Consider the following 57671-nt stretch of genomic DNA (forward strand, 5'->3'; position numbering starts at 1 on the left):
AGTGATGATGGTGTTGTTACTCTTAAAAAAGCTATTCATAAATTTGATCACGGTCCAATAGATGAAAATTGTACATGTTCAGCTTGTACAAAGTATTCTAGAGCATATATGCATCATATGGTTAAAACAAATGAAATGTTAGGCGGTATGCTTGCTACAGAGCATAATTTAACATATTTATATAATTTATTAGCTAGAGCAAGAGAAGCTATTAGAGAAGATAGATTTAAACAATTTAAAAAGGATTACCTTGAACGATTCTACTCATCAAAATAAAGAAAATTCAAAAAACTCTACAATCTTGATGGTTCTAACTTTAGTATCAAGATTGTTAGGTATAGTTAGAGCACGTGTTATTACAACAGCTTTTGGAGCAACTTCAACAGCTGATGTAATTAATGTTGCCTATTACTTACCAAATAATTTAAGGAAAATTTTTGCTGAAGGTGCAATAACCTCTGCATTTATTCCTAGTTTTGCTAAAGATGATAGTAAAACATATAGAAATAAATTACTTAGTTTAATGCTCAGTGCACAATTAATTTTATTTTCTATAATAATTCTTATATTTGTTTTTTTCGGAAGACAGATTTTTTCATTTATTAGTGATTTTGAAGGTAGTGAGTTAGTATTAGGTGGTAAATTGCTACCGTATTTTATTGGATTTCTGGCTTTTATTTCTATAGCTAATGTTTTTGCTGCTGCATTACAAACAGATAAACATTTTATAGCCTATGGTATTGCTCCATTATTTTTCTCTATTACTGTTATTATTTTTGTTTCTATTTTTCATAAAAAACTTGATGCAATGTCTATGGCTTATGGTGTTTTACTTGGTAGTATTATTCAATTTATATTTACTTTTATTTGTGTGTATAAAAGAGGGTATAGAGTTAAAGCAAGTTTACAATTTAATGATAATGAATTTAAGAAAGTATTAAAGACCTGGTTAATTGTTGTCGGCTCTGCCATTGCAACAATATTATCACAACAATATTCTACATATCTAGCTTCTACTTTAGCTACTGGGAATGCGACTGCTTTTTCAAATTCAATGATTTTCTTTTCAACTCCATATGGAATTGTGAATGCTGGTTTTGTAACTGTAATCTATCCTTTATTATCTAAAAGTTATATTCAAAAGGATGTAAAGCAATTTCACTCAGATTTAGAGTATGGGATTGAAGGCATGATTAATTTATTCATTCCTGCCACAATATTATTAATGTTTTTGAATAAAGAATTTGTTGCTGTTCTATTGCAAAATGGTAAATTTACATTTGAAGATACACAGTTAACAGCTTCTGTTATATTTTACTTAGTTTCAGGATTAACAATAATAGGATTGAATTCTTTATTAAATAGAACATTAATAGCAAAAGACAAAGCTAAATTATCTTTTATATTAATTGTAATGCAAGCGATTATAGATGTAATTCTTTCTTATACTTTAATACATAAACTTGGAATAATTGCATTGCCAATAGCTAATACAATTTCATTTTTGATTACATTGATAATTCATTTTTATGTTTTAAAAAGTGATATAAACTTTAATCATTTATTTACTACCTTATTTAAGACCTTTATAGCAAATTTGCCTTTAATCGTTGTTTTAATTGGGTACAAAAGAATTTTTACATCTTGGTATATATCTGGATCAACATTCATAAATTTAATCTATTTAATAGTTTTGTGTTTATTTTTAGGTATATTAACTATTATATCTTATTCAGTATTTAAGATCCCTTTTATTCAATATTTTAAGAGGAAAAAATAGATTTAGGTTTTATAAATTTGAATAAAAAAATACCCCAAAGGTTTTTCCTTTGGGGTTAATTATTGTCTAATAATTAAATTGCTACTTCAATCTTTAATACTTTGAAATCGAATGGAGTACCATTAACTGTGAATTTAATGTGATCGCCAACTTTACGATTTAATAAATTAGATCCTAAAGGTGCTAATCTATTAATAACATTGTTTGAAGGATCAGCTTCCCAAGAACCCATAATAGTATATGTAACTTCTTCGTTAGTATTGTTATCAAATAGAGTTACTCTAGTACCAAAGGCAACTTTTTCATCAGTAACAGTTGCTGGATCGATAACTGTAGCTCTTTCAATTTCTTCATTTAAAGTAATTAACTGTGAATTTAACATACGTTGTTTTTCTTTTGCATATTTATATTCACTGTTTTCTTTTAAGTCACCAAGTTCTCTAGCTTCACCAATTTCTTTTGCAATTTCTGGTAAAAGAACATGTTGAAGGTTATATAAATCAGCTTTTTTAGTTTCCATGGTTTCTTTCAAGCAGAAAAGGCCTGTAGGAATCATATCTTCTTCAACAGAAATACTTGCTTTGTTGAAATCAAAATTAGGATATTTTGTAGTTAATTGGTGTTTAACTTCAATTTTTTTACCTAAATCAGATTTTCCTAATGGTAATCTATCAACTAAAGCATAAGCTTTTTTAGCTTTGATTTCATCGCCTTCTTCAATGTAATTATAGATTGCATTTTCATCAAATAATTTAGTCATAAGAACTTTTACATTTTTTCTATTTTCAGTAACGTTCTTTTTGTTTTCAATTAATTTTAATAAATAATCTAATAATGATAAGGCAGTGAACAATAATTGTTCAGATGAAATACCATTCTTTTCCCAAGCTTTTAGAGTATAGTTCTTATATAAATACAAGAATACTTGTGATTGGTCTTTGTAATTGCCCACACATTGTTTAAATACTCTACCAAAACTATCAGCCTTTTTATTGCTTCTAAATGTATCAGGGATATAGGAAGTTAAATAATGAGGGAATAAATCCATTAATCTCTTTTCCCAGAATGGATCAACTTTTACTACATGACCAATAAATAATTTTTTAAGTTCAGGGTCATCAATATTTGTAAAACATTCAACTACATCTTCAATATGATCATATAATGAAGAGAAAGGAAGACCTTCAGGAAGTTTTACAAAGTTCATGCTATAGTTTACATATAAATCTTGTAATAATAAGTAGCTGCTGACAATTGTGTCACTTACATTAGATAATGCAATGCTTGTTCCATCACTGTTTGTAATATTACTTGAGAAATAAGCAACCATTTCTAAGAAAGAATCACTTTCAACATCGCCTTTGTTCAAAATAAAGTCTCTTAATACTTTTACTTTACTGTAGAACTGTTTTTTGCTCTTAAAGATATTTAATTGTTTTTCTTCAAATGTAATAGGTGTTTTTCTTAAAGTAAAGGTATCTTTTTCTTGAGTGCTAACACCAAATAATGGATTACTCATTAATTCTTTCTTAGCTGAATTAACCCATACATTTACTTCTCTAGTTGTTAATAAAGAAGGTGATAATTCATTCTTCATTTCTTTTAGAGATGCTTTGTCATTATTACTAGACATTAAAATTCTTAATGCCCAAGGGATATCAGATTTAATCTTTTCTGCAAGTTTTTCATGTGGTACAACACTTTTTAAAACCCAAATGTGTGATTTAGGTAATGCTACTAAACTCTTAAATGCCATATCAGTAGACATATTTGTAGATTTATCAGGGAAATCAATAATTACATCTTTTTCATTGATGTTCTTAATTCTACCAATTTTGTTTGTTGATTTTTGGAATACGAAAGTACCCTTATCAAAAGCGATATTGGTTTCAAAATCTTCAATTGCTCTAATTACATCTTTGAAGTATTTGTCATTTAATTTACTATGATGTAAACAAGTATTTAATCTACCGTGGTTTTTGTATTTTGTTTTGTAGCTTTTTACAAGGTTGTTTCTTGCATTTAAATTATCATTTGCATATTCTAAAATCTTTTTATAAATAACAATTTTATAATCAAGATTATCAGCATATTCATTATTTAATAAGTTTAATAAAGCAACTGCATAAGACTTTCCAACATGAATAGACACACGTTCACAAATTCCAATTAAATAACCAAATTCATCTGGAATTAGAGAAATAAGGGTAGGGAAACTTTCTTTAATATTCATAGGATCGTTTTTAGCAATTAAACGATTGATTAATTTTTTGTAATAAAGTATTCCACTTTCTTTATCAGCAACTTTAGTGCTTTTTAATTTATAATCTGCTAAAGCTTTTAATAAAGTAGTTTCAGAATAATCAACTTTGATTAATCTTTCCCAAATGTCATACATTTGTACTTCTTTATCTTGTTTTTGGTAGCATTCACCTAATAAACGTAATGCAGGTTTACTTTCGTTAACTTTTAAAACTAATGAGCATAGATATTCAACTAAATCATTTCTATCTACTTGTGCAAAGGAAGAAATTAAATCAAGGAAAGCAATACTATCTTCTTGAGGGCGTGTTTTTAAAGTAACTCTTCCAGAAACATATCGAGCAATTACGCTGTTTTTTTCCTTTTCTTCAAAGTATTCATCACAAATTTGTTTAATTTCAATAATTTCATCTTCAGCAATTTTGTTAATGTCTTTATCTAAATGTTGAAAGTATTGAATATCGCAAGTTTGCATGAAAGAAATACTCCATTTTTCCTCTTCTAGCATGGTTTGTAATTTCTTCAAATTCATATAATTATTCCTCCGCAAAAAATTGACTCATTTTTTTCTTCTGAGCCTAAATAAACATATATATTGGGAAATATGCCATTTTATTTTAAGTAAACAAAACCCGAGCAACTGCAATGGCGATGCTCGGGGGCATTTTTTTCTCACACTATACAATCATTATATTATAAAAAAAATAAATTAGCAATAGAGAAACTAAGTTATAATTATTTCAGAGATCTCTCTATTTAGTTTATCTTAAATTATTAAAAATAAGTTTATTGGGCCTCTATTGGTCCAATATCGACAATACTATTTACTATTCTAGGATTGTTATTTAAATCATTTGTTGCTTCCATTGTATTACCATCATGATCAATATCATAATCGTCTAATTGAACAATATTATTTGTTCCTGCATTGATATTATTCTCATTTTCAGTACAACAGCTATGACTAATGGTATGTTGTTCTAAATTGTCATAATTTTCATGATATAAAATATTGTTAAAGTTTATTATTGTATTGTCAAATAAATTTGGATAAGTTCCAACATTATAAACGAAGATTATTTTATCACTGTCATTGTTTGAAGTATTATTATCTAAAAATGATGTATTAGAAGCGGTTATTGCTGAAACTCCATCTAAACATATAGCTGCACCAAAAGACTTTGAAGTATTATTATCAAATAGACAATTTACTAATTGAATATTGCTATGTATAGCGTAAATTGCACCTCCACCATAAATATAATAAGGATTTAATGCTGGATCAGAATTGTAATATGGATATGATGAACTATGAGTAGTAGTATTCGAGTTAAAAATACAATTTATAAATATTGAAGAAGATTTAGAAAGGTAAACAGCTCCTCCTGATTTAGAGGCATTATTATTAATAAATTTACAATTAATGAAAGTTGGAGAACTAAAATCACCACAGAATATAGCTCCTCCTGAAGCTGTTTGCACTGGATTTCTATCATCAATTGAATAAAATCCATTAGCATTACCATCCTTTAATACAACTCGTTCTAAAATTGCTGTTGAGTTTACTTCAAATTCATTTGGATTATAGAATATATGATAACTATTAGAACTAATATTTGTTTGACTTACTGCATTAAAAGAGAAAGCAGTTGGAACACTAGTTTCATTACCATTAAAGCCACCAATTATTCTTACATTATTTTTTAAGACAAAATAATCTTTTCCTGAAGAAGGTAAATAATTCCCAACCATTACCCAAACTTCTTCAATACCATTTTGATATGCAAAATCAATTCCATTTTGTAATTCTGTAGCAGTTTCCCAGGTACCTCCATAATTATTCGAATCTCCGTTTGGACTAACACAGATATGTGTCAATTCTTTATTTATTTCAAGATTTTTTGTTTCATGAATATTAAAATTACCAATTTTATCTGTATAAATAATTTTTATATTTACATAAGCTGCATTAATTGAAATATATTCTGTGTTGCTATCGGGGATAGAAGTTGTAGCTGTATAAGTTTTATAAGTTTTATAAGTATCTCCATAATCAGTTGAATAAAGTATTTCGATTTCTTCTATATCTTCATCAGATGGTTTTTCCCAATCTATTTTTATAGTATATGGTTCTATATCTATTGTAGGGGGTTCAAAGGTAGGGGGTTTTTTATCAATTTTAAAAGTAATTGGTAAGCTGCTATTATATTCAAAGGTATGAGCTGCAGATTCATAAATATTCTCAGTTATAACATATTTAATTTCTAGTTTAGTAATCTCTAAAGATTCTCCAGTATTAACAGAGAGAGTATGTTTTTTATTAGCATTGTCACTAAATGTTTGCCAATTGTTATCATCATTAATACAAACTTTAAAAGTTCCATTTGTTGGATATCCAATTGGATAATCTGAAGTTATAATAATATCTTCATTATATATAGATCCATCAATTATTTGATTGTCACTTGAATCTTTTAAAGTAGAATTTTCAGAAATAGTTTCTTGCTTATTTAGAGTAATTGTAATAATTTCTCCAGGATCTTCACCTAAGTAAAAGGCTTTAACTTGAATTTCTCCATATTGAGTTTCAGGGAAATAATATGAAATTGAAATAGAGTTATAATCTTCATTGTTATATATTCTTATATTATCAGACCATTGTGAGTCATTAATTTTGAAACTGTAAAAAGCCTGTTTATCTTCACTTAATTTATTTCCACGAATTATTAATTTATTTGAAGCAATTTTATCTTTATCTGATAATTCTATATATGGTGTTTCAGTATCTTCAGTTTCATAATATAATTTGAATTCTGGATATTCTTCATTAACTAAAGTTTCTTTAATATAATGAACTAATACAGCATCATTTAGCATGCTATCATCAATTTTATTTGGCTGACTATCATCTATGTTAGTTGGGATAATCCAGAAATAATAATCTACATCAGTAGATATTGATGTTGAATAAGAATTTGTATCAACAAAGAAAGGATTCATCATTGTATTTTCAGTAGGTCTTATATTGTCTGTGCTTTCACATATTGCATAAGAGCCTTCATTGGTATTTCCATCCCATGTAATAGTGATTGATGAATCAGTGTTTTCTACTGCATTAGCATTTGTTGGAATATCTGCTCTTATTCTATCTTGAGGGAATATTTCTCCAGGATTTGGACAACTTATAACAAAAATAGAAAAAAATATAATAATAATAAAATAACGAATTTGTAACTTCTTCATAATTTATTATTGAATAATGGATATATGTTTGTCAATGAAAAGTTATTTTAAAACAAAAATATATCCATCTAAATATTATTATAAGTTATATGAAGAAATCATAATTTAAATAAGCTGTTTATACGCATTATCTAAGTTATTTGTCCAAATAACATTCTTTGTTTTATTACATTCATAGATAAAATCATTTAATGATTTACTATTAATTGAACTAAAATCTCCAATAATTGCTAGTCTAACATTATAATTTGAGAATTTTTGTAGTACCTCACCAGCAAATTTTGTACTTAAATTATAAAAATCATCATTTAAACTATGTTTATGAATGATTACTAAATTTGTTTTTCCTAAATATTGTGCATTAGCCATTATGTCTAATGCATCCTGAACATCGTTTATTTTTATATTTTGATCAACTATAGCAAAATTATTGCCATATTTCTCTACTATTTTTATCATAATAATTTCCTATTTTTTTATATTGAGTTATTAAAGTTTTTAATAAGGGATATAATTGATGAGATGAAATCCAAATTACCCCATATAGATAATCTTACAAGGTTTTCAGATTCTATATATTGGCTATGTAAACTGGAAAAATTATATTCCAAAGGTTTAGAAATCATAGCAGCATTTAAGGCTGTTATTATTCTATTAGCCCTCTCTTTATCTGAGATTGGAATATCAATTACTGTAGAAGCTTTAATTTGTTTTGGTTCTTGATTTGTTAATTGTGTTATTCCAAGATTTTTTGCAAAAGTTTCTAACTCTTTTTCTTCAATTCTCCATGCTTTACCAATTTTGTTGGCCTTAAGCTTTTTTTCTCTTATATATCTTTGAATTGTTTTTTGATGCAAGCTTAGTATATTTGCTATTTCATTTACAGTATAATATTTTTTATCCATAATTATTATTCCTTATTATAACTAATTATTAAGTATAATAGGTAATAATTAGGAATATTGCAAGAGTTTGAACAACCAAAGCATTTAATAAATTTTATTTTTGCTCTTATATCTTAAAAGATTAAAAATATTTTTTGAAAAAAAGTTTTAGGATGTTATACTAACTCTTTAATATTTAAATAAAACAATTGCATTATATTTCATGTTTATGATATTCTTACCTCATGAATGATTTAATAGTTTCTCCAAGTATTCTATCTGCTGATTTTTCTAATATTGTAGCAGAAGTTGATTCAATAAAAAAAGCAAATGCTAAGTGGGTTCACTTAGATGTTATGGATGGCGTATTTGTTCCAAATATCACATTTGGTCCAAAGTTTATAAAAGATTTAAGAAAGCATAGTGATTTATATTTTGATGCTCATTTAATGATAGAAAATCCAGAAAATTATATTAATGAATTTGCTCAAGCAGGTTGTGATGGTATTTGTATTCATTATGAAGCTACAAAACATGTACACAGAGCTCTACAAATGATTAAAGCAAATAAAAAAGATGTTGGAATTTCAATTAACCCTGCAACAAGTGTAGATTTATTGTTACCAGTTTTATCTGATGTAGATCAAGTTTTAGTAATGAGTGTTAATCCAGGCTTTGGTGGTCAATCTTTTATTGATTATAGTTTAGAAAAAATAAACCAATTAGCTAAATTAAAAGAAAAGTTTGGTTATACTTATAAAATTAATTGTGATGGTGGAATTAGCACTCATAATATAAGATTATTAAGAGAAAAGGGTATTGATGTTGTTGTTACAGGCTCAGCCTTTTTTGGTGCTAAGGACAGAAATAAGTTTATAGAAGAAATGTATAGAAATGGAAATTTTTAATTAATGCATTTATCAAAAAAAAGTAATTATATTAAATATTAATATCTAAAGGAGACAAAATAAATGGCAAAAAAAAGTGCTGAAACTACTATAGGTAATCCTACTGATGAAAAGCAAAAAAGAGATGCTCTAGAAGCTACTCGGGCATCCATTGATAAACAATTCGGTAAAGGCTCGTTGATGAAACTAGGTGATAAAGGTGCTTCTTTAGATATAGCAAGTTTTTCAAGTGGCTCTTTGTTATTAGATGAAGCTCTTGGTATAGGTGGATATCCAAAGGGAAGAATAATTGAAATTTATGGCCCTGAATCAAGTGGTAAAACAACCTTAGCTTTACATGCTGTTGCAGAAGCTCAAAAAAAGGGTGGAATAGCAGCTTTTGTAGATGCTGAACATGCTTTAGACCCTTCCTATGCAAGTGCTTTAGGTGTACAAATAAATGATCTTTGGATTTCTCAACCAGATAATGGTGAACAAGCTTTAGAAATTTGTGAAAAACTGGTTAGATCTGGTGCTGTTGATGTTGTTGTTGTTGACTCTGTTGCAGCCTTAACTCCTCAAGCAGAAATTGATGGAGATATGGGGGACTCTCATATGGGTCTTCAAGCAAGATTAATGAGCCAAGCATTGAGAAAATTAACTGGTATTTTATCAAAAAGTAATACTACAATTATTTTTATTAACCAAATAAGAATGAAAATTGGTGTAATGTTTGGAAATCCTGAAACTACAACAGGTGGTAATGCCCTTAAGTTCTATTCTTCCGTTAGATTAGAGGTTAGAAAAATTGAAACTTTAAGTAAAGGTGCTGATAATGTCTATGGAAATAGAATTAGAGTAAAAATTGTAAAAAATAAAGTTGCTCCACCATTTAAGAAAGTTGAATTAGATCTTATGTTTGGTAAGGGTTTAAGCTATGTAGGAAGTGTATTAGATGCTGCAATTAAGTATGATTTAATTGAAAAGAGTGGTTCTTGGTATTCTTACAAAGATGAAAAGATTGGCCAAGGTAAAGATAATGCAATGTCATTCTTAGATGATAACCCTGATATTGTTGAAACATTAGATGCTCAATTAAGAAAACTTATGTTTCCAAATTTGATTAAAGAAGATAAAGAAGTATCTACCAAATAAATAAAAAATATTAAAAAGAATTAAGTTCAGTTAGATTAAATTTCTAGCTGAACTTTTTTGTTTGTTAAATAATTGTTAAAATTGAATTTGAACTAAATTCCAAGACTTAGCTTTTAAATTAATTTTTATAGAATTATCACTAATTGAATAATCAAAGACTTCTTCTGGTTTTATTATTTGATTGTTTTCAGTATTAATATCTGATAAATTTCCGCATAAAAGAGTTTGGTTAATATTCTTTATACTTTTTAAGCCTTTAATGTTTAAAGAACACTCAATATCCTCATTTAAATTCTTATTTATAATAATAATATTTAATTTATCTTTGTCTTTTGTTACTGCACAATCAATAAAAGAAACATCTTTTAAAGTTTTAGTATTGTATTTAGGTGCTTCAATATTTGATTTAAGTCCAATACCTCTAGCATTTGTTGATGTAAGATAAAAAGGGTAGTAGATTGTTTGAATCCAAGAATTACCCATAGGATTTGTCATAATTGGGGCAATGACGTTTACCAATTGAGCTAGACAAGCAATTTTTACAGTATCACAATTATTAATTAAAGTAGTAAGCATTGAGCCAACTAATAGAGCGTCTGCAAAGTCATAAATTTCTTCTTCAATTCTTCTACCTATTTCCCATTTTGGAGGATCTGGATTATCTTTTTTAAAATGATACCAAACATTCCATTCGTCAAAAGATAATTTTACATCATGATTTGAATTTCTTTTCTTTTTTTCTGCTTCACAAAATGATGCTACTTCTTTAATAAAAGAATCCATATTATTATTTTGAGAAAGAAAATTAGGAATATCATTATCTAAATTTTGATAATATTGGTGTAGTGATAAGTAGTCAATGTATTCATAGCAATGAGAAAGTACTGTTTTTTCCCATATCCCAAAAGTTGGCATTTCTTTAAAAGAACTACCACAAGCAACTAATTCTATCGAATCATCCATCCATTTCATCATTTTTGCAGTTTCACAAGCAACTCTAGCATATTCTTCTGCTGTTTTTGCACATATTTGCCATGGTCCATCCATTTCATTACCAAGACACCATAGCTTAATATTATAAGGAGCTTCATAACCATGAGAACGCCTTAAATCACTATAATAGGTTCCTTTTTCTACATTGCAATATTCTAATAGATTAACAGCATCTTGAGGTCCTCTAGTCCCTAAATTAACGCCAATCATTGGTTCAATATTGTTTTGTTTGCAAAATATAATAAATTCATTAATACCAACCCAGTTTGGCTCAAGAGCAAACCATGCTAATTCTCTTCTAATGGGCCTATTATCACCAATTCCATCTTCCCATCTATATCCTGATAAAAAATTACCACCAGGATATCTAATATGTGATAGATTTAGAGGTTTTATTAATTTCTGAACATCAGATCTAAATCCAAACTCATCAGAAGTTGGGTGATCTTTTTCATATATACCAGTGTATATAGCTCTTCCCATATGCTCTAAAAATGATGAATAAATTCTATCATCAATTTTACTGATAGTATCGTTTAAATCAATATTTATATTAGCTTTCATTGTTTAACCTTTTCGAACAGAGTCTCTTTCGATTACTTCACAATTTAATAAAATCTTATTAGGAATCGCATTTTTTTCATCTTTTATCATATCTAGAATTACTGAAGCAGCTGTATGGCCAATCTCAAATAAAGGTAATGAAACACTAGATAATTTAGGTCTACAAATTTCAGTAATATCTCTATCATCAAAACCAATTAAATCAATATCTTTACCAATTATTATATTATTTTGAGAACAATAATCCATAACACCAATAGCAATTAAGTCATTATGAGCAAAAATTGCTGTAACATTATCATTTAACAATTTTTTAGCAACTTCAAAACCATGTTCTCTATCCCATTCTCCATAATAGGTTAAATTAGGATTGTATGGGATATTACTTTCAAAAAGTGCTTCTTGGAAGCCTAAAACACGATTATATGTATTAAAGGATTCTTTAATACCAGCAATAACCCCAATATTTTTATGACCTCTAGAGATTAATAATTTTCCAACATCATAGCCTGCTTTTCTATCATCATAAATAATACTTGGGATATTAATATTATCACTATAACAATAAGCACAAACAAATTTTGTATCACTTCTTTTATCTAAAATATCAATAGGGTGTGTATGACAACCAACATAGATAATACCATCAACTTGTTTTGATAACATTTGATTAACCATCTCATCAATTAGTTGTTCTTTTTGTTCATTGTAATAAGGGCTATGTCCAAATCTTTTATTGAACCGTAAATTTCCTAATATGTAGTGATAATTTTTATCATCACAACAAACACCAATTCCATCTATAATATTTGGAGTTACAAAAACAGTTAAATCTTCAGCTATAATTCCTAAAGTATTGCTGCTACCCATTTTTAATTGTCTAGCATATAGGTTAGGTCTATAGTCTAGTTTATTCGCAACATCAAGAATTTCTTTTTGTGTTTTCTTACTTACACCTTTTTGATGATTTAATACTTTTGATACTGTAGCTATTGAAAAGCCTGATATTTCAGAAATTTCTTTGATTGTTGTCATATTAATTCTCCAATTATTAAAGAGTATACCATATAAACGTTTAATATCAAGCAAAAAAAATTATTGAAAATAGAGTAAAAAACGCAAAATTATAGTGAAAATAAGCTTTAAAATAGCTAAATTTACCTAATTAGTTTTTGTTCAGAATAAATTATAAAAAATATTCCTTTACAAATCAAAATAAGCAGAGTATCGTTTATATATAAACATTAAACGTTTAACATTTTACAAATAAAATATTGAATTTTAGCGTTTATTTAAAGAAAAATAATAAAAATATTAAACGTTTTATAAAAATGGAGAAGTTTATGCAGCAATTTGAAAATAAAATAGAATGTTCCAATATAGAGATTACAGATTCACTATTTCGTTACTATGTGAATTTGATACCTGAGGTAGTAATCCCATATCAATGGAATATTCTTAATGATCAGTTAAAGGATGCTAAAGTTTCAAAATGCTTAAATAACTTTAAAATAGCAGCAAAAGAAACTGAAGGGGAGTTCTTTGGTACAGTATTCATTGATACCGATGTCTATAAATGGATAGAAGCTGCCTCATACTGTATTGAATCAAAGAAAAGTTTAGAGTACGAAAAAATTATTGATGATGTTATTCAATTAATAGCTAAAGCTCAACAAGATGATGGATATATAGTAACTTATTATATCATTAATAAAAATGAAAAAAGATGGTCTAATTTGATTGAAGGGCATGAATTATATTGTGCTGGACATTTAATAGAAGCTGCTGTTGCATATTATTATGCTACAAATAAAAAAGATTTATTAAATATTGCAATGAGATTTTCTGATCTTATTATTAAGAAATTTGGAACTGGTGAAAATCAAATACCAGGTTATCCAGGACATCAAGAAATTGAATTAGCATTAGTAAAATTATATAGAGCAACAAAAAATGAAAAATATTTAAAACAAGCTTTATATTTTATTACTCAAAGAGGTGCAAAACCAAATTATTTCACTAATGAAATTAAAAAACGTAACAATGCTAATCTCTTTGCTGAGTTTCATGACTATAGTCTAAAATATTCTCAATGTGATAAAAGCGTTTATGAACAAGACAATATTGAAGGGCATGCAGTTAGAGCTATGTATATGTGCTCAGCAATGGCTGATTTAGCTCTTGAGTATAAAGATCAAAAACTTTTAGATGTTTGTAAAAACTTATGGGATAGTACCACTAATAAAAAAATGTATATAACCGGAGGAATAGGTTCCTCAGGATATTTGGAAAGATTTACTGTAGATTATGATTTACCAAATGATGATATGTATTGTGAAACTTGTGCTTCTGTGGGTCTTATGATGTTTGGACAGAGAATGAATAAGGTAACAAAAAATGCTAAATATTATGATCAAGTAGAAGCTGCTTTATATAATACTGTGTTAGGAGGAATAAATGCTGATGGGATTAAATATTTCTATGTTAATCCTTTAGAAGTCCTTCCAAAAAATTGTATTAATTACTCATCAATGCAACATGTAAAACCTGTTAGACAAAAATGGTTTGATGTAGCTTGTTGTCCTACTAATATTGCTAGAACTTTAGCTTCAATAAACCAATATATCTATCAAATAGAAGGGGATACTTTATATATAAATCAATTTATATCATCAAAATATTCCAATCTTTTTAATAATGAACAAGTTAATCTTGTTATGGAAAATAATTATGAGAACTTTGGGAAAATAACAATCAAAGTTGATAATGAAGTAAAAATTAAAGTTCGAATTCCAAACTATGCTAATAATCCAATCTTTATTTTGAATTCTAAAAATATATCTGTTGATATAGAAAATAATTATGCGAATTTATTATTAGAAAAATCTGATGAATTATTTATAGATTTTAATATTGTTCCACGTTTTGTAGCCGCAAATGACTTAGTAAAAAGTGATACTCTAAAAGTTGCCTTAAAGTTTGGCCCATTTGTTTATTGTTTAGAGGAAGTAGATAATTCAAGCAATTTATTTTCTATAGCTGTTAAGAGTGATACTCAAATAAAAAATGCTGGTAAATTAGATAGCCTTCCTGGAGGGTTGCCAAAATTTGAGTATGAAGGATACAGAATAAAATCTAATGTTAAAAACTTATATGGAGTTCCTGAATTTACAAAAGAGAAAATTAATTTAACTGCAATACCTTATTGTTTATGGTGTAATAGAGAATTTGGTGAAATGTTGGTATGGCAGAAATTGATATTATAGAAAACAACATATAGAATGTTGAAAAAGGAGAAATTTATGAAAATAAGGCGTTTATTTGTTATATTGCTATGTTGTTTATTTGTAACAAGCAATATTTATGCAAATGGTACAAACGAAGCCGCTACTGATTTGAGTGGAAAAGTAAAAGTTGATTATTCATTTTGGGGTACTCCAGATGAAGCAAAGACTGTTCAAGCTGTTGCTGATAAATTCAATGATTCACAAGATAGAATTCAAGTTGAAGTAATGCCTATCCCTCATGATACATATGTTACAAAATTAAATACTATGGCTACAGCTGGTGAATTACCTGATTGTGGTATTATGAATGAAGCAGGTGTACTACAATTTGCTGAAAGTGGTTTATTATCTGATATTTCTAATATGTATGGTGCAAATGATTCAAAACCTTTAGATAGTATTACATTTAAATATCAAAATACTCCTGTAGCATATTCATCAGCTAACGAAATTTTAGTTTTATATTATAACAAAGCTATGTTTGATAAAGCAAATGTTCCTTATCCACCAGCAGATGCTAAAAATGCTTGGACATGGGATGAATTTGTTGATACTGCAAAATTATTAACTTTAGATTCAAATGGTAATAATGCAAAATCTCCTAACTTTAATCCAAATAGCATTGTACAATATGGTTGTATGGTAGAAAATTTAACTTGGCAATTAGAAGTTTGGTGCTTAAGTAATGGTAGTGGTTTCTATAATAGTGATGGTTCTAAAGTAATTATTAATGATCCAGATGCTATTGAAGCTATCCAAAAAGTTGCTGATCTATATTTAGTTGATCATGTTGCTCCTTTATCATCTGGTATGACTGATGATGGCGTTCAAAGATCTTTAATTGCTGGAACTTGTGCTATGACTACAAACGGTGCTTGGAATGTAGGTACTTGTTTAGCATCAGCTAGAGATGAAGGTTTAGATTATGGTGTTGGCGTTCTTCCTTACATGCAAGACAAAGTTACAATTTGTACAGGTGGACCAAATGTTGTATTTAGTCAAAGTAAACACCCTAAAGAAGCAATGGAATGGATTAAATGGTATGCTCAAGAAGAAAACAGTTGGGGCTTAATTGAATCAGGTATTTGGATGCCAACATTAGAAAAATGGTATACAGATGAAGCTTTAATTAGCAAATGGATTGATAATCCTAATTTCCCAGATCATGATGAATATAAATCAGCTGTTGTTGATTATGCATTAAATAATTCTCATTCTGCTTCATGGTATTATGTAAATAATACAAATGACTTTAATACATTATTAGGTTCTATTCTTGGAGAAGTTTGGACTGGTAATAAAACTGCAAAACAAGCAATTAATGATGGCTATAAATCTTTAGTTGCTGCATATAATGGTGACATTTAATAAGGGTTGAAGCTTATTAAAGATTGTTTATGGGATAATTGAAATATGTTATCCCATAAACTTTAAATTTGGAGGTGTTTTTTTATGGTTAAAGCCCCTGATAAAAAAGGAAAAACAAGTTTAAAAGCAAGAAAAGAACTTAAAGCTGCTTATATTTGTATTTTCCCTTCAATTATTGGCTTGATTTTTATTACCTATATTCCCTTAATTAGTGTTTTTGTTTTAGGATTTTTTAAGTGGGGGAAAGGTGCTATCAATCCTGTATTTGTTGGAATGTCAAATTATATTAAGCTATTTACAACAGACCCATATTTTTATGATTCTATTAGAGTTACAGTTGTTTTTGCTCTGTTATCAGTTATTGGTTCAATGATTTATTCATTGTTTATAGCAATGTTATTGAATAGAAAGGTCCCTGCTAGAGGTTTTTTTAGAGCAGTTTTTTATTTACCATATGTTTTACCAGCAATGGCAGTTTATATAGGTTGGTCTTGGTTGTATGAGGCTAATTTTGGTTTATTTAACTATATTTTATCTGTATTTGGGATAGAGAAAATGTTATTTATTGCAGATTCAAAATTAGTAGTTCCCTCCCTTGCCTTAATTGCTGTTTGGTTATCTGGGAATTTAATAGTAATATTCTTAGCTGGATTACAAAATGTACCTAGAGTATATCACGAGGCAGCAGAAATTGACGGTGCTAATTCTTGGCAACGTTTTTGGAATGTCACAATTCCTTCAATGACTCCAATTATTTTCTATAATTTATTGATGTCATTAATTACTAATATGCAAGTAGTAACACCAGCATTAGCTCTTACAAATGGGGGTCCTGAGAATTCTTCCTCATTCTTAACATATTTACTTTATAGATATGCTTTTATAAGTAATCGTTTAGGATATGCTTGTTCAATCTCTGCAATATTTTTTATAATAATAGCAATTTTGACAATTATCTTATTTAAAACAAGTAAATCTTGGATTTTCTATGAAGGAGATAATTAATGCAAAATACAAATAATTCAAAAGCTTTATCAAGTATTAGAAAACAGACTTTAGTAGCAAATATTATTTCTTTTATAGTTTTAGTATTTTTTGCAGCTTTAGTACTATTACCAATTTGGTGGATGTTCAGATCAAGTTTAATGACTAATTCAGAGTTGTATGCTTATCCTCCAAGCTTTATGCCTTCAAAATGGTTGTTTAGCAATTATTCAAAGACAATGGAATATTTCCCATTTTGGAAATATTTAAAAAATACTATGCTTATAATTGTCCCATCTGTAGTTGGAGGAACTTTTACTGCAACATTATCAGGTTATGCTTTTGCTAGATTAGAATTTAAAGGAAAGAAGTTTTTATTTACTTTATGTGTTGGTTCTATGCTTTTGCCAACTATGGTTACTTTAGTTCCTTTATATGTTATGTGGACTAGATTATTTCATTTAAGTGATAGTTATATTCCATTAGTATTACCTTATTTTTGTGGTGGTGGAGCGTTTAATATTTTCTTAATAAGACAATTTGTTAAAACAATACCTAGAGAATTAGACGAAGCTGCAACTATTGATGGTGCTAGTACTTGGAGAATTATTTTTAATATAATAATTCCTGCAATTAAATCTGCTATGATTGTAGTTGCTTTATTGCTATTTATAATAATTTGGAATGACTTATTACAACAGATTATTTATATCAATTCTTTAGATAAGTTTACAATTGCTTTAGGGTTAACTCAATTTAAAGGTTCTTTAGGTACTGATTGGGTTAAAATTATGTGTGCTACTTGTATGTCATTTGTACCTGGTGTTGTATTCTATTTAATTGGACAGAAATATTTTGTAGAAGGAATAGTAATGACAGGTATGAAGAATTAATTTTCTTTTAGTATTTAAAAGTTCACCTTCAAAGTTTTTACTTTGAAGGTGTTTTCTATTTAAAAGCCCCAAGGTGAATAATAATATCTTAATGAGGCTGAAACTTCATTCTCTAAAATATCATACTTGGCCCCAAAAACAAATCTATCATTTATTCTATACATTGAAATTAAATCAAAGCGGTTAGATTTGATGCTACTTGGATTATATGGCAAATTAGCAATAGAATAATAAGCATCAAGATTTATCATGAATTTTGTGTTTTTATATAAGAGTCCAGCATTTAAACCTAAATTTCCACTTAAATAGTCAAATATAATATCTACATCACCCATAAAATAAATTAATAGTGGATCATAAGGAATATCAATTAAAGAGGAAAGGCCAAAACTGATTCCTTTTTGAATGGAAACATAAGGTTTTAGTTTTTTATCATTAAAATCATTATCTAATGCAATTTTAAAGTCACTAGAAATTTTATGATTATAGAATTTATATTTATTGTATGTACTTTGTTGCCATAATATAAACTCATTAAGTCCAAAATCATTTATTGAATTATAATATAAATCAATTTTGCCAACTATCATTTTTACATTTCTTGGAGAGCTAAATACTCTTTCCCAAGTGTCAGCATTTAATAATCTATATTCAAGATTGTAGGAAAGTGGAGATGGGGAGTTAGGTTTATAGTTTGTTTGTACTCCAATGTATGAAAGATTATTATTTATATAATATGGTCTATATGATTCATCAGGATGAGGATAATAAGGTGCTACAGTTCTAACCATTCCTTTTATTTCCCAAGCATCTTTTGACCAATACGTTTTTCTAATATCAAAATCATCAACAACAGATTTATCAAGTTCTAGTCCTATTTGATTATCTGCGGCACTGTATGTTGTGATATCGTTAATTAAATTATTTAACTTTAGTACTTTTACTAAAGAATATGGAAGTAAAATTGTATTAGCTTGATCTCTTAGAGCTAAATTTCCAACAGCATAGTCTAATATAGAGACAGCTCCATTGACACAATTTCTTTTAATAAATTGATAATCAAGTGGTGCATGTTGTAATTCCCAAACCATAAGTAAAATTCTCTTAATTTGTACCTTAGTTAAAGTTGTATCAAAAACAACTAATTCTCTTTGCATTTTTACAGCATAGTTTTCAAAAATTTTCCAAGCTACATCAAAATCAAAATATCCAATAAGATCTCCAGTTAAACCTCGTTTTATTAAATCAAGACTTCCAATATTATCAGTATGTGCAAATAAATTAATACTTACTCCATCTCCTATATTCTCATTTTTATTATTTAATATAACAATTGCATGTCCAAAGGTACTCATCAATTGGTCATTAATTGGTTCAGAAAGTGCAATGGATAGAGTATCATAATCATGAGAATCTAAATATTGTTGTAATTCTGTATTATTTTCTAGATATGGAATATCCATCCCTAAATTTCTGTTGATACATTCATATCTTGCAGGATATAAATTATATAATTCTGGATTCTGATTATTTATCAAATAATTTATTTCTTTTTTATAATCTCTTTCTCCACAAGCAAACATTTTGCTATCATCTGTTACAAAACCTTTACCATACGCATCATCTAATAATAAATTATGCCATTCATCACTATTGGCTAAATCGTCAATATTTGAAGCATATAAATTATTCACAAGTGTTAAAAATAATAGTAAAATAATAATTTTCTTCATAAAACTTCCTTAAGCAATTAGGCTAAAGTATAATGTAATATTTAATTGTTGAAAATATTTTTTTTTGCAAAATTAAAGTAAAATTTATAAATTTACATTATTTGAAGATATATGTATAATATAAAAAAAATAAAGCGAGATTGAGATTAATAGATGGTAGATTCTAATTTAGAGCTAAATAAAAAAGATAATTCACATTCTTTTAAAACACCTTCATTCGAAGGACCCTTAGAATTATTATTATTTTTAATTCAAAAATCTCAAATAAATATTTATGATATACCTATAGCTTTAATAACTGAACAGTTTTTAGAATATATTAATAATGATGATACTATAGAATTAGATCAATTATCTGATTTTTATAAAATGGCAGCAGATTTATTATATATAAAGAGTAGAATGCTTTTACCTGTAGATATTGATTATGATGAGGATTATGAAGATCCTCGCCAAGATCTTGTTCAACAACTATTAGAATATCAAAAATACAGGAAATATACTGAACTATTAACAAATACTGCAAATTCTGATGATTTATATATTGAAAGAAAAAAATCAACTTTTATGATACCTTTTGATGATCAACAGCTTTTTGAAAATATAACTTTAAATAAATTATTAAAAACTTTTACTTCAATTATTGAAAAAATATCTCCAGCAAAAGTCTTTAATGTTTATGAAGAAGTTAGTGTAAATGAAAAATTGGCATTAATGAATGAAATTTTTGAAAATAAAGATGAGTTGACTATTGAAGAATTAATAGTTCATTTAGATAAGCCTTTACATATTATTTGTGCTTTTATGGCTATATTGGAAGCTTGTAAATTTAAAATGATTTATATTGCACAAAAAATACCTTATGAAACCATTATAATTAAAAAAAGATCAGAAGTTACAATTAAAGATGATGAAGCAGATTTAATTGATGAAATGTATGAAAAAGCTATAGATCAAGGCTTATATAGTGAAAGTGAACTTAATGATGAACTTGATAAAGATGATTATTCAATTAATGATGAATCTTTGAGTGAAGAAGAAAATGATTTAATGGAATTTGGAGAATTTGAAGAAATCGATTTAGATTAAGATTAATATAGAGGTTTTATGAGCGATAAGAAAAAAGTAAATTCAATTTTAACGCCTAATGCACGTTTAGTAGAAACAATTCTTTTTTTAGAAAATGATAGTGTCAGTAAAGATAAATTATTACGCATGACAAATTTAAAAGAAGAAGATCTTTTTGTAGCTTTAGATGAATTAGAACAACATTTTGAAACCTTTATGCATGGAATTGTTTTAAGTGCAAAACATGATAGATTTCAATTTTTACCATCAAAAGATTTACATAATGAGTTAAAAAAGTGTTATGGTAAAAAAGTTGATAAAAGATTAAGCAAGGCAGCACTTGAAACACTTTCAATTGTTGCTTATAGTCAACCTGTTACAAAAAGGGAAATAGATAATATTAGAGGAGTTTCTAGTGATTCTATTGTTCGTTTGTTGAGAGACAGGGAATATATAAAAGTAATTGGTAGAAAAGATGTTCCAGGACACCCTTGTTTGTATGGAACTTCTAGAAAATTCTTGTTAGAATTTAATTTAAGAAGTATAAGTGAACTACCTAAGTTATCAGATATTGATAAACAAAGATTTATTGAAGATGACGAAGTAGAGGAGTAGATTTTGAAAATAGAATATCCAATAAGACTACAAGCGTATTTAGCTAAAAGTGGTTGCGGAAGTAGAAGATTTTGTGAGACTTTGATTACAGCAGGCCGTGTAAAAATTAATACAAAAAGAGTCACCGAATTAGGAACTAAGGTTAATAGAGAAGATGTAGTACAACTCGATGATGAAACAATAGAACCTGTAGAAAAATCATATTATTTTGCCTTACATAAACCTAAAGGATATGTATGTACAAATTTTGACCCCAATGAAAAATTATATGCAAGAGAATTGATTAATATAAACGATTGGCATTTACTATTCCATATCGGTAGATTAGACAAAGAATCTACAGGTTTAATTCTTTATACAAATGATGGGGACGTTGCAAATAAAATTATGCATCCTTCAAATGAAATTGAAAAAGAATATTTAGTTCAAGCAGATAAAGAAGTTTTAAAAACTGATTTATTAAAGGCTATAGATGGTATTTATATAGACCAAAAGAGACCTTATAAAATTAAAAGTTTCCAATTGTTAACTAGAGGTTGGGTTAGAGTAGTCTTAACTGAAGGTAAAAATAGAGAAATTAGAAAAATTTTTAGTGCATTAGGTTATGATGTAAAGAAATTGTGTAGGATTAGAATTGGTAATATTGAATTAGGTGATTTAGAACCAGGACAATATAAGAAATTAACATATAATCAGATTCAAGATCTTTTAAATGGCGTAAATGCAAAAAGTTCAAAAAGTATAAAATTTGGTAAAGGAAAATAGGTTATGGTAATTGCAATAGATGGACCTGCTGGTGTAGGTAAAAGTACAATAGCTGCTTTATTAGCAAAAAAGTTAAATTTATATTATTTAAATTCAGGTTCATTTTATAGAGCCATTACATATGCTCATTTATTAAATCATGATGATATATTAGATAAAGATGCTGTTCTTGAAACAGCAAAAAGTATTACACTTAGTGTAAAAAACTCAAAAGTTTGTATAGATGGTGAAGATGTCGAAGACAAGTTACATACCCCGAAAGTAGATAAGTTTGTTTCTCCAGTTAGTGTTGACCCAAGAATAAGAGAAATTGTGAATTATACTATCAGAGAAATTGCTAAAGGCTTAGATATTATTGCAGAAGGAAGAGATATAACAACAGTTGTTTTTCCTAATGCAGAATTTAAATTTTACTTTGACACTAATGCTGAAATAAGAGCTAAAAGAAGGTTTGAACAACAGACTGAAGCAGAGGATTTTGAAACAATTTTGTCTGAAATAAAAAAGAGGGACAAAAATGACAAAGAAAAACCTGTTGGAAGCCTAAAGATTGCAAATGATGCAATAATAATTGACACTTCGTACTTGACCATTATGCAAGTTTGTGAGAAAGTGATAAAAGCTATAAATACGCAAGATTTTGCGAGAAATATAGGAATTTAGTAGGATCAGGAGAAAGCAAGTGGCTAACGAGAGTGAAATTGAAGAAAAGAAAACCAGTATGCAGTTAATGCAGGAGGAATATCTTAAATCTCTTGATGGCATCGAAGACGGTCAGCTCGTGACCGGAACTGTGGTTCAGGTAAATAACGAGTATGTTTTTGTTGACGTCGGTTACAAGAGCGAGGGTAAGATTCCTCGTAGTGAGTTCAAAGAAATACCAGAAGTTGGTGACACAGTAAAAGTTGTTATTGTTTCAAAAGAAGGTAAGCACGGTCAAATTATCGTTTCAAAAAGACGTGCAGATGCTAAAGAACGCACTGAAGAATTAAAGCAAGCAGCTGAAGGTAGAACACCTGTTGAAGGAACTTTTATTAAAGTTATCAAAGGTGGATTTGAAGTAGATCTAGGTGGTGATTATAAAGGATTCTGTCCATTATCAAAAGCGGACATCGTTCGTGTTGAAGAACCAGAATCATTAATCGGCATTACAGATTATTTTGTAATTGATAAATTTCATGCTGGTACAAAACTAAAAAGTGTTGTATCTCGTAGAGAATATTTAGAAAACAAAATTAAAGAAAATAAAGAAAAATTCTTCTCAGCAGTTAAAATTGGTGATGTAGTAGAAGGCGTTGTAAAATCATTTACTTCATTCGGTGCATTTATTGATTTAGGTGGATTCGATGGTTTATTACATATCAATGATATGAGCTGGGGCCATGTAACAAGACCAAAAGACTTTGTAAAAAAAGGTCAAGTTGTTCAATTAAGATTAATTAATATTGATCCAGAAACTCAAAAGATAAACTTAAGTTTAAAACATATGAGCGAAGATCCATGGGCAACTTTTGAACAAAGATATCATGTTGACGATGTTATCACAGCACCAGTAACTAAACTTACAAGTTTTGGTGTATTTATTGAAATTGAACCAGGCGTTGAAGGCTTAGCTCATATTTCAGAATTAACATGGACTAAGAGAGTTAACAATCCAAAAGAAATTCTAAAGATTGGTGATGTAGTTAATGCTAAGATTCTTGGATATGATTTAGACAAGAAGAGAGTATCATTAGGATTAAAACAATTAATGGAAAATCCTTGGGATACAATTGCTGAAAGATACCCAATTGGCATGACATTAAATAAGCCTGTTGTAAAAATTACAAATAGTGGTGCATTTATTAATCTTGAAGAAGGTATTGATGGTTTCTTACATGTTGATGATATTTCATGGACAAAGAGAATTAAAAACATGTCTTCATTCTGTAAAGAAGGTGATTCAATCGATGTTGTTGTAACAAGAGTTGAACCAGATAACAGAAGAATTCGTTTAAGTGTTAAGAAATTAGAAGAAAACCCTTGGCAAGTATTAAGAAAAGACTATCCAAAATATAGCAAGATTTCTGGAACAGTTTCAAATGTTACTGATTTTGGTGTATTTGTTAAGGTTGTTGGTGAAATCGAAGGTTTAATTAGTAAATATAACTTAGTTGGACCAGATGAAGAATTTACTGATGATGTATTAAAGAAATATAATGTTGGTGATAGTATTACAGCAATGGTTATTGAATGTAACCCAAGTACTCAAAAACTTTCACTTTCAATTAAAGAAATGATTAAGCGTTCACAACAATCAGAAATTGCTAAGTACATTCAAAGCGATAATGATGAAGAGGATACTTTTACATTTGCAGATTTAATGGCTTCTAAAGACGATAACTAAAATTTGTAAATAATTCAAAACAGGCGGGAAGTTTTGCCGCCTGTTTACATTTCTTAAAAAGGGAGTTTTTTGATGAGTAAAAAAGATAATTTCAATACAGAAGATAAACAACTTGAAAGTCATTTATCAGATTTCTTAAGTAATAATCAAAAATTACTTGGTATTATTGCTATTGTATTAGTTATTGCTGTTATAGTTATTGGTATTGTAAATGCAGTAATGAATAACAAAGCTCTTAAAAACTTTGATGCTTTAGATAAAGCTCAAACTGAACTTTCAACTGCTACTGCAAATCCAGATTCTGAAACTTATGCAGATGATTTAGCTCAAGCTATTACAGATTTACAAGCTCTTGAAGATGTAAAAGGTTATGTAGGTTTAAAATCTTCATATCTATTAGCTTTACAATCATATAATGATAAAGATTATCAAGCTGCATTAGATAGTTTCTTAGTAATTAAAGATGATGCTAAAAATACATATCTTGGTTCATTAGCATTAAGTAATGCTGCAGTTTGTGCTGAGCAATTAGGTGATGATGCAAAAGCAATTGAATATTGCCAAGAACTTATTGATGTTTATGGTAATGATGCTGCTGAAACACCAAAAGCTATGTTTACTTTAGCTCGTATTTATGAAAAGCAAGGTAATTCAGATTTAGCTCAAGGTCAATTCCAACAATTGGCTGACCAGTTCTCAAGTTCTGAATATGGAAAACTTGCAAAAAATAGTTTACTAAACTATTAAATGAAAAAATACAATTTTTTAAAAAGACACATTAAATTAAGTAGAGCGATTACTTGTTTTGTGTCTTTATTTTTTTTAATTTCTTGTGGAATACCTACATTATTATATTTACATGATGGGAAAATAACTGATGGATCCTATTATGATTTTTCATCAGAACCAAATGCTAATAAAATAGAATTTGATACAACCTTAAGTTTTAATATATATAATAGTGAAACAGTTAACTATTCGTACGATTTTGAAGATTCGCCATCATTGTGTTATTTTTATGCTGTGTGTCCAACAGATGCTGATCCTGGATTTATTAGTGCCTTTAACGCTAAATATGTTACAACACCATATTCAAAGAGATTAGATACTAATCAAGAAGATGGTAATCCTTACGTATTAAGTGTAAAAAGTGGTGAATATAATGTTAAATTATACAAATTTAAATTTAATAAAAAGTTAGATCAATTACCACAAAATTATTTATTAAAAACTAATTTATATGATGATTCAAATCAATTTGGTGTAGATCAGAGTGCATTATTCAATTTATCATTTAATGAATTGAATAAAAATTTTGAATTAACTGAAACGACTTCAGTTCCAATTTTTGTTTCTTCAGATTCTTCTCAGACTGATATAATATTAACAAGATATAATAATGATAATTTTATAAATTCTGGCATTAGTGAAAGTGATTTAGATTATATAGTTAATGATGAGGGATCTATTTCATCAAACTATAAAGTGATTGTTTATGTTGCAATGTCAATTGAAGGTAATTTCTCTAATTTAGTTTGGAGTCATTTACATGAAATTGGTGAAATTGAATTATAAGCTTTATTTTAATGTTTTTTTATTTTGTAAATAATATATATTCTGTTAACTAGAAAATTATATTCTTATATTTAATATACCTACTTTATTTTTTTCATAATTATAATTAATCTATTAACATGATTGATTTAAAATTAATAAAACACGATACACTTTCTGCAGCATTATCTCAGCTTAAGGAGATAACTGTACTTTTAAGAAGCGATAATGGATGTCCATGGGATAGAAAGCAAACAAACAAAGATTTTGCTGTTTATTTAATAGATGAGACTTATGAATACATTGATGCAATTAATAATAATGATTTAAGTAATGTTTCTGAAGAACTTGGGGATATGTTAACAAATTTGATTATGTTATTAACAATTCATCAAGAATACAATGATATTAGTCTTATAGATAGCATTAATGAAGTTTGCCAGAAATTAGTAAGACGCCATCCTCATGTATTTAACTCAGAATTTTCTCAACAAGATATTGATAGCGATCAAGTTATTACAATCTGGAATGATATAAAAAAGAATGTTGAAAAAAGATATGATGATGCTGAAGATTTCTTTAAAAAGATTCCAAAATCTTTACCTCAATTAGAGTATTCTTATGAATGCATGAAGAAAGTAAGTAAAGTTGGCTTCGATTGGGATTCAAAACAAGGTGTTATAGATAAAATTCATGAAGAATTAGCCGAAGTAATTGAGGCTGATGAATTAAAAGATAAAGATGCTCTTGAAGAAGAAATGGGAGATCTTTTATTGGCAGTAATAAACTATTCAAGATATTTAAAGATTAAGCCTGAAATAGCACTAAGAAGATCTACAAATAAATTCAAGAATAGATTCAATAAAGTTAAAACAATCTGTGATGAAAAAGAAATCCCAATAGATCCAAAGAATGTTGATCAATTGAATCATGTTTGGGATTTAGTAAAAAAAGAAGAAAAGTAGGTTTTTAATAAGCCGGGTTCTGTATAATGATAATCATCTATCTACGACTTATATTACTATAAATCTTTAGCATCCTACCCGTGAGAATAAAGCGGACCACTAACTCACTGCTTGGACTTGCTCCTAACGAGGCTTGCCGTGCCTTAACTGTTGCCAGTTAAGCGGTGAGCCCTTACCTCACCTTTTCACCCTTACCTTTTTCAAGGCGGTTTATTTTCTGTTGCGCTTTCTATAGCATTACTGCTCCCGGGTGTTACCCGGCGTTATGTCCTATGGAGCCCGGACTTTCCTCATACAGAAAAGACTGTACGCGATTATCTAAAAAACCTACTTCAATATTTAAATTAAATATTATCTAAGTCAAATTCTTCTTCATCAGCGAATGAAGTTAATGAACCTTCTTCGATTTCCATTGAATCAATATCACTGACAAATTCAGATTCTTCGTAATATAAAACACGAGAACAATATGGACAGAACTCAATGTTTTCTAATGATCTAACATCATTAACGAATTGTACAGGCAATAGCATGTGACAACCTTCACAGACATTATCATGAACTGGAACAATACCTGAACCTTCTTTGTTTTTAACAATACTTGAGAATTTTTTGAATAAATCAGGAGAAATTTCATATTCCTCAACAATTCTATTACATTCTTCTTCTAAAGTAGTTTTTTCTTTCATTTTTTCAACAAGAATTTCATCATATTTTGTTTCTTCAGTTTTAACTTCTTCTTCAATTTCTTCAAGAACAATTCTTTTTTGTTCTAATTCTTCTTGTAATTGAGTCAAAGATTTTTCTTTAGCATGTAATTGTTTTAATAAGTTTTGTTCTAAAATATGTGAATCACTTATTTGTTTCTCTAATGCTTCAAATTCTCTTTGTGTAGAAATCACTTCCATCTGTTTTTGATTGTTTTCATGAGCAATAACTGCATTATCATATTCAAAACGTAGAGTTTTACACTCTTTTTCTATAGTTTGAACTGTTGAATCTAATTCTTCAAAATCACTTCTAATTTTTTCAAGTTGAGCTTTTTTAAGTTTTAATTCATGAGGTAGTTGTTTTATAGCTTCCTCTACATTGAATTTTGCTTTTAAGCTTTCTTGAAGTTTTTCTAGCTTTGTGAATACTTCTTTTTGCATCACTTTCTCCTGAAAATCTAATCTTAACTCATCTCTGAGTTTGTATATATATGCCATTTTTTATTAAATCACACAGGCATAAAATTTACCATAAATAATATTTATTATCAAGAATATTTATTCTTAATAATAAATAAATTAATTTAACCAATACGGATTAAGTATTAATAAAGTCTTTTAATTGTTTTGCTCTCTTTGGATGACGTAATCTTCTTAGAGCTTTTGCTTCAATTTGTCTAATTCTTTCTCTAGTAACACCAAAATATAATCCAACTTCTTCAAGTGTTAGGGAATAACCACCATCAATACCAAAACGCATCTTTAATACTTCTTGTTCTCTTGGAGGTAAAGTATGCAATACATCTAACAATTGTTCTTGTAATAAACGATATGCCGTTTGAGTTGCAGGATTTTCAACATCCTTATCTTCAATAAAATCAGATAATAATGAATCTTCTTCTTCACCAACTGGAGTTTCTAAAGAAATAGGCTCTCTAGCTACATTTTTAACTGTTTTTACTTTCTTTTCATCCCAACCAAGTCTATCAGCAATTTCTTCATCAGAAGGATCTCTTCCTAATGATTGCATAAGTAGTCTTGATTCGCGAACAACTTTGTTTATCTGTTCAATCATGTGAACTGGAACACGAATTGTTCTAGCTTGGTCACTGATCGATCTTGTTATAGCTTGTCTAATCCACCAAGTTGCATAAGTACTAAATTTATAACCTTTTCGATATTCAAATTTTTCAACAGCTTTTATTAAACCGATATTACCTTCTTGAACTAAGTCAAAGAAATGTAAACCTCTGTTTGTATACTTTTTAGCAATAGAAACTACCAAACGAAGATTTGCTTTAATTAATCTATCTTTTGCGGTTTTCATCATTTTCCTACCGCGTTTAATAGTTACTGCTTCTTCAAGAATCTCATTTCTAGGAGCTTCAAAAGCTAATTCAATATCTTTTAAAGTTTTTTCTGTTTGTTGATAAGTAGAAATTAACTCTTTAATTTCATTTGCACTCATATTTAAATCAGCTTCAATTATGCTACTTTTACTTCTAGTTGCTAAGTCTCTACCTAATTGGCGTAATTCTTTAGTAGAAGTAATATTTAATTTGTTTTGCAAAATCTGCATCAAATCCATTAATTCAATGATTGTTAATTCAGCATTAATGTATCTTTCAGTAATTGCAGTCAATTCTTCAGGTTGTAATTCTACTTCATCTAATACAGCGAAAAGTTTTTCTCTTTTTTTGATAAATTTGTTATCGTTTAAGAAATCTAAACTTTTTGATATTAAATCATCTTTTAAGTTTTGATATTCTTTAATAGCAGCTTTATGTGGATTTAATTGTTCACGATAGTATTGATTGTATCTCTTTTGTTCAGCATAAAGTTCTTTTAATTCTTTTTGAGAGAATTCCATTTCTGTTTCATCAATCTTAGCTTCAATTTTATTAATAATATCTGTAAAGAAAGTAATTAATATACCATTATCCTTAATAACCTCAAGAATAATTGCATTACCCTCTTCCATTTTTTTAGATAAAACAACTTCATCTTCAGCGGTTAAAAGTTTTTCTTTACCAATTTCTCTTAAATATAAGCGAATAGGATCATCAACATCACCTTTTGAATTTGATAAAACAGTTGTTTTTTTATCTTCTTTATGTGAATTTTGTCTGCTACTAATAGAATTTATATCTATAACTTTTTCAGAAGAACCAACAGTATCATCAGAATCGAATGAATCATATGATAAATCAGAGTCTATCAATGATTCATCATCATCGTCATCGTCGTCATCATCATCGTCTTCATCATCGTCTTTATCATCGTCGTCATCATCATCATCTGAAGTTATAATGACTTTATCACTATCTAAATCGACTATATCTATATCAACATCTTCGTCCTCATCGTCGTCGACATCATCTTTAACAAATGCATCATCATCTGGGTCTTCTTCAACTTCATTAAAAGCAGACTCATCAGGTTCTTCTTCAATTTCTGTTAATATTTCTTCTAATATTTCTCTTTTTTCAATAGAAAGTTCAGAGTTAACATCTTTTTCCTCTTCTTCACTATTTATTGTATCATCAATTGAATCTTCAGCTGCAATATCACTATTGTCATCAGCTTTTTTGAAAAACAATCCAAAATCTAAAAGAAGGTTTTTATCCAGCATTCTTTTTATATTCCTTATTCTTTGGTCTATGGGATTAACTTTTCCCTTAATTCAGCAATATCTTGATCTAATAATATCTGATCTTTTAATAGAGCTTTTATACTTTCAATATCGTTCGATGATTGTGCAATCTCTAAAATTTCTTCATACCTTTTCTTTTCAGCTTCTAAGGTTCTTAGCCTAATTCGATTAATTCCTTCTTCTATTTGATTTTTGCAATATTGTTCTTTAAATTCTTCCATGTAGTAGGAAGAAGAAACATCTGCCTTAATTTGGGGATCATCGATTAGCTGTAAGAAATAATCATTTCCACAATCTTCATCATTAAGTCTAAAATAATCTTCTAAAATATTAAATAAAGTGATTGCCTCCTCATCTCTAAGTTCATTTACCGATATATTTTTTCGAAAATATTTATAATTTATACGGTTATTTACAATAACTAACATTATAAACAAATCTAAATTAAACCTATTTTTGGTCAAAGGATAAATATCTAATTTATTCATACGTTTTTCACCATATGTTTTTTGGTTAGCATTTTCTCTTTTATACTGAGATATTACACTTTTTTGTTGAACTTGTAGTAGCTCAGATAACCTTTGCAAAAGAGAGTCTTTTTCTATTTCTGAATCTGTAGCATCAATATATGGTTTAACATATTTATAAATTTCATCTTTACCTTTTGAATTCTTTATATCATATAATTTTATAGCATTATTTACAAGATACATAAACCCATCTGTATAGTTTGTTAGGGCTTTTTTTAACTCTTCTTCACCTTTTTGTTCTAGTAATTCTGCTGGATCGTTATATTTTTCAAAATTTATGACAAAATTTGATATTCCTTGTGCTTGTAAAATTGATAAAGTTTTAACTGTAGCTTTTATTCCAGCTTCATCATTATCAAATAATATATAGGCTTCAGTAACATATCTAGAAAGGAGTCTAGCCTGTTCTGGAGTAAATGCTGTACCTAATGAGGCCACAGCAAAATCAATATTTGCTTGATGTAATGCTATTACATCAAAATTCCCTTCACAAATTACAACTTTCTTTTTCTCTTTTAAAGCATCTAATGATTCATAAATTCCAAATAAGTTATTTTTCTTAGAATAAATAATCGTTTCAGGAGAATTTCTATATTTAGCTTTTGACATACCACTTAAATCTCTAGCAGAAAAAGCTACTGTTTTACCATCCCAAGTTCTAACTGGAAATATTAATCTACCATCGAAGAAAGAATCTCTTGAATCATTATAAAACAAACCAGATGAATTAAGAAAATCATCTTGATAATTACTACCGCTCTTAATTCTAGAATATAAGAATTCTTTAGTTGTTGGTAAATAGCCTAATGAAAATTTTTCAACCATTTTATTGTTAATATTTCTATTTTTTAAATAAGATTTAGCAATATTACCAATATCAGATTTTAAAACATTTTGCATAAAAACTCTGCTTCTATCATAAAGGAGATATAATTCTGAACGTTTCTTATAATTTGTATTGTTTGCACCTTTTGTATCAAAATCAAGAGTTTCACCAATTTCATCGGCAACTTTTATAACAGACTCATACCAACTTAAATGGTCATAAAGAGAAACAAATTTAAAGACATCCCCACTTACTCCACAACCAAAACAATGAAAATATTGTTTATCATCATGGATATAAAAACTTGGTGTTTTTTCTTCATGGAAAGGGCAACAACAAACATAATCACTACCACGCTTATGTTTTACATCAGCATATCGTGAAATATATTGAGACAATGAAATTTTATTTTTTATTTTTTCTATTGTTTGTTGTGATATTCTTGGCACTCTAACCCCTATTGAACTATTTTTGCAATAAAATTATCCATAAGATCTAAATTATCTTTTATTTGTTTTTCTTTTATTTTTTTTCCTTTATTAATTCCTGGACAGCTTTTAGATTCCTCATTCCAGGTTTCTTGTGAATTCATTATACTGGGCCAAAAAGGATAGGTTCTGCATTGTAGTGGACGATTTTCATAGCAGCTACAACCTTTTTCAGTTAAAAAAATACAGTCATAGTTTTCTTTTTCTAATAAACTAATTCTATAACCAAAACCAATTGATACTTTTCTACAATAAGTTTTAATAAATGTTTCTTCATCCATAGAAAAATGATTACAAAGGTTTTTTAAATCTTCATCACTTAAAAAAACAAATCCAGGTTCACAACTACAACAATAATTACAACCTTGACATTCAAATTGTAACCCTTTTTTATAAAATTTGCCCATAAAACCTCTCAGATTAAAGCAAATAGGTCTTCTCATACGAGAAGACCTACACATAATGGGGAGAGAAGGATTCGAACCTTCGAAGGCGGAGCCAACAGATTTACAGTCTGCCCCCTTTGACCGCTCGGGAACCTCCCCTTTGTCAAATAGACATGTAGGAATATAAATAATATTGATAAAATAGTCAACCAATTTATGAAAATTCAATAAAATATTATTTTCTAAACAAATCAATATATAATAATAATCCTATTTTTTATCAATTAGCTTCAATTATAGCATGATTTATTAATATATAAAGTAATTTATTTATTTATTTTTCGCTAACAAAATTGATGTGAATTTTTAATCAGCTACAATGTTAAATGTGTAAATTGAGTTATAACTGATTGGACTATTGTCTAATATCCAGCGCATCAGTAGATCTACTAAATTTATATCTGAAATTTGATAATTTGGTAATGAATAATTAGGTAGATAAAAATTTGAATTTGTAGCTATTCTATAGTTCTTATTTGGGTTTATTGATTCAATTTTTCCATTATTATCAATTAGGTAATATTCATTGTTTATTTTTTTGATACCACAATATACTAAGCTATCTATTTGATTGTTTAAGAAATCAACTAATTGAGCACCTGATATATTATATGTAATGACTTTTTGAGATTTTGTATCAATTTGGTTATTTACATTTGGTGGTACTATATTTGTTATATCTTCCCAATATATTTTCCCCTTTTCCATAAAATATGGGGATCCTGAATACATTGATCTAATATTATCAAATTGATCTATTAAATTACTAACTGTCATAATTGAAACATCACAATCAAATTGTGAGTATATAGATTTAGCTATAATCATAGAACAGTCTTTAGGATATAAATCATCATTTATATCCGCTAAATTTACTTTGTTTAAATTAAATTTACTGACTAATACATCTTGCTGCCAATAATTAATAAATTCATCCCGATCTATTTGATTATTTAGATACTGTTCTACTGCTGAGGATAAATATTCTTTTCCTCGATTAAAAATATAAAAAGTAGCCAATTTATTTTCATTTTTATTTCCATAATTATCATTTATATATGAAGTATCATAAATTGAAGAGGATAAATTAAAAATAGGAGAATATAAGCTATTATCATCATTTACAATAATTTTATTTCCTTCAGAACCTAAAATCTTATATAAAAAATCATTAATTAATTGTTTTTTATTCTCCATAGAATTCTTGTTTACCGCGATGTAAGACTGGTTTTGTGTTAATATATAGTTCTTATCATCTAGTGGCGAATAAAATGGTAATACATAGTAATCTGTGCTATATATATCTTTAAGCTTACTTATATCATTGGTGTTTACTTCAAAAATTCCAACTTGATTATTCTCTAATTCTTTTATTGCAGTATCTAAGTCTTTCTTTGAATCTTCTGATAAATTTAAAGGAAGATTTTTAAAATTATCCATAAAATCAAATGTACTTGTAAGATCTAAGTCACCAACATTAGCAACTCCTGCTTCTAGATCATTTGCCCATTTAAACCCTTTGATTGTAAGTCCATCTGTTAATGAAAAAGCATAGCTAAAGATTTCTGATTCAACTGAAGAATTATAATTATTATTAAAGTAAATTGCTTTTTCTAAATCATCTATTTTTGAAAAACTTTTTAAAACATCAAAGCCATTATCTGGTAATTCAATATTTAATGAATCAAAATAGTTCTTATTGATTAGTAAATATTTTTTAGTATTGGTAAATGGTATTAGGTAAATATTTCCATCTTTATCCATTTTCTTTAAAGAATTAAAAAAAGAATCGGGGAAGAAAGATTTACCAGCTAAATTTGCTAAATATTGACTATTATTGTTTGATAAATATTTTGATATGATTATATCAGCATCAAATTCACCTTGTAAGAATTTTTCTAAAAAATATTTTTCATTATTAACAATATTTGTTTTTACGACTAAATTTGCTTCACTAAATTCTTGCTGTAGAAGATTAAGCCATTGTTTTGAGCCTTCATCAATATCATTATCAACAAAAATAGTAATAGTGTTTTTATTATCATTTTTAGCTTTTTTTCCAAAAGATAAATTTGGTTTATTACATGAAAAAAGCAGTAAGGGTAATAATAAAATAAATATTATCTTTATTTTATAAATATTTTGCATATTGCTTCCTTCAATTCATTTACTTCTACAGGTTTACAAAGAGTTGCATTTACATCAAATTCTGAGTTTACTTTTTCATCTTTTGCATTAGCACTCATAATAATTATTGGAATATCTTTATCTATTCTATTAGATTTTCTAATTTGTTTTATTACTTGATATCCATCAATGATTGGCATTCTAATATCTGTAAGTATAAATGAATAATATTTTGGAGGTTTTTTAAAGAAATAATCTAAGCCTATCTTACCATTCTCAGCAGAATCTACTTGTATTCCTAAGTTTTGTAATTGCTTTTCTCCAATTAATCTGTTAATTGGATGATCTTCAATAAATAAAACTTTGAATTGAGTGAAATCTAAATGAGAACATTCATCATCAATTTTTGTTATTTGATTTTTTACTCTTTCAAGATTTATTTTTACAATAAATTCAGAACCTAATCCTTTTTCGCTGATTACTTTGATTTTGCCATCCATTAATTTAATTAAATTGTCTACAATTGTTAGTCCAAGGCCAGAACCACCATATACAGAAGAAATGCTTAAGTTTTCCTGTAAGTAAGGTGTAAATATTTTCTTTAAGAATTCTTGACTCATTCCAATTCCAGTATCTTTTACAATTAAAGTTATTAAATCTGTTTTTGAATCAAATTCCTCCGTTTGAATTTTGACATTTACACTGCCTTTTTCAGGAGTGAATTTTATTGCATTAGATATTAAATTCATTAGTATTTGTGATAATCTTAGTTTATCACCTTTGTACCATAGTTCATTATCAAAATTATAACTAACATTGAAATACAAATTCTTTTCATTTGCTTTAGCTTGATTAATTAATTCAATTTTTCTTATCAATTGATTTAATGAGAAATCTTCAATGTTCAAAGAAAATTTTCCACTTTCTAATTTACTTAAATCTAAGATATCATTGATTATATCTAACATGTAATTAGCTGATGAATTAACTTTTTCAATAGAATCTTCTATTACGTTTTTATTATCAACGTTTTCTTTTGCAATTTGAGTCATTCCAACAATAGCAGATAATGGTGTTCTCATATCATGACTCATTTGAGATAAGAAATCACTTCTATTTAATGCTTCTTTTTCTCTAATTTCACTTTCAAACTTTGTTCTATTTCTTTGTGTAATAATATCGTAAAGAATTACTACAAAGATTATTATTAATAAAAGCAAGAAGAATAATGTAATATATGCCATTTGGATTGTTCTAGATACATCAGTAATTAACTGATTAGAAACTATCGATACTGGGATTAAACTTATAATAAATTCTTTTCCTTCATTAAAGCTTTCATATTGAATTAACCATCTATCATCTAGTTGAAAATAATAATAATTACTTTGACCTAAATAAAAGTCTTTTTCTATGTTTGTAATGGTATTATCATCAACATTTAATTCTCTAAGAGATGCAAATAAATTATATCCCATTATTTCGTATTTATCTTTTTGTGGGCTTATTAAAAGCCTTCCTAAACTATCGCAAACAAAAGACATGCCAAATCCATCAAATAATGGTAATGTCATTCTCTCTCTGTATAATTCTTCAGTAGTAGCAAACATTATAGCTACTATATTTTCATTTTCTATTTTAAATGGTTTTATTGGTTGTGCCGTAATCAAGTAATTTTGACCAGTAGAAGATCTCTCAAAACTTGAAATATTGTTTTTATCTATAATTAGTGATGATAATAATTCATTGTTTTGTAAATCAAAAATTGATCCATCTACATTATAGCAAATACCGTTTTCAGAAACTAAAATTAATTGAAATTGATTTTTTGTATTTAATTTAGCATAGTTTAGTTTTGCATCAACAAAGGAATTTGGTTTATCATTTTCTAATAAAACTGAAAGAAAATGCAAATTAGAAGAAATGTCGTCACGAATTTCATTAGATCTACTAACTAATTGACGTTCAATTTCTCCAATATATTGTACTCTTTCTTCATCAATACTTTTTTCTAAATTTCTATATGAATTATAAAATGTAAAAAAACCAAATAAAATGATTAGTACTATTGCTATAATTAATGGAATACTTTTTTTATTCATGACAAACTCTTCTGAAAAAAAATAATATCATTATTGAGACAATATCTCAACAAAATTAAAAAAAATGAAGAAAAAAAACTATAATTAATTATATTTATTTATAAAATACTTTTGAAAAGCAATAAAATTAAGAAAAAATAATTATTTTTTCATTTTCTATTGACAGCTTAGCTCATCTTTTGTATATTCCCAATTGTTCGCCACCTTAGCTCAGCTGGCCAGAGCACGTGATTTGTAATCTCGGGGTCGTCAGTTCGAATCTGACAGGTGGCTCAACATTAATATTTTATTTTGCCACCTTAGCTCAGCTGGCCAGAGCACGTGATTTGTAATCTCGGGGTCGTCAGTTCGAATCTGACAGGTGGCTTTTTTTTTTTTGATAATTTTTATAATTATCATTTTTTTTGCTCAAAAAAAACACAAATAAGGTATTTTCCTATTTGTGCTTAATTAAGTCAATTAATAATTTATTTTTCTAATGCATATTCTTTTCTAAGTTTAGTTGCTCTGTTTAAATATACATGTCTTAATTCTTTTTTATCTTTATAACAAAGAATCATTACTCTTATAACCTTTTCTAACATATTATCGACTGTAGGCTCTTGTGAACAAAATAAAGCAACATCACTAGCATAACCAGCTTTTCTTAAAGCAGCAGCAGGATTTTTGCTCTTTAGATCTTCAGTCATTGTGAAATGTATATTAATTAAATCTTCTTCATTTAGATTATTTAACTTCATTAAGTTTTCAAATAATTCTTTAACCGCATAATCTATTGCTTCACTGCTATCAACTTCTACTGTTGTAGCTCCTCTAAGTGCACTTATGTTTTGCATTTTTCATACCTCATGATTTTTATATGATTATTGATTTACCAGCAATATTTAATATTAATGAATATATAATATCCAATAATAAAATTAAAATTATTCTAACAAAACTTAATATAAATATTCTAGTAGGAAAGATTTTATCCTGGAAAAAAATTGCAATGGAATAAACTATACTCCAAATTCCAAAAACTAAAGAAAATAATAAAAAGGTTGATAAAAATCTTGATAAAAAAAACATATATTGATTGTTAATATCATAAGAAAGAGCCAAAACATAATAAAAGAATATTCCGACACTTAACCATATCATATACCAATGTACTCTATTTCCTAGTTCAAGAACTCTGCGTGATTCTAACATTTATACCTCTTCTCTTGGCATTAAGAATGATACAAATACGCTACCTTTTAAGCACTCAACATTTAATTCACCACTAATTGCTTGATTAGAGAGAGAAAAATGATTTGCACTAATCATAAAATTATTTAGGGGCCATTTTAATTCTTTACAATTAACTATAGATTTTGAGTCTATAATAGCATTATAAATGCTAACTGTTTCATTAATGCTTGTATTAAAATGTTTTTTATCTTTGACTAAATATAAAGCATCTTTTCTAGTAAGCCAACAAATTGGTGGTCCATAGTTTTTGAATATTCCCCAAATACCAAGTAGATGGTCCATTCTTCCTTCACCACCACCAAGTAATATATACTCATCACAGCCTTGATCTTTAGCATACGCTATTGCTAATTCAGTATCAGAAAAGTCTTTATCTTTATCATATCTTTGATAGTTAATATTATTTAATAATTCTACTTTATTTAAAGAGTCAAAGTCTCCAATTGCTATATCACAATCTAAGCCTAAAATTTCGACAACCTCTAGCCCACCATCAGCGGCTATAATCAAATCAGAATCTTTAGCAAAATTAGATGGAATCGATAATGGGGCATTCCCATTAGTTACTACAATTGCTCTCATAATTAACCCTTTATAATTTATCTATTTATATAATAAATGATTTTTTGCTATTTTAAAACTGTAATATCAAAATTTTTGTTTTTTTAAAGCTTTTTATTACTTTTTTAATATAATTTATATATATAACGTTTTATTAGTAAATAATTTAAATATCTATTAATTTTTATAAAATTATTTTAAGTATAAACAAAAAAAATAATTATTAAAGTAAAAATAATGGTTGTCAAATCAGATTATGTACTGTACTATAAATTCAGAAAAATTATAAAGAGAGGATAATTTTATGTCATCAGCTATAAATCGTTTAAGTGCACTTGCTCTTAATCCAGCAGATATTATGATTCCTAAAAAGGGAATAGATTTAGAAAAATGGGCTGTTGTTGCTTGTGATCAATATACTTCAGATAGAGATTATTGGAAAAGAGTTGAAAATTTTGTAGAGTCTAGTCCTAGTACATTAAATTTAATTTTCCCTGAAGTTTATTTAGAAGATGGAAAAGAAGAAGAAACTATAAAAAGTATTAATTCAACTATGGAAGAATATGTTGAAAGAGGTATTTTTGATACCTTTAATCAATGTTTTTTCTTAGTAAAGCGTTCTGTTGGTAATACTCATCGTTGGGGATTAATGGGTGCTTTAGATTTAGAAAAATATGATTTTAGTCCTGATTCTGTTTCTTTAATAAGAGCAACAGAAGGTACTATTTTATCAAGAATACCACCAAGAAAAAAGATTAGAAAAAATGCTCCATTAGAATTACCCCATATTATGGTTTTAATTAATGATGAAAAGAGAACCTTAATTGAACCTTTTACAAAAAAATTAGATTCTTTAACAAAAGTTTATGAAACTCCATTGATGGAAAACGGTGGTAAACTTGAAGGTTATTTAATTAATGATGAAAAAGCTTTTGATCAAATGGCAAATGCTTTAGAAGGTTTATATAACTCACTAGATAAGGCAAATCCATTATTATTTGCTATGGGTGATGGAAACCATTCTTTGGCTACTGCAAAAAGTTGCTGGGAAGATATTAAAAAAGAATTAAGTGAAGATGAAATTAAAAATCATCCTTCAAGATTTGCTTTAGTTGAAATAGAAAATATTCATGATGAAGGTTTAGAATTTGAACCAATCCATAGAGTATTATTTAATTTAGACAAAAATAAATTTGATGATCTATTAAGTGTACATTGTAGTAGTTATGAAGTTACAAAGTGTGATTCAAGAGATGATTTAAAGAAATTAATTGAAGAAGTAGAAGGTCAAACTTTCGGTTTAGCAACAAAAGCTGATGGACTTTTATTATATAAAGTTAACACTCCAGATGGAGCTATTGCTGCAGGAACTATTCAATTAATTTTAGATGAAATTATTGAAAAAAACATTTGTTCTTTAGATTATATTCACGGTTTTAACGATACTATTGATTTAGGAACTAAAGATAATAATATTGCTCTATTAATGCCTGATGTATCTAAACATACTTTCTTTGATGCAATAATAAAAGATAAAGCCCTTCCTCGTAAAACATTCTCTATGGGTGAAGCTCATGAAAAACGTTATTACATGGAAGCAAGAGCCTTAAATAAATAAGATTTTACTCTTATATATATAATAACTTAGAAGCATTCTTAAAGTTTAAGAATGCTTCTTTATTAACATTTAATTGCTAATTTAATATTTCTTGTGGGACTTTGTATTTGCCTTGTCTAAGAATTGTGAATGGTTTCTTACTTACATCAATTAGAGTTGAAGGAGTATCTCCTTGCATATCACTATCTACTACAAATGCTGCAACTCTATCTTTATAATTAAGAATGATATCTACAATATTTGTTAAAGAGCTATATCCACTTTCATTAATGCTAGTAGAATAAATTGGATAACCTAATTCTTTTAATAAAGATTGTAAAAAAGGATCAGAAGGTACTCTAACTGCAAGAGTTCCACCCTCTTTTTTGTTTAAAACAGCAGTAAGAGGACATGGCCATAGTTTAAGAATTTCATCTGGAATATAGCATAATTCTTGAGCCTGCTCTATTGTTGCTAAAATTAAAAAAGGTTTAGTTTCTTTTCTTTTTTTAATATTTCTTAATGTATCTTCGGCTTCGCCCATTTTAGCACACAAACCATAAATTGTATCGCAAGGTAAAACTAAAACCTTGTTTTCCCTTAATAATTCTATGGTTCTATTAAATGTATTTTCTTGTTCTATATATAGGACTTCAGAATATTCATCATTCATTTTATTTATTCTCCATTTTTTTTGATATTATTAAATAACAAAGTGAAAATGCAATACCAATAAGTAATGATAATAAAAAAAATTGATAATTTTTCCAACCCGAAAATAAATTTTTTTTTGTATTTAATTTAGATGAGATTTTTAAATTTGAAGAATTCTTTATTGTTTCAGTAGAATTTGAGTCAGTATAATAAATTTTATCGCCAGTATTGACATAACCTAATTCATAAGCTAGGTCTAAAACTTGTTCATTGCTTTTTAGTTGTTCAATTTCTGTTTCTAAATCTTTAATTTCACTTTCTAACTCGGAATTTTCTTTTTTTTCTCGGTATATATTGTCTTTAATTTGTTGATATTGTATAATTCCTATGTCAGAAGCTACAACTATTAAAAGTATATATGAAACAAAAGTACTTATTGTTAATATTTGGAAAAATTTTATTGTCATGGGACATGCCATCCTATATAATATAGTTAATATTAATGATTAGTATAATAGTTGTAAAGTCTAAATGGAGGTAATAATGTCAAAACAAACAGGCTACGTTAGGAATATATTCTTCTCAATAATTGTGTCATTATTGGTTTTGTTATCATTAGGTTTTCTCTCAATTAAGTATTTAGTTCCGATTTATGACTTACAAACTCAGGATATTTATCGTTTTTTGATTTATTTATTACCTGTCTTAATTGGTTTGGCATTAATTGAAATTGGTTCAATTATTTCTTCAAAAGATAACAATGTTAAAGATAAAACTGAAGATTTATTACCTAAAAATAGTTATGATGCACCATTGTTTGATACCATAAATGATGATCCAACTGACAAATTAAATTATAGTGAATTCAATCCTATCAATGCTAATGGATATAATAAACCAGTCCAATATTCTTTAAAAGATTATTTTAATAATGATGTTTATCAAAAAATAAGCAAATATAGTAATTCAGAACTACTTAGAATATTTAATTATTATGAAGAAGATGATGATAAAATAGTATCTCCTTTTAATGAAGAAATAACAAATAATTTATTTTCTTTAACTGCAGATGAAGCTATGAAGGCTTATAATTGGATTAAAGCTGGTTGTAATGAAGCTGAAGATGAATTAGGTTTATTTAATAATCTTGATCAAGAAACAATAAATCAATTAGCTACTCTATCTCAACGAGAAGCTGAGAATGTTATTGATTGGATTAATAATAATAAAAAATATTATAACTTAGAAAATTTAAGTGAAAATAATATTTTAGCAATATCTCATTTAAATGATGAAGATATTACAAAAGCTTTAAATTGGATTAATATGGGCTGTCCTCCAGTTGCAAATCCTAATGCTAGAGTTTTTGAAAACTTAGACAAAGATACTCTAACAAGACTACAAGAATATAATAGTATTCAAGTAAATGTAGGGCTTGATTATATTGATGATGGAGCTCCTGATGTAGCAAATCCTAATTCTGTTGAATTTAATAATTTTACACCAGAAACTATTAATCGTCTTTCAGCAGTTGATGATAATACTGTTAATAAAGGGTTAGATTTATTAAATAATGACTTTGTAAATAATTTTGACTATCAAACAATTGATAGATTAAATGCTTATGATAAAGAACAAATTAATGATGGTTTAGATTTTATTGATAATGGTCAAATGGTTGCTAATGAAGATTTACCATTTGGTGAAGAGCTTAATAGTGCTATTAGAGCCTTATCTTATGATCAAGCAAAATCTGCTATAGAATATATTAAGAATCCATTAGCTGATATTAGTTCTGATTTTGGAGATTTATCAAATAACTTAGAAGATTTCTTGAATTCTGAATTAAAAGATAATTCTAAAGAAAACTTTAATTTTGATATTACCTTAGTAGTTTTTGATAGAGATAATATTTTAAATGATGATATTAAAACTAGTATTTTATCAAATTTACCATCATATACTTATGTTTATAATACTGATAACAATAATACTGCTATTATTTTCCCTTACGAAGGTAAAGAAAGTGTTAAAGCTTGTATCAATAATTTAATTAATAAAAGCGAAGCTCTTTATGATCTTTCAAATATAAGTATTGGTTATGCAAGCCAAGAGAATAGAGATATTGATGCTAAAACATTAATCAATGAAGCTTATTTAGGTTAATATATATATTATTAAACATAAAAATACTTGAGACTATAAATCTCAAGTATTTTTTTTATTTTGTTATATTAACTCTTGTTTTACTTTGTATAACAATTTTTTCTTTAGTAATTTCTATAGCATCCCCATCATTTGGTATAGAAAAAATCATTCTATCTTTAGTTAAAATAGTATTTGGGAAAATTTCTCGTGCTTGATATTTAAGAGCATTCAATTCAAAATCATTATAACGTGGACTATAATGCATTAAGGCAAGCATTCTTGCATTTGCATCTTTAGCTATTTGAGCAGCTTGATTTACGCACATATGTTTTTTCTCTTTAGCTATATCTTCCATTCCTGCTTCAAACATTCCTTCACACAATAATAAATCAACATTCTTAATTTTTTTAGCAATATTTTTTAAGTATAATGTATCAGTGATATAACTAAATGCTCTACCCTTTCTGTTTTCTCCCATAACCATTTCAGGAGTGATTTTTAACCCATCACTATTAATGATGGATTCGCCTTTTTGTAGTTTACCAAAATCAGGTCCGGGTTTTATTTTATATTCCATAGCCTTTTGAGGATAGAATTCCCCTGGTCTATCTTTTTCTCTCAATACATAACCAAAACATGGTTTTGTGTGATTTAATTTGATAGCTTCGATAGAATATTCATCATTATCTATAATTATTCCTTCATTAACTTCTTCAAAGATAATTTCATAATTTATATACATATCTAGAATTTTTCTTGATGAATCAATATATTCTTTTAATTTTTTTGGGCCATATATATATAAAGGTTCTACTCTGTCAACTTGAGCTGAAAGCATAAGTATACCAGGTAATCCTGTAACGTGGTCTGCATGCATATGAGATATAAAAATTTTATTAATTTTTTTCCATTTAAGATTTAGCATTTTTAAAGATACCTGAGTACCTTCACCACAATCGAAAAGGAATAACTCACCTTTTCTTCTTATCATTGAACTGGTTAGAAATCTTCCTGGTAAAGGCATCATTCCACTAGTTCCTAAAATAAATACTTCAAAATCCATGAGTCTATTATAAAAAAATATACTAATGATAGCAACATAAATTACTCATGATTTAAAAGATCTAAAACTTCAATTTTTTTGATTCTAAATAAACTTAGATATACACTAATCATGGAAATCAAAATTAATGAAATAGATATGATTAAAATGCTATTAAAGGGAATTAATACATCAAAATCTAAGAGATACCAACTAAGGGCTGGAATCCTTTCTAATGAGAATTTACCCAGTATAGATAAAAATGTTTTACTAATTATTATGCCCAATATTACACCGATAAGTGTTGAAATTATTGTAAAGAATTCAATTGCTAAAAAATATACTTTTCTTAAGTTTTTATTTTTTAATCCTAAAAGTTTATTAATTGCAATATTTTTATGATCTTTAGTTATTATATCAGAAGATATCGATGATATAAAATATCCTGTTAATAAAGCAATAACAACAAAAATAATTGTTAGACTTTGTGTACTAGTTAATAAATTATTATAAACTGCTGGTTGTAATTCATACCAAGCCCTTGATATATAATTATCTAAATTTAAATTTAATAGAGCTTCATTGATATCTATATTATTTTTTAAGACAACTTCCTGATGAATTGAAACCTCATCATTATAAATCTTTTTCAAATCATCTAAATTCATATAACAAAGGTTTTGATCTATTTCTTTATAACCTGAGTCAAATATCCCTTTAATAAATAATAGTTTTGGACGAACCTTAGTTTCATCTTTTGCAAGAATTATTGCAGCTCTATCGCCAAGTTTTAAATTAAGTTTTGTTGCAATTTGATTAGAAATATATATAGATGGCAAATTTGATGAATCTTCAGTTATTTCTAATTTTAAGCTTTTCATTCTATCTGAATTAAAATATGAATCATTTACTGCTTTTATCAGACTTATTTGAGTAGTTTCTCTTCCATAAATCAATGAATCAATTGTAAAAACAGAATCAGATGATTTAATAAAATCATATTTATCTGTTAAATTAGTATCTGTATAAACTTCAATATCTCCATTTACTAATAAAGCAAATTTTTTAGCAATTCCATTAGACATAGAATTAATGAAAACAGTAGAAACAATTAATAAAGCAACTATTAAAATGATTAATATAGCTGATCTAATAAGTTTGTGTTTTGATTTTTGTGATAGTAATATTTTTTTAATTAAAAGTTTATTTATATCTTTAATCACTTACTTCCTCATTAATTTTTCCATGTGTTAATTGAACTGTTCTATTACATTTTGATGCAAAAAGTTTATTATGAGTAACTAAAATTAATGTAACAGATTCTTTTTCTACTAAATTCATTAATAAATTTTCTACATAAGTAGCATTTTCTTCATCTAAAGAGCCCGTTGGCTCATCAGCAAAAATTACTTTAGGATTTACGCTTAAAGCTCTTGCTAAAGCAATACGTTGTCTCTCTCCTCCAGATAATTGGGAGGGCTTGTGAGATGCTCTATCTTCAAGATTGATTTCTTTTAATAAATATTTGGCCCTTTCTTTAGCGATACTTTTATGAGTGTTATTAATTAATAATGGCATCATAATATTTTCAAAAGCACTAAAATCTTCTAATAATAAACTATTTTGAAATATAAAACCCATTTCTTGATTTCTTAAATTGCATAATTCTTTATCATTAAATTTTGATATCTTCTTATTGTTAAAAATAACCTCACCACTATTTGGTTTAATTAAAGATGCAGCAATTTGTAATAATGTACTTTTACCGCAACCACTTTTACCGACAATGGATAATGATTTACCTTGTTCTATATCAAGAGATAAATTATCAATTATTGAAAGAGTCTCGGTGTTATTTGGTAATGGATATGATTTACATATGTTTTTTAATTCAATAATATTACTCATTTAATAAAATCTCCATGCTGTCATTTTTTAACAATTTATATATTGCCCTATGACTCATTATAAAGGTTATTACAAATAATGGAATTGCGATAATTAAACAATTTGTAATAGAAAAATTTAAATTTATATTTACAGTTAATAAGGGAACTTGATAAGAGGTTATCAAATTCAAAAATCCAATTATTGAAGAAGAGAAATATAGTACAACAAAGGATAAAATAGATCCCAAAAGAATACCTGTAGTACCAACAATTAAAGAAGATATTGTAAAAATATTTTTTATTTGTTTCTTTGTAAGCCCAAGTGCTCTTAACATAGCAATCTCTTTAGTTTTTGAGTGAATTAAATTAACTGTACTATTATATAAATGGATTAATACGATTATGCTGATTAAAGAAAGCGTTAAATACATTAAATATTGCTCTAATTTCATTGCAGCATATAAACTCTCATTTTGATCTTTCCAACTGCTTACAGAGCCATTATCACCTATTATAGTTCTAATTGTATCAACATCTCCATATACACCAATAATATCAGTAGAATAAGGAGCTATTTTTTTTATACTATCATAATTACTTAAAATATAATTATTATTAAAATCTCCTAAAGGAGTAAAATAAATTCCAGAAATTTGCTTTTCACTTTGATATGGAACTATGGTAACAGTTTTTCCTTTTTTTAGAATAGTAAATTCTACATATTTATTATAATCAAAATTAGAGTTTAAGGAATTTGAATAACCAAAAATGATACCATCCTTATCAGAACTTCCTTTTATAAAGGAATATGGAAGTTTTTCAAAATCTTCGGTTTTGAAAGCACGAATTTTTCCAAAAAATTGAGAATTATCATTATCGGTGACTATTGTAGGTAGTTCAATAAATTTAAAAGCAAAGTCAATTTTTTCATTTTCATTTAATTTGTTTAAATATTCATCTGTATCAAGATTTTGATTTAGTTCAACTACAGCATCGTAGCTAACATATTCTCTGATTAAAGAGAATTTATTGTCTTGTAATCCTATCATAAAAGAAATTATTACATTTAGAGCTAAAGTTGAAAATAATAAACCAATAGCAATTCTAATTGAAGTTAAGCGATGTCTATTTTTTGAAGAAAAAGCATATCTTCTAGCTATACTAAATACCATCACTACCCTCATTTCTATATTGAATATCAATTATATTATCACCATCATATGTAATAGTACAATATAGAGTACCATTTTGATATAAATCTTCAATTTTGTAGTTATTTCGATCAAAATAGTAACTGCTTATTAATTTATTGTTTTCATAAACTTGAACTTTACTAATTTTACTATTTTCATAATCAGTAATAGTTTGTGTTATCTTATCATAGCTTTTTGTTAATTCGCTATAATCTTTTTCTTCTAAAACCGTTTTAATTAATAAATAATCATTATTGTAATAATATTTTATGGATTTAATTAATTCATCATTATAATATGTTTCAACTTTATCTAAAACACCTTTATTATAATATTCTTTTTTGATTGAATTTTTATCTTGTTTTGTGAGTATTAAATTTTCATCTGTTGTTTTTTCTACTTCAATATTATTAACTAATTTATCATCCTTGTATTCAATTGAATTAATTATTCCCTCTGTTATTTGAGATTTTTTATAATCTTTAGAATTTAAAGTGCTATAGCTAATGCTTAAATTATCATCATTAAAGTTTATTATAGAATAAATTTCTGAATCATTTTTTACTTTCAAAATTGAAGATAATTTTCCATTTGAAAGGTAGAAATATTTATCAACTTCTAAAATATTATTACTTTCTGAGATAATTTTAGAAATTAATTTATTTTGTTCATAATTATAAACAGTTTTGATATTATTAACCATTTCACTAATTAAAATATCATTATTAAAAACTTGGTATGTTTTAGATGATGAATCTTCAATTGTTATAGTTTTAATATCATTTTTTTCATTAATAGTTTTAGTTTGAATTAATTGGTTATTTTTATAAAGCGATTGTTTAATAGTAGTTGTATTTGCCTCTTCAACTAGGTAAAATTCACTTTTTCCATCATATTCGCCAATTTTTTGGCCAATAGAATTAGAATTATAAGTTGTTGCAAATAAATTAAAACAACAAAGCAAATAAATACTAATTAAAAAGGCTTTTTTCTTCATAAAAATACTCTATTTCTTTAAACCAACTAAAGAATCTAAGAATTCATCTTCATTAAATAATTTTATATCATCATATGATTCACCAACACCAACAAATGCTACTGGTAAATTTAATTTTTCACCTATTTGTACTAAGGTTCCACCTTTGGCTGCACTATCATATTTTGATAAAATTATTGCATCTAATTTAACTGCATCATCAAACATTTTTGCTTGAGAGAATCCATTTTGTCCAGTAGTACTATCTATTACCAAAATCTTTTTATAGTGAGCATCATCGATACCTTTTGATTTAATTATTTTATCAATTTTCTTTAATTCTCTTAATAGATTTTCTTTATTATGCATTCTTCCTGCAGTGTCTGCTAAAATTAAATTATCTTTTTTAGCTTGAGCACTAGTAATAGCATCGAAAATTACTGCACCTGGATCACTACCATTATTTTGTTTTACTATTCTTGTTCCTAAACGGTTTGCATGTAATTCAAGCTGATCAATTGCTGCGGCTCTAAATGTATCTGCTGCTGCTAAAATTACACTATAACCATCGTTTTTATATCTATTAGCTATTTTTGCAATTGAAGTAGTTTTCCCAACACCATTTACACCTAATACTAAAACAATAGTTAAATCATTTTTATCAACTGGAATTTCATATGGTTTAATTTTATTTTTTAAGATTTCTTTTAATATCTTTTGTAAACCTTCTTGAGTATCGCATTTTTCTTCTTTTGCTCTTGCTCTTAATTTGTCAGAAATGTCCATTGCCATAGTAGCGCCCAAGTCTCCTTCAACTAACAAATCTTCTAAATCTTCAAAAAAGGCTTCATCCAATTTTTTTGTACTAAATAAGGCTTTTAATTTTGCCCCAAATTTATCAAACATATTTACTCCATATCATTTTAATTAGTAGCTAAGTTAATATAAGATATTAACTTATTTATTATATTAATTGAACTATATGCAATCATTGATGTAGATAGTACATCAATAACTGGTTGTAGTTCTGTATTGTTCATAGCTTCATTTATATTATTTATCGTCAAAGTTGTAAAGCTAAATAAAATATAAGACAACAATGAAGAATAAAAATCATTCTGTGCTTTATCAATTACTTGAGTTGAAGTTTGCCATAAAGGTTTCAAATTAAACTCAATATTATCTAATTCGCTGTTATTTAATACTGTAAAAGGATTAAAACCCTCTTTTTCAGCTTCAATATAAAATGGCACTTCTTGGTTAATTAGATTTGTAGAAATAGCCTTATCTAGTTCTATACCATTTATTTTATATGTTAAAAGTCCAACGTTAGAAATTAAATTTATAGAAGGAACAACTAGCTTATCAAGTTTTAAATCTATTATATTATTTGAATCAGTAATTTCAACTTTTTTGATTAAAGATTCTTTTGATGATGATAATCTAAAATAATGAATTCCTTTTTTTAATATAATATAGTTGTTGTTTAATTCAATTCGTTTTAAATCATTATTATAAATTTCTACTTCATTATATTTTTCTATACTTGTATTATCTAATTTGTTTTTTGAAGTATTTAATATTTCTTCAAAAATTATTGATGAACTACCATTTTCTAATTTTGCAACAGCAAATTCATTATTAAAGAATTTTACCAAATTTGATAAAATATCTTGTTCATTGTTTATAAGCAATTTGTCTTCAACAATTTTATCATAGATAGTTTTTCTTTCATTTTTATCTAGGTATTCAATTTTTAGTTTTGTCAAATTGCTAATATTATCAAAAGAGACTAACAAAAATGCATCTTTATCATACTGTTTTAATAAATTATTAATAATATAAGGATTATTATTATTCATTAAAATTGATAAGTATTGAGTTTCATCAAAATTTGAAAATGAAAGTGTCATAGAATTTTCTAGATTAAAATTTGAATCTAGATTATCTATATCTTGTTGTTTATTTTTTATTTTTGATAAATTGTCTGTACTTAAATCATCAGAGTAATTATTTATAGCAGAATTTAAATCTTGGGATAATTTATTTTTTTCTATTTGTTTTAAATTATCATTTTTTAAATTTATAAAATATTTGGATAATTCTAATTTAGATAAATATATATTACATAATTTTGTAATACTTAATAGATCATTTATTTGAGAATTTGGAAAAGAATAATTTTCTAAATTAGAAATATAATTAAAGCCATTATCATTATTAATTAGACTTTGATTATTATTATCACTTAAAATTAAAGCTGTAGCGATATCATAAGAGACATCTTCTGCAGCTAATAATAAGCTAAAATTAATCAATATAATAAAAATAATAGCTTTTTTCATATAATTTATTATTCCTCTTGTATCCATTGAAGATAAGCTTCAATAAATACATCAATATCTCCATCCATTACTGCATTAACATTAGTTGATTGAGCATTTGTTCTATGATCTTTTACCATTGTATAAGGTTGAAAGACATAACTTCTAATTTGAGATCCCCAAGAAATTTCTTTTTTCTTAATTGCATTTTCTTCATGTTCTTTTTTTCTTTTTTCTTCATAATATTCATAAAGTTTCGATCTTAACATTTTAAACGCAACTTCTTTATTCATTAATTGAGATCTTTCATTTTGACATTGGACTACAATACCTGATTCGTAGTGAGTAATTCTAACAGCACTGTCTGTTTTATTAACATGCTGCCCTCCTGCTCCTCCTGCTCTATATGTATCAAGTCTATAATCTTCGCTTTTTAACTCAATTTCAATATCATCTTCGATTACAGGTGTTGTATATACTGATCCAAAGGAAGTATGTCTTCTTTTTTGAGAATCAAAAGGTGAAATCCTAACTAATCTGTGAACTCCAGCTTCACTTTTTAGATAGCCAAAAGCATAGTCACCCTTTACTTCAATGGTTGCGCTTTTTATACCACCCTGATCTTCTAAGATATCTACAATTTTAGTCTTGAACCCTTTTTGTTCACACCATCTTAAATATAGGCGCAGTAACATATTTGCCCAGTCACTTGCCTCAGTACCACCGGAACCTGAATGAACTGTTAAATAACAATCATTTTTATCATATTTATCATTTAATAAAGTTTTAAGGCGTAATGGGTTATAAGTTGTTTCTAGTTCAAGTATTTGTGAATTTAACTCGCTTATAATGCTCTCTTCATCTTCTAAAGTTTCTTCAGCATCATATAAATCTATTATTTCATTAATATCATCTATAGCCTTTATTAATTTTTGCCAAGGATAATAGCTTTCTTTTAAAGCTGTTAATTCTTTAAAGATCTTATCTGGATTTTCTGCTTTAGTCCAAAAGTCTGCTTGAGAAGTTTGTTTTTCTAATTCTTCTATTTTTTCTTTGATATTAGAAGATTCAAAGACGCCTCCATATTTTTCTAGCGTCATTTTCTATTGAGGTTAATAAGCTTTTATTTTCTATAAACATAATTATTGCTCCATTTTTATTAAATATTTCTACCTATTCTAAGTAATAAATTTAATGTTTTTTCTTCTTTGCTATCTAATATAACATTCCAAGTTGGAACGAATAAAGATAATTGATATAAATTTTCACAGCCTAAAACAGTTTTAGTATTTATATATGAGTTATTATAGAATAAAGAACATTGATTATCAAAGTTTATACCAATCTTAGTTTTGTGTTTTTTATCTATAATTTTTACATTATCAATATTTTTTGAAACAATTGCTAATTCATCATTTAGTTCATCATTTACTAAAATATTTACATTGTTTTCAAATGGATAAAAACTAAAAGGTATTTCCAAACCATATATAAATTCTTTTTTCTTTAATGAAGTATTTTTTAATTTAACTGATAATGAAATTTCATTAGATGAGAATTTATAATGTTTATTGATATTAATTCCAAGAGATTGTTTTTCTTGAGATTTCAAATCAAATTCAGTGAATTTGTTATCAATAATATTAATTTTAAATTTTAACTCATTTAAAGTATTTTCTTTCATTCTATAATTTTCAAGATTAAAATTGCTATGTAGCATTACATCAGTGAAGCATTTTTGTTTAACGCCTGGCATTGCTAAATTATTTTGAGTATCTTTAAAATTATAAGGAAATAATCCATTAATAAAATTATAACGTGCAGGGAAATACTTAAGTTCTAATAAACTACCACCTTTAGAATCGATAATAGCATTAAAATTTTTACCACCTGTTATTACTTCATTATGACCATCTTTATCTACATCTTGTACATAAGGATAGGAAAAATCATCTAAAGAAATTAGTAATTTTTCTAATTCAATTAAATACCTATATATATTTGATCTAATAGAACCTTTTAAAATTGAGGCATTTGAATCATAGATAAAAGGCGCTCCGCACAATAGCTTTGGAATTATTTGAGCTATTTTTCTTTTTATATCTCGATTTTTCTTATATAATTTGGCAACTTCAATTAAAGATATTACTCTATTATATAAATAGTTTAAGCTCTTATCTTGATATAATTCACCATGAATTGATTTTAGAGGGACTAATGCATCAAAGCCATACCAACCCTTCTCTAAATAATCAAGTTTTAATGGTTTTTCTTTATATAATACATCTAAGGATTGTTCACAATTATCAAATAGATATGAAAATAATTCAATAATTTGAGTATTAGTAATCTCCCCTTGGCATAATTGATTTAAATTGATCATTGCAACTTGTACATTATCATCATTTAAATTCATTATTTCTTGGAACATTTTTTCATAAGAAATTTTTCTTAATCCAAAATCATGAACTAATTTACTTATTCTTGTATCAATTGGAATAATATCAACACTTCTACCAATTTCTTGCATTTTAAAAGGTTTAGGTGCCGAATCTTCAAATGTATTATTATTATCTAAAGAAATTATTACTTTTTCAATTTTACTTAAACTGAGACAACTTATTAGGGATGGATCCCAAATTTCACCATAGCACCAAAAAGTTCTAGGTAATTTTTTAAATTTTTTAGTTATAAAATTTGTAGTTGTCTCAATTTGGGAAATTCTGTCAGAAGGTGGAACTATTGGTAATATAGCTTGATGAAAACTTCCAGTCATCATATCAATTTTTCCAGATTTTGATAAATCCTTTAACAATAAATTGACTTCTGAGTGTTTACTATCAAGCCATTGTAACAAAGCTCCACCTAAATAAAGTTGGAGAAAAACATTCTCTCTTTTATAAACCTCTGTTAATAAAGGTTTAATAGCAGTATTTAAAATATGCTGATAAGCCTCGGTTGATGTACCCGATGCTAACTGAGAATAAGCTCCAACAATATATGACATTTTATTAAGTGTAACTCCTTGTTATCTTTTAACAATACAATTCTTTGGACATGCATTTGCAGCTTCTTCAATTTGGTCATGAGGTTTAGAATTATCAAATACAGATAAAAAGCCGTCCATTGAACATCCTGATTCAGGGAACTTTCTAACACAAATTTGGCAACCTATACAACCCACTTCGCAAATTTTTCTAACAATTGCGCCAGAATCGTGGTTATTACACTTTACTACGTATTCGCTATTATCATCAATAAGTTTTATAACATTATGTGGACAAATATCTACACATTTTCCACATCCGATACAAATTGTTGGGTCAACTTCAATATGACCGTTCTCTTTTTTGCTTATTGCATCAACTGGACAGACATTAATACATGATCCTAATTGTAAACAACCTTCTTTACAAGCAAACTCTCCATTAAACAATAATGCTGCAGAATTACAATCAGTTATTCCTTGATAATCAAAATCCGTTTGTGTTTTTTCACAATCTCCGTTACAAAAAACATAGGCAACTTTTCTAACTGAACTAGTTTCAACTTCTTGTCCCATTATTTCACCAAGTTTTTTTGCAACCTCACTTCCGCCTGGAGCACAGAGATTAAGAGCACATTCACCTTTTGCACAAGCTTCTGCATAACCAGCACAACCTGGATATCCACAACCACCACAGTTTGCATTAGGTAAAGCGTTTTCAATATCTATTTGTTTTTGGTCTTTAGCAACAGCTAGCTTTTTAGCTGCAAAAGCTAGCCCGATGCCCAAAATAAGCCCCATTACAGTAATTATTATAAATGCTAAAAATATATTCATTATTTACTCACTTTATACTAAATGTAAATTCATTAATAAAGATTTATCAAAAGCCATAAATGCTAAAGCCATTAATCCAGCTGAAATAAATGCAATTGGAACGCCTTTGAAACTTCTTCTAACTGGAGCTAAGTCAAGTTTTTCTCTGATATTACTCATAAGAACAATAGCAAGAGTAAAACCAAGTCCAGCAGCTAAACCTGCAAAGAATGATTCTAAACAAGAATATTTTTCATCAATATTAATGATTGCAATACCTAATACAGCACAGTTTGTTGTAATTAAAGGTAAAAAGATTCCTAGTGCTTTATATAATGGAGGACTTATCTTTCTAATTACTAATTCAACTAATTGTACTAAAGATGCAATAACTAAGATAAAAGATACTGTTCTTAAGTATTCTAAATCAAAAGGCATCAATAAGAATTGATAAACACTCCAACATACAACGGATGCAATAGATGTAACGAAAGTTACAGCCATACCCATACCAAGTGCACTTTCACTATTTTTAGAAACCCCGATGAAAGGACACATTCCTAAAAATTGTACTAATATAAAGTTACTTATAAAAATATATGTAATTAAAATTGCTATATAGGTCATGCAAGTCTCTCCTTCTTAGCTTTCCTTCTAGAGTTAAATTCAAAGTAGGCTTTTAAATAACCCATCAATAATAAAGCACCTGGTGCTAAAGTCATAACTCTAATTGGCCATTTGTTTAATAGAGGAATAGTAATTACTCCATCAAATGATCCAATTGGGAATAATGTGATTGTTCCTGAACCAAATACTTCTCTAATTGTTGCAATTAAAATTAAAGCAAGGGTAAACCCAATACCCATTCCTAATCCATCAAGAATTGAATCTAAAACAGTGTTTTTACTTGCAAAAGCTTCTGCTCTACCTAAAATGATACAGTTAACAACAATCAAAGGTAAAAATACACCTAATGCAACATAAACATCTGGAACAAATGCATGTAAAATCATTTCAATGATTGTAACAAATGATGCAATTATAACAATATAACTTGGAATTCTAACAGTATCAGGAATAACCTTTCTTAAAAGACTAATCATAATATTACTGCAAGTTAATACAAATAATACACTAAAGCCCATACCTATAGCGTTTGATACCATTGTGGTAACACCTAAGGTTGGACAAAGACCTAACAATAATACAAAAGTTGGGTTTTCTTTGAAAATACCTTTGGTAAATTCTTTCTTATGATTATTCTTCATTAATTACCCCCTAAACTTTTTACAAAGTCACTACCATTAGAAAGAGCTTTACCAATAGCAGCAAAAGTAATTGATGCACCACTAATTGCAGCTGCATCGTCACTACTTAATTGACTTTTCTTAGTTGGAATAACATCTTTATTTTCATATTTTGTCATATACCAACTTTCTTCACTCTTTTTACCTAAACCAGGAGTTTCGCTATTACTTACAACTTTAGCTTCTAATACTTGACCACTAAGATTATAAGAAGCGACTAAAGAAATAGCTCCACCATAACCTACAGCATTTAAGTTTAATAAATAGCCTTCAGCACTACCTTGGTTACTTAATTCAAAATAATAATTAACACTATCATTATTATCTACTGTAATTTGGTTATCACCAATTTCATAACCATTACTTACAGCTTGTAATGCATCAAGTGTTTTTTGTTGTTCATAAGCTGTAATTACAGGCTTAGTTACCCCATTTAATATAGCTAATACAATTGCAGCAACAGCACAAATTAAAGCTAAAACAACTGAGGTTTTTAAATATTCTTTCATTATTTAGCCTCCTGAGTTTTAACTTTTTTTACAAAACCAAATTTCTTTGGAACAATGTATCTATCAATTGTAGGAGTTACAATATTCATTAAGATAATTGCTAGGGATACTGCTTCTGGTAGAGATCCAAAATATCTAATTAAGAAGGTAAAGAATCCACAACCAATTGCATAAATTATTTTACCTTTTTTAGTTATTGGGGAAGTAACCATATCTGTTGCCATAAATATAGCACCAAGCATTAAACCACCAGAGAAAATTTGTGATAAAACCTCTCCATTAAACATTCCTAAATTATCTCTTAGACCACCAAAAATCCAAGTTAATAATGAGAAAGTTAAAATGTAAAAAACAGGAATATGATATGTAATTATTTTCTTAACTAATAAATAAATACCACCAATAATTAATAATAAAGCACTTACTTCCCCAATACATCCACCAATGTTTCCTATAAAAGCATCAACAGCATATGGAGAAATTCCAGTTGCAGATGAAATGCTATTAGCAATATTAGTAGTTGGGTAAGATGAATTTAATAATATTTGGGATGGGTTTAAACCTGTGGAACCTGCACTTAAACTAGTTTTTACAAAAGATAATGGAGTTGCACTACCAATTGCATCAACTGCTGTTAAAGTTTTAGGGAGTGTATAATTACTCATAGCTGATGTAAAACTAAAGAATACAAATACACGACCTGCTAATGCTGGGTTCATCCAGTTTGCACCTAATCCTCCAAAAGTCCATTTAACAACAATAATTGCAAAAGCATTTGCTAAAATAATTATAGCTATTGGAACAGTTGGGCTTAAGTTCATACCTAATAACAAACCAGTTAAAAAAGCAGAACCATCATATAAGCTACTTTCTTTTAAACTTTTCTTGCCATCGAAAAAGCCGAAAAGATATTCAAAAAGACAGCTTGATAAAATAGAAACAATTAAAACCATTAATGCTCTAAAACCGAAAACATAAACTCCCCAAAGAGCTGCAGGAGCTAATGCTAGGCTAACATTCCATATTATAGACATAGTAGAATTTTTACTATGGAAGTGTGGAGATGATGAAACTTTTACTCTCATTTCTTTCTCCTTGCAAGTTTTTTACCAGTTTTAAATGCATGAACTAGAGGAATATGTGCAGGACATGTATATGCACAACA

Annotated in this window: 50 protein-coding genes, 3 tRNA genes, 1 other RNA gene and 1 pseudogene (2 of these 55 running past the window's edge); 20 read left to right on the forward strand and 35 right to left on the reverse strand. The window is 27.3% G+C overall.

The window, feature by feature from the left end:
* On the forward strand, positions 1 to 276 hold the 3' end of the coding sequence (gene tgt, locus ACZ5RS_RS10150) for a tRNA guanosine(34) transglycosylase Tgt (protein ID WP_464635049.1). It extends 849 nt beyond the left edge of the window; only the last 276 of its 1125 coding nucleotides appear in the window; its start codon lies beyond the left edge, outside the window; it ends in the stop codon at positions 274 to 276.
* On the forward strand, positions 251 to 1780 hold the full coding sequence (murJ, locus tag ACZ5RS_RS10155; RefSeq protein ID WP_464635051.1) for a murein biosynthesis integral membrane protein MurJ: 1530 nt from the start codon (positions 251 to 253) through the stop codon (positions 1778 to 1780). Before tgt ends, murJ begins: the two co-directional genes overlap by 26 nt.
* A gap of 73 nt (positions 1781 to 1853) precedes the next feature.
* Here murJ and greA read toward each other — a convergent pair whose 3' ends face one another.
* From greA to ACZ5RS_RS10175, 4 genes are all read right to left on the reverse strand, one after another.
* Positions 1854 to 4574, reverse strand: coding sequence for a transcription elongation factor GreA (gene greA / locus ACZ5RS_RS10160; RefSeq protein WP_464635053.1), 2721 nt, complete (start codon positions 4572 to 4574; stop codon positions 1854 to 1856).
* A 254-nt stretch (positions 4575 to 4828) separates the two neighbouring features.
* Positions 4829 to 7285 carry a hypothetical protein gene (locus tag ACZ5RS_RS10165; RefSeq protein WP_464635055.1) on the reverse strand — a complete coding sequence of 819 codons (2457 nt, stop codon included), beginning with the start codon at positions 7283 to 7285 and terminating at the stop codon, positions 4829 to 4831.
* A 105-nt stretch (positions 7286 to 7390) separates the two neighbouring features.
* Complete coding sequence (locus ACZ5RS_RS10170) at positions 7391 to 7744, reverse strand: DUF4180 domain-containing protein (protein WP_464635057.1); 354 nt, start codon at positions 7742 to 7744, stop codon at positions 7391 to 7393.
* A gap of 17 nt (positions 7745 to 7761) precedes the next feature.
* Positions 7762 to 8190, reverse strand: coding sequence for a helix-turn-helix domain-containing protein (locus tag ACZ5RS_RS10175; RefSeq protein WP_464635059.1), 429 nt, complete (start codon positions 8188 to 8190; stop codon positions 7762 to 7764).
* 224 nt (positions 8191 to 8414) lie between these two features.
* Here ACZ5RS_RS10175 and rpe point away from each other — a divergent pair, with 224 nt between their 5' ends.
* Both rpe and recA read left to right on the forward strand, forming a co-directional pair.
* Positions 8415 to 9077: a ribulose-phosphate 3-epimerase gene (gene rpe, locus ACZ5RS_RS10180; protein ID WP_464635061.1), complete on the forward strand. Its 663-nt coding sequence runs from the start codon at positions 8415 to 8417 to the stop codon at positions 9075 to 9077.
* 63 nt (positions 9078 to 9140) lie between these two features.
* Positions 9141 to 10211 carry a recombinase RecA gene (gene recA, locus ACZ5RS_RS10185; RefSeq protein ID WP_464635065.1) on the forward strand — a complete coding sequence of 357 codons (1071 nt, stop codon included), beginning with the start codon at positions 9141 to 9143 and terminating at the stop codon, positions 10209 to 10211.
* Between the two features lie 75 nt (positions 10212 to 10286).
* Here the strand turns inward: recA and arfA are convergent, their stop codons facing one another.
* A complete protein-coding gene (gene arfA, locus ACZ5RS_RS10190) occupies positions 10287 to 11768 on the reverse strand; it encodes an arabinosylfuranosidase ArfA (protein ID WP_464635067.1) in 1482 nt (493 codons plus the stop codon).
* Positions 11769 to 11771: 3 nt separating this feature from the next.
* Positions 11772 to 12803 carry a LacI family DNA-binding transcriptional regulator gene (locus ACZ5RS_RS10195; RefSeq protein ID WP_464635069.1) on the reverse strand — a complete coding sequence of 344 codons (1032 nt, stop codon included), beginning with the start codon at positions 12801 to 12803 and terminating at the stop codon, positions 11772 to 11774.
* Between the two features lie 308 nt (positions 12804 to 13111).
* Between ACZ5RS_RS10195 and ACZ5RS_RS10200 the strand changes: the two genes are divergently transcribed.
* From ACZ5RS_RS10200 to ACZ5RS_RS10215, 4 genes are all read left to right on the forward strand, one after another.
* Complete coding sequence (locus ACZ5RS_RS10200; RefSeq protein WP_464635071.1) at positions 13112 to 15034, forward strand: glycoside hydrolase family 127 protein; 1923 nt, start codon at positions 13112 to 13114, stop codon at positions 15032 to 15034.
* A 36-nt stretch (positions 15035 to 15070) separates the two neighbouring features.
* On the forward strand, positions 15071 to 16423 hold the full coding sequence (locus ACZ5RS_RS10205) for an ABC transporter substrate-binding protein (RefSeq protein WP_464635073.1): 1353 nt from the start codon (positions 15071 to 15073) through the stop codon (positions 16421 to 16423).
* 84 nt (positions 16424 to 16507) lie between these two features.
* Positions 16508 to 17428: a carbohydrate ABC transporter permease gene (locus ACZ5RS_RS10210; RefSeq protein WP_464635075.1), complete on the forward strand. Its 921-nt coding sequence runs from the start codon at positions 16508 to 16510 to the stop codon at positions 17426 to 17428.
* The gene (locus ACZ5RS_RS10215) at positions 17428 to 18300 is read left to right on the forward strand and encodes a carbohydrate ABC transporter permease (protein WP_464635077.1); all 873 of its coding nucleotides are present in this window, start codon (positions 17428 to 17430) and stop codon (positions 18298 to 18300) included. The genes ACZ5RS_RS10210 and ACZ5RS_RS10215 overlap by 1 nt, the downstream gene beginning before the upstream one ends.
* Positions 18301 to 18359: 59 nt before the next feature.
* Here the strand turns inward: ACZ5RS_RS10215 and ACZ5RS_RS10220 are convergent, their stop codons facing one another.
* The gene (locus ACZ5RS_RS10220; RefSeq protein WP_464635079.1) at positions 18360 to 20033 is read right to left on the reverse strand and encodes a lipoprotein N-acyltransferase Lnb domain-containing protein; all 1674 of its coding nucleotides are present in this window, start codon (positions 20031 to 20033) and stop codon (positions 18360 to 18362) included.
* Positions 20034 to 20186: 153 nt separating this feature from the next.
* On the opposite strand from ACZ5RS_RS10220, the gene ACZ5RS_RS10225 reads away from it, so the two are divergent.
* The 8 genes from ACZ5RS_RS10225 (at position 20187) to mazG (ending at position 27386) form a co-directional block, all read left to right on the forward strand.
* Positions 20187 to 21122: a segregation and condensation protein A gene (locus ACZ5RS_RS10225; RefSeq protein WP_464635081.1), complete on the forward strand. Its 936-nt coding sequence runs from the start codon at positions 20187 to 20189 to the stop codon at positions 21120 to 21122.
* A gap of 18 nt (positions 21123 to 21140) precedes the next feature.
* Positions 21141 to 21716 (forward strand): SMC-Scp complex subunit ScpB, encoded by a 576-nt coding sequence (gene scpB / locus ACZ5RS_RS10230; protein WP_464635083.1) that lies wholly within the window; start codon positions 21141 to 21143, stop codon positions 21714 to 21716.
* A 3-nt stretch (positions 21717 to 21719) separates the two neighbouring features.
* On the forward strand, positions 21720 to 22481 hold the full coding sequence (locus tag ACZ5RS_RS10235; RefSeq protein WP_464635085.1) for a pseudouridine synthase: 762 nt from the start codon (positions 21720 to 21722) through the stop codon (positions 22479 to 22481).
* A 3-nt stretch (positions 22482 to 22484) separates the two neighbouring features.
* On the forward strand, positions 22485 to 23144 hold the full coding sequence (gene cmk / locus ACZ5RS_RS10240; protein ID WP_464635087.1) for a (d)CMP kinase: 660 nt from the start codon (positions 22485 to 22487) through the stop codon (positions 23142 to 23144).
* A 19-nt stretch (positions 23145 to 23163) separates the two neighbouring features.
* On the forward strand, positions 23164 to 24867 hold the full coding sequence (locus ACZ5RS_RS10245) for a S1 RNA-binding domain-containing protein (protein ID WP_464635089.1): 1704 nt from the start codon (positions 23164 to 23166) through the stop codon (positions 24865 to 24867).
* A 72-nt stretch (positions 24868 to 24939) separates the two neighbouring features.
* Complete coding sequence (locus ACZ5RS_RS10250) at positions 24940 to 25614, forward strand: tetratricopeptide repeat protein (RefSeq protein ID WP_464635091.1); 675 nt, start codon at positions 24940 to 24942, stop codon at positions 25612 to 25614.
* A complete protein-coding gene (locus ACZ5RS_RS10255; RefSeq protein WP_464635093.1) occupies positions 25615 to 26442 on the forward strand; it encodes a hypothetical protein in 828 nt (275 codons plus the stop codon).
* A gap of 119 nt (positions 26443 to 26561) precedes the next feature.
* The gene (gene mazG, locus ACZ5RS_RS10260; RefSeq protein WP_464635095.1) at positions 26562 to 27386 is read left to right on the forward strand and encodes a nucleoside triphosphate pyrophosphohydrolase; all 825 of its coding nucleotides are present in this window, start codon (positions 26562 to 26564) and stop codon (positions 27384 to 27386) included.
* Here mazG and rnpB read toward each other — a convergent pair.
* The 8 genes from rnpB to ACZ5RS_RS10300 form a co-directional block, all read right to left on the reverse strand.
* Positions 27379 to 27717: RNase P RNA component class A (rnpB, locus tag ACZ5RS_RS10265), an RNA gene on the reverse strand. The two genes, mazG and rnpB, sit on opposite strands and share 8 nt — an antisense overlap.
* Positions 27718 to 27730: 13 nt before the next feature.
* Positions 27731 to 28537, reverse strand: coding sequence for a zinc ribbon domain-containing protein (locus ACZ5RS_RS10270; protein ID WP_464635097.1), 807 nt, complete (start codon positions 28535 to 28537; stop codon positions 27731 to 27733).
* A gap of 157 nt (positions 28538 to 28694) precedes the next feature.
* On the reverse strand, positions 28695 to 30728 hold the full coding sequence (gene rpoD, locus ACZ5RS_RS10275; RefSeq protein ID WP_464635099.1) for an RNA polymerase sigma factor RpoD: 2034 nt from the start codon (positions 30726 to 30728) through the stop codon (positions 28695 to 28697).
* A gap of 26 nt (positions 30729 to 30754) precedes the next feature.
* Positions 30755 to 32554: a DNA primase gene (dnaG, locus tag ACZ5RS_RS10280; RefSeq protein WP_464635101.1), complete on the reverse strand. Its 1800-nt coding sequence runs from the start codon at positions 32552 to 32554 to the stop codon at positions 30755 to 30757.
* An 8-nt stretch (positions 32555 to 32562) separates the two neighbouring features.
* Positions 32563 to 33000 carry a YkgJ family cysteine cluster protein gene (locus ACZ5RS_RS10285; RefSeq protein WP_464635103.1) on the reverse strand — a complete coding sequence of 146 codons (438 nt, stop codon included), beginning with the start codon at positions 32998 to 33000 and terminating at the stop codon, positions 32563 to 32565.
* Positions 33001 to 33056: 56 nt separating this feature from the next.
* A tRNA-Tyr gene (locus ACZ5RS_RS10290) sits at positions 33057 to 33138 on the reverse strand.
* Positions 33139 to 33345: 207 nt separating this feature from the next.
* Complete coding sequence (locus ACZ5RS_RS10295; RefSeq protein ID WP_464635105.1) at positions 33346 to 35187, reverse strand: hypothetical protein; 1842 nt, start codon at positions 35185 to 35187, stop codon at positions 33346 to 33348.
* Positions 35166 to 37268 (reverse strand): ATP-binding protein, encoded by a 2103-nt coding sequence (locus tag ACZ5RS_RS10300; RefSeq protein ID WP_464635107.1) that lies wholly within the window; start codon positions 37266 to 37268, stop codon positions 35166 to 35168. Before ACZ5RS_RS10300 ends, ACZ5RS_RS10295 begins: the two co-directional genes overlap by 22 nt.
* Before the next feature lie 199 nt (positions 37269 to 37467).
* Between ACZ5RS_RS10300 and ACZ5RS_RS10305 the strand changes: the two genes are divergently transcribed.
* A tRNA-Thr gene (locus ACZ5RS_RS10305) sits at positions 37468 to 37541 on the forward strand.
* Between the two features lie 20 nt (positions 37542 to 37561).
* Positions 37562 to 37635, forward strand: a tRNA-Thr gene (locus ACZ5RS_RS10310).
* A gap of 100 nt (positions 37636 to 37735) precedes the next feature.
* On the opposite strand, the gene aroH is transcribed toward ACZ5RS_RS10310, so the two are convergent.
* The 3 genes from aroH to ACZ5RS_RS10325 are packed head-to-tail and all read right to left on the reverse strand — an operon-like array spanning position 37736 to position 39086.
* Complete coding sequence (gene aroH / locus ACZ5RS_RS10315) at positions 37736 to 38104, reverse strand: chorismate mutase (protein WP_464635109.1); 369 nt, start codon at positions 38102 to 38104, stop codon at positions 37736 to 37738.
* A gap of 19 nt (positions 38105 to 38123) precedes the next feature.
* The gene (locus tag ACZ5RS_RS10320; RefSeq protein ID WP_464635111.1) at positions 38124 to 38462 is read right to left on the reverse strand and encodes a hypothetical protein; all 339 of its coding nucleotides are present in this window, start codon (positions 38460 to 38462) and stop codon (positions 38124 to 38126) included.
* Positions 38463 to 39086: a thiamine diphosphokinase gene (locus ACZ5RS_RS10325; RefSeq protein ID WP_464635113.1), complete on the reverse strand. Its 624-nt coding sequence runs from the start codon at positions 39084 to 39086 to the stop codon at positions 38463 to 38465.
* A 283-nt stretch (positions 39087 to 39369) separates the two neighbouring features.
* On the opposite strand from ACZ5RS_RS10325, the gene ACZ5RS_RS10330 reads away from it, so the two are divergent.
* Positions 39370 to 40683 (forward strand): DUF1015 domain-containing protein, encoded by a 1314-nt coding sequence (locus ACZ5RS_RS10330; RefSeq protein ID WP_464635115.1) that lies wholly within the window; start codon positions 39370 to 39372, stop codon positions 40681 to 40683.
* A 76-nt stretch (positions 40684 to 40759) separates the two neighbouring features.
* On the opposite strand, the gene ACZ5RS_RS10335 is transcribed toward ACZ5RS_RS10330, so the two are convergent.
* Both ACZ5RS_RS10335 and ACZ5RS_RS10340 read right to left on the reverse strand, forming a co-directional pair.
* Complete coding sequence (locus ACZ5RS_RS10335; protein ID WP_464635117.1) at positions 40760 to 41335, reverse strand: L-threonylcarbamoyladenylate synthase; 576 nt, start codon at positions 41333 to 41335, stop codon at positions 40760 to 40762.
* Position 41336: 1 nt separating this feature from the next.
* The gene (locus ACZ5RS_RS10340) at positions 41337 to 41783 is read right to left on the reverse strand and encodes an FtsB family cell division protein (protein ID WP_464635119.1); all 447 of its coding nucleotides are present in this window, start codon (positions 41781 to 41783) and stop codon (positions 41337 to 41339) included.
* Between the two features lie 76 nt (positions 41784 to 41859).
* Here ACZ5RS_RS10340 and ACZ5RS_RS10345 point away from each other — a divergent pair, with 76 nt between their 5' ends.
* Positions 41860 to 43482: a hypothetical protein gene (locus ACZ5RS_RS10345; RefSeq protein WP_464635121.1), complete on the forward strand. Its 1623-nt coding sequence runs from the start codon at positions 41860 to 41862 to the stop codon at positions 43480 to 43482.
* A gap of 148 nt (positions 43483 to 43630) precedes the next feature.
* On the opposite strand, the pseudogene ACZ5RS_RS10350 reads toward ACZ5RS_RS10345, so the two are convergent.
* The 15 genes and pseudogenes from ACZ5RS_RS10350 to rsxC form a co-directional block, all read right to left on the reverse strand.
* Positions 43631 to 44527 (reverse strand): annotated as a pseudogene (locus ACZ5RS_RS10350) (ribonuclease Z); the annotation flags it as partial.
* Positions 44528 to 44568: 41 nt separating this feature from the next.
* Positions 44569 to 45729 carry an FtsX-like permease family protein gene (locus ACZ5RS_RS10355; protein WP_464635123.1) on the reverse strand — a complete coding sequence of 387 codons (1161 nt, stop codon included), beginning with the start codon at positions 45727 to 45729 and terminating at the stop codon, positions 44569 to 44571.
* Positions 45722 to 46414 carry an ABC transporter ATP-binding protein gene (locus ACZ5RS_RS10360; protein ID WP_464635125.1) on the reverse strand — a complete coding sequence of 231 codons (693 nt, stop codon included), beginning with the start codon at positions 46412 to 46414 and terminating at the stop codon, positions 45722 to 45724. The genes ACZ5RS_RS10355 and ACZ5RS_RS10360 overlap by 8 nt, the downstream gene beginning before the upstream one ends.
* A complete protein-coding gene (locus ACZ5RS_RS10365; RefSeq protein WP_464635127.1) occupies positions 46407 to 47567 on the reverse strand; it encodes an ABC transporter permease in 1161 nt (386 codons plus the stop codon). Before ACZ5RS_RS10365 ends, ACZ5RS_RS10360 begins: the two co-directional genes overlap by 8 nt.
* The gene (locus tag ACZ5RS_RS10370; RefSeq protein WP_464635129.1) at positions 47557 to 48585 is read right to left on the reverse strand and encodes a hypothetical protein; all 1029 of its coding nucleotides are present in this window, start codon (positions 48583 to 48585) and stop codon (positions 47557 to 47559) included. Before ACZ5RS_RS10370 ends, ACZ5RS_RS10365 begins: the two co-directional genes overlap by 11 nt.
* Before the next feature lie 9 nt (positions 48586 to 48594).
* On the reverse strand, positions 48595 to 49470 hold the full coding sequence (gene ftsY / locus ACZ5RS_RS10375) for a signal recognition particle-docking protein FtsY (protein WP_464635131.1): 876 nt from the start codon (positions 49468 to 49470) through the stop codon (positions 48595 to 48597).
* Positions 49471 to 49487: 17 nt separating this feature from the next.
* Positions 49488 to 50909, reverse strand: coding sequence for a hypothetical protein (locus ACZ5RS_RS10380; RefSeq protein WP_464635133.1), 1422 nt, complete (start codon positions 50907 to 50909; stop codon positions 49488 to 49490).
* 8 nt (positions 50910 to 50917) lie between these two features.
* Positions 50918 to 52028, reverse strand: a protein-coding gene (prfB, locus tag ACZ5RS_RS10385) for a peptide chain release factor 2 (protein WP_464635135.1) whose coding sequence is annotated in 2 segments (ribosomal slippage) — positions 50918 to 51958 and positions 51960 to 52028 — 1110 coding nt in all. Because the reading frame shifts where the segments join, the coding sequence is not laid out codon by codon here.
* 19 nt (positions 52029 to 52047) lie between these two features.
* Positions 52048 to 53895 carry an alpha-amylase/4-alpha-glucanotransferase domain-containing protein gene (locus tag ACZ5RS_RS10390; RefSeq protein WP_464635137.1) on the reverse strand — a complete coding sequence of 616 codons (1848 nt, stop codon included), beginning with the start codon at positions 53893 to 53895 and terminating at the stop codon, positions 52048 to 52050.
* Positions 53896 to 53916: 21 nt separating this feature from the next.
* A complete protein-coding gene (locus ACZ5RS_RS10395) occupies positions 53917 to 54711 on the reverse strand; it encodes an RnfABCDGE type electron transport complex subunit B (RefSeq protein WP_464635139.1) in 795 nt (264 codons plus the stop codon).
* Between the two features lie 12 nt (positions 54712 to 54723).
* The gene (gene rsxA, locus ACZ5RS_RS10400; protein ID WP_464635141.1) at positions 54724 to 55317 is read right to left on the reverse strand and encodes an electron transport complex subunit RsxA; all 594 of its coding nucleotides are present in this window, start codon (positions 55315 to 55317) and stop codon (positions 54724 to 54726) included.
* On the reverse strand, positions 55314 to 55958 hold the full coding sequence (gene rsxE, locus ACZ5RS_RS10405) for an electron transport complex subunit RsxE (protein ID WP_464635143.1): 645 nt from the start codon (positions 55956 to 55958) through the stop codon (positions 55314 to 55316). Before rsxE ends, rsxA begins: the two co-directional genes overlap by 4 nt.
* Entirely contained in the window at positions 55958 to 56506 is a 549-nt protein-coding gene (locus ACZ5RS_RS10410; protein ID WP_464635145.1) for an FMN-binding protein, read from the reverse strand. The genes rsxE and ACZ5RS_RS10410 overlap by 1 nt, the downstream gene beginning before the upstream one ends.
* Positions 56506 to 57591 (reverse strand): RnfABCDGE type electron transport complex subunit D, encoded by a 1086-nt coding sequence (locus tag ACZ5RS_RS10415; protein ID WP_464635147.1) that lies wholly within the window; start codon positions 57589 to 57591, stop codon positions 56506 to 56508. Before ACZ5RS_RS10415 ends, ACZ5RS_RS10410 begins: the two co-directional genes overlap by 1 nt.
* Positions 57588 to 57671 carry the final stretch of an electron transport complex subunit RsxC gene (gene rsxC, locus ACZ5RS_RS10420; protein WP_464635149.1) on the reverse strand. 1233 nt of this gene lie beyond the right edge of the window, so 84 of the gene's 1317 nt are visible here — the last part of the coding sequence; its start codon lies off the right edge, out of view — the gene reads right to left on this strand; it ends in the stop codon at positions 57588 to 57590. The genes ACZ5RS_RS10415 and rsxC overlap by 4 nt, the downstream gene beginning before the upstream one ends.

It is taken from the genome of Pleomorphochaeta caudata, from assembly GCF_055395745.1.

What these genes read in the sequence shown, in the direction of transcription:
- greA (WP_464635053.1), bottom strand. Translation starts at nt 4,574, where the DNA reads ATGAATTTGAAGAAATTACAAACCATGCTAGAAGAGGAAAAATGGAGT.
- ACZ5RS_RS10165 (WP_464635055.1), bottom strand. Translation starts at nt 7,285, where the DNA reads ATGAAGAAGTTACAAATTCGTTATTTTATTATTATTATATTTTTTTCT.
- ACZ5RS_RS10170 (WP_464635057.1), bottom strand. Translation starts at nt 7,744, where the DNA reads ATGATAAAAATAGTAGAGAAATATGGCAATAATTTTGCTATAGTTGAT.
- ACZ5RS_RS10175 (WP_464635059.1), bottom strand. Translation starts at nt 8,190, where the DNA reads ATGGATAAAAAATATTATACTGTAAATGAAATAGCAAATATACTAAGC.
- rpe (WP_464635061.1), top strand. Translation starts at nt 8,415, where the DNA reads ATGAATGATTTAATAGTTTCTCCAAGTATTCTATCTGCTGATTTTTCT.
- recA (WP_464635065.1), top strand. Translation starts at nt 9,141, where the DNA reads ATGGCAAAAAAAAGTGCTGAAACTACTATAGGTAATCCTACTGATGAA.
- arfA (WP_464635067.1), bottom strand. Translation starts at nt 11,768, where the DNA reads ATGAAAGCTAATATAAATATTGATTTAAACGATACTATCAGTAAAATT.
- ACZ5RS_RS10195 (WP_464635069.1), bottom strand. Translation starts at nt 12,803, where the DNA reads ATGACAACAATCAAAGAAATTTCTGAAATATCAGGCTTTTCAATAGCT.
- ACZ5RS_RS10200 (WP_464635071.1), top strand. Translation starts at nt 13,112, where the DNA reads ATGCAGCAATTTGAAAATAAAATAGAATGTTCCAATATAGAGATTACA.
- ACZ5RS_RS10205 (WP_464635073.1), top strand. Translation starts at nt 15,071, where the DNA reads ATGAAAATAAGGCGTTTATTTGTTATATTGCTATGTTGTTTATTTGTA.
- ACZ5RS_RS10210 (WP_464635075.1), top strand. Translation starts at nt 16,508, where the DNA reads ATGGTTAAAGCCCCTGATAAAAAAGGAAAAACAAGTTTAAAAGCAAGA.
- ACZ5RS_RS10215 (WP_464635077.1), top strand. Translation starts at nt 17,428, where the DNA reads ATGCAAAATACAAATAATTCAAAAGCTTTATCAAGTATTAGAAAACAG.
- ACZ5RS_RS10220 (WP_464635079.1), bottom strand. Translation starts at nt 20,033, where the DNA reads ATGAAGAAAATTATTATTTTACTATTATTTTTAACACTTGTGAATAAT.
- ACZ5RS_RS10225 (WP_464635081.1), top strand. Translation starts at nt 20,187, where the DNA reads ATGGTAGATTCTAATTTAGAGCTAAATAAAAAAGATAATTCACATTCT.
- scpB (WP_464635083.1), top strand. Translation starts at nt 21,141, where the DNA reads ATGAGCGATAAGAAAAAAGTAAATTCAATTTTAACGCCTAATGCACGT.
- cmk (WP_464635087.1), top strand. Translation starts at nt 22,485, where the DNA reads ATGGTAATTGCAATAGATGGACCTGCTGGTGTAGGTAAAAGTACAATA.
- ACZ5RS_RS10250 (WP_464635091.1), top strand. Translation starts at nt 24,940, where the DNA reads ATGAGTAAAAAAGATAATTTCAATACAGAAGATAAACAACTTGAAAGT.
- ACZ5RS_RS10255 (WP_464635093.1), top strand. Translation starts at nt 25,615, where the DNA reads ATGAAAAAATACAATTTTTTAAAAAGACACATTAAATTAAGTAGAGCG.
- mazG (WP_464635095.1), top strand. Translation starts at nt 26,562, where the DNA reads ATGATTGATTTAAAATTAATAAAACACGATACACTTTCTGCAGCATTA.
- ACZ5RS_RS10270 (WP_464635097.1), bottom strand. Translation starts at nt 28,537, where the DNA reads ATGCAAAAAGAAGTATTCACAAAGCTAGAAAAACTTCAAGAAAGCTTA.
- rpoD (WP_464635099.1), bottom strand. Translation starts at nt 30,728, where the DNA reads ATGCTGGATAAAAACCTTCTTTTAGATTTTGGATTGTTTTTCAAAAAA.
- ACZ5RS_RS10285 (WP_464635103.1), bottom strand. Translation starts at nt 33,000, where the DNA reads ATGGGCAAATTTTATAAAAAAGGGTTACAATTTGAATGTCAAGGTTGT.
- ACZ5RS_RS10295 (WP_464635105.1), bottom strand. Translation starts at nt 35,187, where the DNA reads ATGCAAAATATTTATAAAATAAAGATAATATTTATTTTATTATTACCC.
- ACZ5RS_RS10300 (WP_464635107.1), bottom strand. Translation starts at nt 37,268, where the DNA reads ATGAATAAAAAAAGTATTCCATTAATTATAGCAATAGTACTAATCATT.
- aroH (WP_464635109.1), bottom strand. Translation starts at nt 38,104, where the DNA reads ATGCAAAACATAAGTGCACTTAGAGGAGCTACAACAGTAGAAGTTGAT.
- ACZ5RS_RS10320 (WP_464635111.1), bottom strand. Translation starts at nt 38,462, where the DNA reads ATGTTAGAATCACGCAGAGTTCTTGAACTAGGAAATAGAGTACATTGG.
- ACZ5RS_RS10325 (WP_464635113.1), bottom strand. Translation starts at nt 39,086, where the DNA reads ATGAGAGCAATTGTAGTAACTAATGGGAATGCCCCATTATCGATTCCA.
- ACZ5RS_RS10330 (WP_464635115.1), top strand. Translation starts at nt 39,370, where the DNA reads ATGTCATCAGCTATAAATCGTTTAAGTGCACTTGCTCTTAATCCAGCA.
- ACZ5RS_RS10335 (WP_464635117.1), bottom strand. Translation starts at nt 41,335, where the DNA reads ATGAATGATGAATATTCTGAAGTCCTATATATAGAACAAGAAAATACA.
- ACZ5RS_RS10340 (WP_464635119.1), bottom strand. Translation starts at nt 41,783, where the DNA reads ATGACAATAAAATTTTTCCAAATATTAACAATAAGTACTTTTGTTTCA.
- ACZ5RS_RS10345 (WP_464635121.1), top strand. Translation starts at nt 41,860, where the DNA reads ATGTCAAAACAAACAGGCTACGTTAGGAATATATTCTTCTCAATAATT.
- ACZ5RS_RS10360 (WP_464635125.1), bottom strand. Translation starts at nt 46,414, where the DNA reads ATGAGTAATATTATTGAATTAAAAAACATATGTAAATCATATCCATTA.
- ACZ5RS_RS10365 (WP_464635127.1), bottom strand. Translation starts at nt 47,567, where the DNA reads ATGGTATTTAGTATAGCTAGAAGATATGCTTTTTCTTCAAAAAATAGA.
- ACZ5RS_RS10370 (WP_464635129.1), bottom strand. Translation starts at nt 48,585, where the DNA reads ATGAAGAAAAAAGCCTTTTTAATTAGTATTTATTTGCTTTGTTGTTTT.
- ftsY (WP_464635131.1), bottom strand. Translation starts at nt 49,470, where the DNA reads ATGTTTGATAAATTTGGGGCAAAATTAAAAGCCTTATTTAGTACAAAA.
- ACZ5RS_RS10380 (WP_464635133.1), bottom strand. Translation starts at nt 50,909, where the DNA reads ATGAAAAAAGCTATTATTTTTATTATATTGATTAATTTTAGCTTATTA.
- ACZ5RS_RS10390 (WP_464635137.1), bottom strand. Translation starts at nt 53,895, where the DNA reads ATGTCATATATTGTTGGAGCTTATTCTCAGTTAGCATCGGGTACATCA.
- ACZ5RS_RS10395 (WP_464635139.1), bottom strand. Translation starts at nt 54,711, where the DNA reads ATGAATATATTTTTAGCATTTATAATAATTACTGTAATGGGGCTTATT.
- rsxA (WP_464635141.1), bottom strand. Translation starts at nt 55,317, where the DNA reads ATGACCTATATAGCAATTTTAATTACATATATTTTTATAAGTAACTTT.
- rsxE (WP_464635143.1), bottom strand. Translation starts at nt 55,958, where the DNA reads ATGAAGAATAATCATAAGAAAGAATTTACCAAAGGTATTTTCAAAGAA.
- ACZ5RS_RS10410 (WP_464635145.1), bottom strand. Translation starts at nt 56,506, where the DNA reads ATGAAAGAATATTTAAAAACCTCAGTTGTTTTAGCTTTAATTTGTGCT.
- ACZ5RS_RS10415 (WP_464635147.1), bottom strand. Translation starts at nt 57,591, where the DNA reads ATGAGAGTAAAAGTTTCATCATCTCCACACTTCCATAGTAAAAATTCT.